Source organism: Clostridium puniceum (genome assembly GCF_002006345.1).
GTDB lineage: Bacteria > Bacillota > Clostridia > Clostridiales > Clostridiaceae > Clostridium > Clostridium puniceum.
This window is the reverse complement of sequence record NZ_LZZM01000175.1, coordinates 1-56,663: the sequence shown is the minus strand read 5'-3', so window position 1 is coordinate 56,663 and position 56,663 is coordinate 1. Positions and strand designations below refer to the sequence as shown.

Genomic DNA, 56,663 nt, shown 5'->3' with positions numbered 1-56,663 from the left:
AGCTTTCACGTCTTTCACCTATGTTTTTCCTCCTAACCTTCATTACAAAGGCTAGGATACTTTATGAACTTAGGTGGGTCAACTTTGCTCGTAAAAGGTGGGTCAGTTTTAATTGTAAATCAACACTATATTACAGATTCGATTATTATCATAGATGAAAATCTGATAATAAAAGAAGTTAATAACATATTTTATGAAAAATTTAAACCGAGTAAGAAAAGAGAATATCAAGAATATAGAGAGTTAATAAGAGATAGTAGTCTGAAAAGTTATGAGGATTTATTAACTGATTTAATAAATAAGGCTAATACAACAAGAACTAATCAATCAACACAAATAAAAGTAATAGCTAAGGAAGTTACTTATTTTGAAGTACAAGTAAATTGTGTAATAGTAAAGGGAGATTATTTTGGTACAATAGTTTTTATTAAAGACATAACAGCTTCAAAAAGAAATATGGAACTTATGATAGAAAAAGACAGATTAATGTCTTTAAGTCAACTTATCGGAGGGGTAGCACATAATTTAAAAACTCCTATTATGAGTGTATCAGGAGGCCTTGCAATAATAAAAAAAGATATTAATAAACTAGATACCTATCTTGGTAATTATAATAATCAAGACATTAAAAAATTAATAACTGAGATTAATTTATGGAATGAACGAGGACAAGCTTATTTATGTTATATGACAGATATAATTAATGCGATAAAAAATCAGTTAAAAGATTTTGAACAAAATAAATCAGAAAGTTTTATTATTGAGAATCTTATTAAAGACACAATTTTATTAATGTCTTATGAATTAAAAAAGAATCAATGCAAGTTAATACAAGAAATAAATATCGATGATTCTATGAAAATTGTAGGCGATATCAATTCTTTAATTCAAGTATTAGATAATCTAATAAGTAATGCTATAAGTGCAGTAAAATATAATAGAAATGTAATTTTAAGTGTATATAAAGAAAATAAAAATATCATATTCTCTGTATCTAATGAAGGAAATATTATACCAGATCAGGTCCAAAAAAAAATCTTTAAAGAAATGGTTACTACAAAAGGCAAAGCTGGAACAGGGGTGGGGTTGTATATATCTAAATCTATTATAAAAAGTAGATTTGAAGGTGATATGTATTTTAAAAGTGACAATGAAAAAACAACTTTTTTTATAAAAATACCAATAAAGGAGCAGAAAAATGAGCAAAGGAATGAGTATAGCTATAATAGACGATGAAATAGGAATAATCGATACACTAGAATCTTTTTTGAGTGATAAGTATTATGTACAAGGATTCACAAGTTCAAAAGAAGGATTGGCAGCATTAGAAAAAGGTGATTTTGACTTATTAATACTAGATTATTTTATAGATGATTTAAATGGAAAAGAAATCGTTGATGAAATAAGATCATTTAATCCATCAATTTACATAACATTACTAACAGGATATGCAGAAAAAATTCCAGCAATGCAATCACTAGATGAAATGGATATACAAGGATATATTGAAAAAACAGGAGATTTTGAAAGAATCATTATATATATAGAAACAATAATAAAATCAATAGAATTTTTTAAAGGAAATAATGTACCTCTAAATAAAAAAATAGGTCAAAGAATTAAATCATTAAGAAAGGCAAATAATTTAAGCCAAAGTGATGTTGCAAAATATTTAGAGGTTAAAGCAAATTCCATATCACAATATGAATCTGGATCATCAGGTGTAACAATAGAAAATGTTTTAAAATTAGCAGAATTATTTAATGTGACAACGGATTATATACTTTGTTACACATTGGATGTTAGAAAAAGAACCTTTCATTAATTCTATAATATTTGCACAGATTTATTTTTATTTAGGGGAGCTGAAATTTTAGATCCGTTATTTTTATTTAAAATTTGCAGAAATAATATTAAAAAAATCAATAGGAAAAATAAAAATAAAAATAATATCAACAATATTGATATTTAAGATGAAAAAATTTCTTGAATTGATATTTTGTATTGACGTTAAATTTTCAAGTTGATATAATGGGAAAAATGGAAAAAAGTATATAAAATTTTGTATATTTGTAATAAGGTTGAATAATAAAAGAATTATATAAAAATCTTAATAGATTGAAATAAATCTATTATTGAAAATAAAACATATTTATAATTATACGAATATATTCATTTATTATTACATAAACTAAAAAATAATTTCTATAAAATTAATTGTATTTATTAGAAAATATTGAAAATATTATAACATTAAAAAATTTATTGCTGTAAAGTAGCACATAATATACAAGGTATAATAGATTCACCAAAACTAAAACAAATAGAAATTTTTGATTAAACTTTATTCCTAATTTACACATAGAAATATATAAATAATAATGAAGTGACTGATAATAAAGAATTAAATGCTGGCAAGATTTAAATTAAGTGAGAAACTAGACGAGTTTATTGCTGAGCCATACAAAGAAAAAGAATAACTCAATATAAGCAATCAATAATATTTATAGAAAGGTGAGGTTTTGGTGGTAATTACGGAAACAATAGAAATATTTAGAGAAGATACTTCAATTGAAAAGTTTAAAAAAGAAATTGAATTATTAAAAAGTGCTGGATACAAAATAGTTGAGGAAACCAATGATTATGTATCTTTTTGCCAATCCACAACCATAGTCGATTCGGATTTTAAATTTATTCATTAATAAAAAGTGCAAGCAAAACCCCGCCAGTAACATAATAAATTACACGTTGTTAAGTAGAAAAATTAAAAAATAAAAATTATGAAGCTAAGATCTGACTTTAATGTCCCATTAGAGTCAGATCTTAGCTTCATAATTTAAATATTACCCAATTTTATAACGTTTCAAGTTGCAGAAACAGTTATAAAGTCTTTGACAGTATAAGGCTATTAGTATAATAATTCCAATAACTACTTGATCTTAGTTATTTTAGGTAAATTGAAGTCCGTGATTTCACGCCAAAAAGGAGATGAACTTAATAACTAAAAGAAATTGAATTTTTGATCAAACATGATTAAAAAACAACAAATTACGATATACAGATTGATATATTTATGAATAAAAGGTAATATAAAACATAATTAAGTTAACGTTTACAAAAAGTTTGGTTGTTTAAAATATGACGATTTAAAAGAAATGATATATTAAAAAATACTAAACAAATTCTTATAGGATATAATAATTAGCATTTGAGATTATACAACTGATAATAAAATTGTGAACGTTAAACTAAATTAGAAGGAAGTATATAGCACTACTATTGCAGACTTCTAATTAAATAAAAAGTAGTGAGAGGAGGTTTAATGGGTAAAAGTCCATTTTAATTAAGAAATATAATGTAGATATATTAAGGAGGATTTATAACTATGAAAAAGAAAATATTTGTAAGCATGCTCATGTCAATATTATTATGTATTTTGTCTATACCATCTCCAGCATCGGCTTATACTGCAAACATAACGGTTGCTAAAGATGGTAGTGGAAACTACAAAACAGTTCAGGCAGCGTTGGATTCTATTCCAGCTAACAATACTAGCAGAAAAATAATATATATAAAAAATGGTACCTATAAAGAAAAAGTGAGAGTAACTAAACCGTATGTAAGCTTAATTGGTCAAGATAAGAATAAAACAATTATTACTTATAATGATCATGTTGATACAAGCAAGCCAAGTTCATATAATTTAGAAACTCCAACTGTAATTATTAAGGCAAAAGATTTCTCAGCAGAAAATATTAATTTTGTAAATACCTCGGGACAAATTGAGAGAGCAAATGCAATTAAGGTACAGTCAGATAGAGCTTCTTTTTACAATTGTATAATTTTTGGTGGACAGGATACTCTTTTATTAAATAATTCTGGTGAAAGAGCTTATTTTAGTAAATGCACTATTTCAGGAGATGTGGATTTTATTTATGGAGCTATGATAGCTGCCTTCGATAGCTGCATAATTAACTCTAATGATAAAACAGGATATATCACTGCTGCTTCTACTCCACAACAACAAAAATATGGTTTTCTTTTCGTTAACTGTAATCTTACTAGGGATTCTTCTGTAACTACAGGAGGAGTATATCTAGGCAGACCTTGGAGACCATATGCTAGTGTAGTATACAAAAATTGTACTATGGATGCACATATTAATTTAACTGGTTGGAATAATTGGGGAAATTCAGCTAATGAAGCTACAGCAAGATACATGGAATATGGAAGTTCTGGAACTGGATGGAATGCTTCTAAGAGAGTAAAATGGGCAAAAACTTTATCAGCTAAAGAAGCTGAAAATTATACTGTTAACAACTATATGAAAGGAACAGATAATTGGAATCCAACTAAAAAACCTTATTAATTAAAAAGATATATAAGGATTTGGAAGAAAACCTTAAATTTATATGGTAAGGGAATTTTATAATTAACTATTGAGGGGGAGCCAAATTGAGTAAAAAGACAATATGTATAGTAATAAGTGCTTTTTTAACTTTTTCTTTAGTAATTCCACTAGATAGAGTTAAAGCAGATGCACCAATACCTAAAGATCCTATTGAGCAACCATCAAATATAATTGCATTTCCAGGAGCAGAAGGTGGTGGGAGGTTTACTAGTGGTGGACGCGGGTATGATGTGTATGAGGTAACTACGTTAGAAGATTATTCACCATCCAATGGAGAGAAATCGATAAAAGGTTCTTTTAGAGATGCAGTAAGTCAAGGAAATAGAAATATAATTTTCCGTGTGTCAGGGGCAATACATTTAAAAGAACGAGTAAAATTAAAAGTTAATAATCTAACAATAGCTGGTCAGACAGCTCCTGGGGATGGAGTCTGCCTTGCAGATTATCTTGTAGACTGTAGCGGATGCCAGAATGTAATAATAAGATATCTGAGATTTAGACCAGGGTCAGCTCATATTGATTTAGAACCTGATGGTTTTGGTGGTAGAGATATGAATTATATGATGGTAGATCATATATCAACAAGCTGGTCTACAGATGAAACCCTTTCACTTTATAGATGTAATAACCTGACAGTTCAATGGAGTATGGCTTATGAAAGTTTAACTTTGTCTGGTCATATAAAGGGAAGACATGGATATGGAGGCGTATGGGGAGGAAATAATTCAACCTGGAGTCATAATATAATTGCGCATCATACAAGCAGGGAACCTAGAATAGGTGGAGGACAACCAGGTGATAACAAACTTCCAGCTTATTTAGATGTAAAGAATAATGTTTTATACGATTGGGGTTTTAACTCAATGTATGGAGGCGATACATCACATGTTAATGTTATGAATAATTATTATAAGGCTGGTCCAGGGACTAGAGCTGAAGTTAAAACTAGGATAGCTCAACCAGGTGTAAAAGGGAAGCCAAGTGAATGGTACTTTAGTGGTAATTATATGGAAGGAGCACCAGAGGTTACTGATAATAATTTATTAGGGCTTCAAGATTATACTGATTGTGATGCAACTATTCAAAATAATCCAATTAGTACAGGAAATACTGATTCAACTACAATGCAAAGTGCAACAGTTGCATATAGTGATGTACTAGCTAAAGCAGGAGATAGTTTTCCAAGAAGAGATGCTGCTGACGCAAGAGTTGTAGCGGACATAAAAAATGGTACAGGCAGATTTATAAATAGAGAATATGAGGTTGGTGGGTATCCCGAATTAAATACCTATGAAGTACCTGTAGATACAGATAAGGATGGTATGCCAGATGAATGGGAAAAATTTTATGGATTGAACCCTAATGACTCTTCAGATGGAAGAAAAGCCTCAGATGGCACTACAGGAGATCCAAATAAATATACTAATTTGGAAACTTATTTGAATTCTATAGTAGATGAGAATTATGCGCCAGATAACCCAGAAGTATATATAAGTACTCCAGAAATTAATAGTATACAAAAAGCTGGTGGTAATATAAAAATAGTTGCAAAAGCTTCAGATAAAGACGGAATTGATAAAGTTGAATTCTTCAATGGTTCAGAAAAAATAGGAGAAAGTACTAAGGCACCTTATAGTTATAGTTGGAATAGTGTTTCAGCTGGAACATATTTTATAACAGCAAGAGCTACAGATAAGATGGGCAATTCAACACAATCTACATCTATGCCTATATATGTTAATGAAAAGAACGTTAGTGGAACTTGGAATTCTAAGGACATAGGCAAAGTTACTATTAAAGGAAATGGAAGCCTTAATGAAAGTGGACAGCTTACTGTAAAGGGAGCAGGAAAAATAACTGGTAAAGCAGATAGTTTTCATTATGTATATCAAAAAATGACTGGTGATGCAGCTTTAGTGGCTAAGTTAAACTCAATAGCACTTTTAGATAATAATGCAATTTCTGGTTTAATGATTAGAGAAACTCTAGATGAAGGTTCTAAAGCAGCTCTTATAAGTACATCTATTGTTAAGGCAGATAAAGACGAAGATAAGGATGGAGGAGAAAATGATACTTATTATGGTACTTACTTTTCATCAAGAATGACTAAGAGTGAGAATATTAAGACATTAGATTTTAATGATTATCCACAAGAAAAGCCAGGCTTACCAGCTTTGGTAGATAGTAAATTACCTATTTGGTTAAAGCTTGAAAGAGTTGGGAATTCTATAATAGCTTCGACTTCATACGATGGTACAACATGGAATCAATTAGCAAAACAAACCTTTAACATGGGAAGCAATACTTATATAGGTTTTGCAGTGGATGCTACTCAGACATCTAGTGACATAATTTACTACAATACTGCTAAGTTTTCAGATATATCACTTACAACTTCAAAATAGAAGTAAATAGATAGTTCATGTTTCTCCTCAAGCAAAAACCTACGGCAATCAAAACTTGAATTGTTGTAGGTTTATTTTGTATCTTAAGCATGAAGAGGTATTAATTGATGAAAGTTTGTAAGACAGGATAATGCTAACTGTTGAACCTAAAATATTTATTATGTATTATTTTTAAATTACCAAAAAATTATAAAAAATAGCAGATAATTTTGCTTTCACACAAAATTATCTACTGTCCTAAAGTATTTAATAATTTTAGAGCTATAATAAGTTTATTATAAAACTTCTAACTTTTAAGATTCTAGAATTATCTTTCTTAATGCAAAAAGATCAGAAGTGTTGATTCTTGTGTCTTTATTTATATCTGCATTTACTTTATTTATATTACCTGTTCCTTCAAGTACATATTTTTGTAATACAGTATAATCTAATACATTAACTATACCATCATTATTCACATCCCCATATAAAGCTACAGGATTTTCTGGGTCCTTAGACGAATCAATTACATTGATGGCTAGAACAGGATCTGTACCTGCACTGAAGTCAAATGTAAGACTTGCACTACCAAGTGCTTGTTTTACAAGATAACTTTTGGAAATAGTTATAGTATTGTTTAAAACTGTATAATCAGTTCCAGATACCAATTCAGATGTACCATTTTTGACAGCATTAAGTGTATTACCATTTAGTGCCATAGTTACTACTACATCGGCTTGTGAAGAGGTATTCTTGTCAAAGGTTCCAATTGTAGCAGTAATTGTAGAATTAGAAATACTACCTGCACCTATACCGCTCATTATTGCATCAATAATTCCTTGTTGTGTTATAGTGCCGTTAGATCTGTTAAATAATCCAAAGCCATATTGTCCATTGTATCCATTATCCCAATAAACTGGTACACAGCTGTACTGCTTAGCAGCTATGCATAATGTTTTTGCAAATTTTGCACGATAAGTATTGCTAGTTGAATCAGCATTTGTTTTATCTACAGAGCCATATTCTCCAATTACAACAGGATAACCTTGTGTTACGAATTTATCATACATAGATTTAAATTGTGAATTTAAATAGTCTTCTTGCCCCCAAGATGATTTTTTTCCAGTGTTAGTAGCTGTTGCCCCCCATTGTGTTATTGTTCCAGATTCCTCGCCACAGAAATCCCAAGGTGAGTAATAATGAGCTGATATCATGATTCTCTTTTCAGAACTTGGAATAGTGGTTGATCGGTAAGTATCTGTAGGAAGTACAAAACCATAGTTACCTACTGTGTAATCAATATTGGTATTCCAGCCAGGAATAAGCAGCCATCTTGCACTGTTGTTTCCACCAGTTTTTCTTACAGTATCAACAAATATTTGATTATAAGCATTTAAGTTTGAATAATATGTGGTATTAGGTGTGCCATATGTGCCATCAAATTCTTCATTCATTGATTCAAAAATCAAATGTTCGTTGTAATTTACAAAGGTATTTGCAATTTGTTGCCATACTTTTTCATATTTTGCTTTAATAGTTGTTTGGTCACTTGAATTACATAAAAGCCATGAACCATTAACTGAATTATATCCATCTCCATGCATGTTAACTATTACATACATGTCTTGGCTATAAGCGTAATCAACAACTTCTTTTATTCTAGCAAGCCATGCAGAATCAATAGTGTAATTAGGTGCATCTCCTATCTTATTCAAATATGAAACTGGAATACGAATGGTTTTAAAGCCAGAGGCTTTTACTTTCTGAATGAAAGCCTTTGTAATTATTGGATTACCCCAGGCTGTTTCATTAGGTGTGCTGTTAGAACTGGCTTCAAGCTGATTTCCTAAATTCCAACCAGCACCCATTGAGGAAACAATTTGTGTAGTAGAGGTTATTGCAGTTGCTGCAAATGCAGCCAAACTCTGGCTAGAAATAGCAGTTGCAAATAGGAAAGTTATAGCTAGTAAAGAAAATTTAAGTGACTTAATTTTTGACATAATCAAACATCCCTTCATATTTTATTTTCTTATATATTTGTATTTATTACAGCGCAGTGACAGTTTATTTGTTTTTTATGGCGCGTGTAATTGATTACAAAGATTACTTATACAAAATTTCTTTAAATAAAACGTGTATTGTAATTTTCTAAATATCAATTATGCTTATTTCAATTAACTACATACTATATTTTAACTAATAAAATATAGTATGTAGTTAAAGCATTATTAATATATAGAAGTTGTTCAGCTTCACCACCTATATAATGACATAATTTTTAAAATTAATAAATATATTTTCCTTAAAATACATAAAATAGATATTAAAAGAGAATATTCGCCTGTTACGATTAAAAATAGTGCTTTAGTGATATTAATATTGCTTTTTCATAATTTTTATCATTACTTTAAATTATAATATAGCTTGAATTCCTCATATTCATTAAAGTGGGGAAGAGTAAACCATTATCGTAGAATACCTATTTTTAAGAATAAAATGAGCATTTTGTAAAAATACATAGAATAGTTACTTTTTATGCGTTATTTCGACCATTTAAGGATAAAGCTATTTATTTAATAGGTACATTTATGAGAGTATGTCATTATAAGTAGTCTATAGTCATTAGTTTTTTTGCTATAGCATCTTAATTATGATGAAAAATTTAAGGGGGGAAAATTATGATTAAAGTAAAATTAAGTTGTATCATTATGTCTGCTGTAATGTTTCTAAGCCTTTCTGTAAGTAGTATTGTTGCTAATGCAGCAACGACAGACAGTAAAAGTGCGAATGTAGTTACCACCACTAAGGCCGCTAATTTAACCTTAGGGAATATGCCTGCTAACCTTAAACCATCTGTTGAGTGGGTATGGAGCAATAGAATGGTTAAAGAAGGTTCAACAAATCGTAAAAATTTAATTTTTGATCAAATTTATGCAGGTAAAGGAACTCTTAATTATGTTGTACGTTGGCAATCAAATAAGAGCGTTACGCTTCAACAACGTAAAGATATTGCATCAATGCTTAACCGTCAAGTAAATAATTGGGTGACAAAAGCTCTTAAAGGATATGATGGTTGGCCTTATAACACAGTTACTGTGAAGGTAGTAGGTTGGGCTTGTTCTAATCCTTCATTAATATTAAATAAACAATCTAATGAAATAGTTTATAAAGATTATATTACTGATGAATTGAGCAAAACAAATCCAAGCATTCCTGCTAAGCTTCCTACTGCTCCTAGTTCACTTTCTAGAGCTGAACATTTTGAAGATAAATCATATTCTTATCCTGGTGGAATAGACAAGCGTTTTGATATGTATCTATGGGGAACATCTAATTTTCAAGGTGGTGCTGGTGGAGATTGGGGACAACGTATCTCTGAGGATTACATACTAAGCACGGTGAATTCAAATGAAGCTCATATAATTGAACATGAAATGGGACATGGTTTTGGACTTCCAGATTTTTATGAAGATGCTGATCGTCCACCAACTGGATTTCCGACACATACTATTATGTGGGCTGGAGATTCAAGCACTATAACTGATTGGGACATTTGGATGTTACGTTATACATGGAGCCAATTAAAGAAAGACAAATCTCGTTTCTAATCTAAGGAAATGGATGAGCCACAGTTGTAGATTAAAAAAATAATCAAGTTAAATTAGAGTATCTATGTTTGTAGATACTCTTGAATTATATTTATAAAAAAGAAGAGGAGATTATTATGTTTAAAACAAAATTAAAATATGTGACCTTTATATTAGTTTTTACATTTATTTTTACTGTTTTTGGAGTAACACTACAAAATTCTATAACAGCATTTGCTGCTGATGGCTCTGGCACCACAGCAAGTATTGCAGAAATTTTAAAGAACCAACGTCCAGATGGTGGGTGGATAAAGTATTATAATGAACCAGTAAGTGAGTGGGCAAAGTCAACTATTGATAACAAAGCTACTTATACAGAAATAAGAAGATTAGCAGCCGAGTATAAAAAGACAAAAAATAGTACCTATTCTGCTGCAGCTATAAAAGGAATCAATTTCTTGTTAAATATGCAATATGATAATGGGGGATGGCCACAGGTTTATAAAAGCAACGGCTATCATACACATATTACATATAATGACAATGCAATGATTAATGTAATGTTTCTTCTAGATGAAGTTTCAAATAGAAAAGGTGATTTTTCATTTGTAGATAGCAATTTAGCGAATAGATGTAAAATAGCAGTTGAAAAAGGTGTAGATTGTATATTAAAAACTCAAGTTAATGTTAATGGGAAGTTAACAGTTTGGGGGCAGCAACATGATGAGAAAACTTTAAAGCCTACATCTGCAAGAGCATATGAAGTTCCTTCTCTTTGTACTGGCGAAAGTGTAGGTATTATAAATTTTTTGAAAACTAGACCTACTACTCCTAAAATAGCTGCTTCTATTAAAGCTGCTGAAAGTTGGTTTAAAACAGTTGCAATTACTGGAATAAAAGTCGTTAAGGCAAATGGAGACGTTACTGTTGTAAATGATTCTAGTGTAAAAACTCCTGTTTGGGCTCGTTTTTACGAAATCGGAACTAATAAGCCTATATTTGTAGGACGTAATGGTGTAGTAAAATATAAACTTGCTGATATTGATAAGGAAAGAAGAACAGGATATGCATGGTATGGTAATTGGGGTTCAAGTATATCAAAATAACTAGAAAATAATATAAGCATAACAACTTTATCATTTTAAAGGAGGCTAACAACCTATGAAAAAATCAATATTAATCATTTTTAAAAAATTATTGCTTTTTTTAATAGCTTTTTTACAAATAGGCTTTTTAACAACTACTGCTAATGCAGCGTCAACAAAACCTACAGTATACATTGCTGGTGATTCAACAGTTGCAACATATGATCCATCTGTTTCATCTAAAGTGGGATGGGGGCAAGTTATTCCCACATACTTTACTTCAGATTTAATCTTTGAAAATCATGCTATTGGTGGTAGAAGCTCTAAATCCTTTATAGATGAAGGTCGTTTAGCTGAAATTTTAAAGAAAATAAAACCTAATGACTATTTATTTATTCAATTTGGTCATAATGATCAAAAAAAGAATGATCCAGCTCGTTACACTGAACCATATACAACGTACAAACAATATTTAAAACAGTATATTGATGGTGCTCGTGCAAAAAAAGCCATTCCTGTTTTAATAACACCAGTTGCAAGACTTAACTATAAAAATGGCAAATTTAACAATGATTTTGTTGATTATGATGCTGCAATGAAACAAGTAGCTGCCAAAGAAAAAGTTAAAATAATTGATCTTACAACAAAGAGTATAAATTATTTTACTTCAATTGGATATAACGAAACTTACAAATTATTTATGATTTCCTTAGATGGAACAGATCGCACACACTTTACTAAACAAGGAGGAATTCAAATTGCTAAATTAGTTTCTCAAGGAGTAAAAGAAAATAATTTACCTATTTCAAAATATGTTAAATAAGTAATATGATTCAGTAAATATAAGAAGCTCTAAACAATTAGAATAAAACCAATTGTTTAGAGCTTTTTACCTTTAAGCAATGATAATATTTAAACTTTATAAACTATCCTGTATACTTTATATTCATATTTTTATTGATATTTTCAGTAATAATGAATTTTAGATTGAATTTACAGAAGATGCAGAATATTTCTGCGATATTCAGTAGGTGATTGGCTGTAAACTTTTCTAAAGGCCATAGAAAATTTACTTGCACTTGAATACCCTAAGTTAGCAGCAATATTTCCAATTGATAATTGTTTATTAGCAAGCAGTACCAGGGAATACTTCATTCTTGCATGACGAATATATTCTCCTAGTGTCATATTAAAAGCTGATTTAAAAGATTCTCTTAATTTTGTTTTCCCCATTGTGGCTATTTGACATAAGGTAGTTATTGAGGGAGGGGTTAAGAGATTTTGATCAATAGCCAATTTCACCATTTCTAGCCTTTTTAATTCGTTGAAAGAAAAATCCTTTTCCTGAATTTCCAAACGCTTTTTTTCTTTAATGAAATTACTCATAATTATAGAAAAAAGTTCACCAACTTTACTTTCGTAGTATAAGTTCGATTTCTCATCAGACATAAGCTTTTGTTTTATTTGCAAAAATATTAGAGTCACCTCTGGAGTATTGTAGTTTATAGACTTCCAATTAAAGGTTTGTGCAAAATTAAAATCCTCCTCGGCAAAGTTATTTTTGATACGCTCTTTTATGAAATCTTTAAAAAGTATTATACTTACATATTTTACGGGAATCTTTGGTTCATAACAAATACGTCCCTTTGAGGTTTTATTCACATAGATGTTTATTCCTTTTGGTATTAAAAGTGTATTTTTACCGTTTTGAATCAAGGTTACATTTCCAGATTCAAATAAATAAATTTCCATGAACATTTGATTTATATTAAAATGAGCTTCTATTTGGCTATTTGATATCCAATCACCTGCAGTTATAAAAAGTCCAGAAGCAGGATTTAGCTGATAAATATAGCCATTCCCGTTTTTTTGTGATAATTCATATAATTGTTCACCAGCCTCTATAGCTTTATCAAAAAAAACATGTTCTGATAGAACACTATTACTTTCCAAGTAAATCACTCCTTTCGAGATTAATGAAAGTGTTATTCCAAAACCCAATTATATCTTTTTAAATTTAATATTGTCCTGATATATCACGAAGATAGATTATTTTTATTGAGATGAAGCTGATTTTACAAATAATTATTAGCAATGTAAAGGTCATATAACCTTTTTTATTGAACTTTGACAATAGTAATGAATATCATTATCATTTAAAATGCCTATAAAATAAAGATATTTGAAGTTAATGGGAGTATTTTAACATTTTTTATATGGATTTTCAACAAAAATGGGGAAAGTATTTTTAAATTAATTCTTTATAAGAAAGGAAATTTGTTAAAAGAAAGTTTAACTAATTGTACTGTAGAAAAGAGTATTGTTTCAAAACAGTATAAAACCTATTTAATGAAAGGATGTGTTATATATGAAAAAAGAGGGGAAAAATTCATTAGGGCTGTTATTTAAATGGGCTGGTAAAGATAAATATTATTTAATTGCATCTATAATTTGTTCACTTATCAGTGGATTATCTATTATGATTCCATATTTAGCTGCATATAAAGTTATTGAGACCGTATATAATGGGAGCTATACAAGAGAAATTATCCTAGAGAGTGGAGGAATTATTGCAGCAGCTATTTTTATACGTTACTTTTTGCTTGGAGTATCTATAGCTTTGTCACACAAAGGAGCATATAATTCGTTATTTAAAGTTCGTTGTATGGTAATTGATCATATGGCTAAGGTGCCACTAGGAAATTTAAGTGAAAGAAGTACAGGAGAAATTAAGAAGGTATTAAACGAAGATATTGAAAAACTGGAACTTTTTCTTGCTCATCATTTGCCAGAGCTTATTATGTATGCTAGCGGACCAGTGGTAGTATTTATTTATCTTTGCAGTATTAATTGGATATTGGCATTGGTCTCTTTAGTTCCAATCCCCTTTGCTTTTCTTTGTCAGTATATTATGTTTAGAGGGCAAGATAAATTAATGGCTGACATGAATCGTTCTATGGGAAATCTTAATGCAACTATGATTGAATATATTACTGGAATGAAGCTGATTAAAGCCTATAATATGGGAAGCCACTCATTTAAGAAGTATTCAGAGGCTATTGATGATCAGTATAATGTTTGGAAAAAAGCATCTTTAAAAATGGGACCTCCCTTTGCAGCTTATGTAATTGTTATAGAGTGTGCTTTAGTTTTGCTTGTGCCAATTGGAGGCTTTATGGCGTTACAGGGTCATTTATTAGCTAGTATATTTATTTTGTTTATATATGTAGGTTCCTTTTATCTAACTGAACTTCGTCCTTTGCTAGAATTAGGCTCAAATTTCTCACAGGTTTTAAATGGCATTCACAAGATAGAGGAAATATTAGACATTCCAGCCTTTGAAAATGGAAGTAAGGAGTTTCCTAAAAATCATGCTATACAGATGTGTAATGTAAGTTTCTCTTATGATGGAAAGAATGATGTGCTAAAAGATTTAAACTTAAGTATTAAAGATGGAGAAAAGATAGCATTAGTCGGATATTCTGGCGCAGGGAAGAGTACTATCGTAGAACTTATTGCTAGATTTTATGACATAAGCAGAGGAGAAATCTTAATTGGCAAAAGGAATATTAAAGAAATTGATTATGAAACACTTTTAGAAAATGTGTCCATAGTGTTCCAAAAAACATTTTTAAGTAAGGGAAGTGTTCTAGAAAATATACGCATGGGTAGTAATGCAACCTTAGAACAGGTTCGAAAAGCTGCTAAACAGGCACAAATTGATGATTTTATTATGACACTACCTGATAAATACAATACTCTTGTGGGCAGTTACGGTTCGAGATTTTCAGGAGGAGAGAAGCAACGTATTGCAATTGCAAGAGCTATTTTTAAAAATGCTCCTATTTTGATTTTAGATGAGGCTACATCTGCAGCGGATCCAGAAAATCAGGTAGAAATTGACAGAGCTATAGCTAATCTTTGCAAAGGCAAAACTGTTATTATTGTGGCACATAGATTAAGTGTAGTAGCTAAATGTGATAGAGTAGCAGTAATAGAAAATCATAGAATTGCAACTATAGGTACCCATGAAGAAGTTTTGAAAAACAGCAGATATTACAAAAATGCGTGGCAGGACTATAATCAGGCTCATAATATTTCATACTATAACATTGGAGGTGCTTTGATTGAATAATAAGATCTTGAAAAAAACAAGTAAATTCTATATTTCAATGACTTTGAATGTAATAGAAGGATTGCTTTCAGGCTTTAATTTTACAGTACTATATTTAATAATTAAAGCGTTGGTAGAAAATTCTTTATCAGAAGAATTGTTATTTCGTTTAAGTGGTATGCTTGTTCTAATTTTTATTGTCAGATTAGTTATTTACAGTATTGCATATACTGAGGGACATATTGCAGGAGCAGAAGTAACAAAGAGAATACGTATTTTTTTAGGAGATAAGATTAAGAAAATATCCTTATCTGGCTTTACTAAAGTAAAGACTGGTGAATATATAAATGTGGTTACTGGTGCTGTAAATAATTATGAAAATATTTTAACTCATAAATTGGGTGATATTATAAAAAATATATCTCTTATGTCTATGCTTATATTATTTGTAACTGTTGTATATTTACCAGCAGGCTTGATTTTATTTTTAGCAGCTTTGCTTTTAATACCAGCTTTGTGGCTTTCTTTTATGAAGGTTAAAAAGTTTGGTGAGCAGAAGAATAATATTTTGGTTCAAGCTGTAAGTGATATGGTGGAATATATCACAGGAATTCAAACTTTCCGAGCATATGGCTTAGGAGGCATGAAAAATGAAACTGTTACTGCTTCCATGAAGAATTTTAGCGATATAAGTTATTGGTATGAATCGAAGATTATTCCAGCTGCTGTGGTCTTTAATATAATTGTTGGTTTTTCTATTCCAGCAGTAATCTTTATAGCAGGCACAGATTGGATCAATAAAAGTTTGGATACAGCTACCTTCATTATGCTGATTATGCTACCAATTATTGTTTGTAAACTTTGGGGAACTTTGTTTACTGATTTTACCTCTTATAAAAATATGGTGATTTCTAGGCGTGCAATTGAAAGTGTAGTCAATGCAGAGGAAGAAAGTAACCAAGCTACTCCTTTTGAACCTAAGAGTTATGAAATATGCTTTAAAAGTGTTATTTTCTCTTATGACGAAAAGGAACCTGTGCTAAATGGAGTGAATTTTACAGCAGAAAATGAAAAACTTACAGCTATTGTAGGTGATTCGGGATCAGGAAAATCCACAATTTTAAGCCTGATTTCTAAATATTATGAACCACAAGAGGGGGCTGTTGAAATTGGCGGAATATCCATTAAAGACATATCGGCAGAAAAAGTATTAAGTCAAATTTCAATGGTAGAACAAGATATATTTTTATTTAATGACACAATTAAAAATAATATTAGGTATGCACGTCCATCTGCTAGTGATGAGGAAATTATAGAAGCCTGTAAACTGGCAAATTGTCATCAATTTATTAAAAAAATGGAGCAGGGATATGATACAAGTGTAGGTGAAAACGGAAATCAGCTTTCAGGGGGAGAAAGGCAAAGGATTTCTATTGCAAGAGCAATTCTTAAGGATAGCCCTATACTACTTTTAGATGAAGCAACAGCTTCTTTGGATATAGAAAATGAACTAGCTGTTAAAAATGCAATTCGCAATCTTTTAACAAATAAGAAAACTGTTATTATGATAGCTCACAGCCTTTCTATAATACAAAATGCAGATAAAATTCTTGTAGTATCTGATGGAAAAGTTATAGAACAAGGCAACCATGAAGATTTAATAGAAAAACAGGGTAAGTATAGTGATATGTGGTGTGCAGAGGAAAAGTTATTAGCATAGATGTGGAGAAGAGCATAAATATAATTAGGTAATGTTCTAGATTTTCTATTTTCCTATTTAAATTCAAATGATTTTCAATAGATTACCAATTTTGAATTTAGAAACAATTGAATAATAAATTATATAAAACTAAGTATTTTCAACAAATTAGAAATGCTTAGTTTTTTACAATTTGGAGAAAACGATTTTTTACATATACTTTTCTTGCGGCGTGAATTAAATAATTTAAGAGATCTCTCAAGGAGCAAATTAGTCAAACTAAAAAATATTTAGGTGTTATTTTGTAGAAGAATTAAAATTTCAAAATATATAGTTTAAATTAAGTAGAACTAAGAACATGAAAAATAAATTTAAAAATAGAAAATTCACATGATAAATATACAAAAAAGTTAATGAATGTACAAAATAATCTAAGTTAAATTGATATAATAATCGTAAATTGAAGTCAATATTTAGTGAGATATAAATAATTTAAAGGTGGGGAAATTTATTATGATAGAAAAGAATTTAGATCAGATTTTAAAGAAAAGGTTTAACACAGCTATTGGTAAAGCTAACAATGAAGAAATTTATTTAGCATTATTAGAATTAACTAAGGGAACAATTAGGGAAAAAGGAACTAACAAAGGCAATAAGAAATTATATTACATTTCTGCTGAATTTTTAATTGGTAAGTTATTATCTAACAACTTAATTAACTTAGGACTTTATGAAGAAGTTAAAGCTGTACTTGATAAAAATGGAAAGAGTTTACTTGAAATTGAAGAGGTTGAATTAGAACCTTCTTTAGGTAATGGTGGTCTTGGAAGATTAGCATCATGTTTCATTGATTCTATTGCAACTTTAGGTTTAAATGGAGATGGAGTAGGCTTAAATTATCATTTTGGTTTATTTAAGCAAGTTTTTGAAGAACATAAGCAAAAAACTACTAAAAATCCATGGATTACAAGTGAAAGCTGGTTAAATAAATCTGACATTAAATTTGAAGTGCCATTTGGTGGATTCACAGTTACATCTACTTTATTCGATATAGATGTAACAGGATATGATAAGTCATCAAACAAACTTAGATTATTTGATATTGATACTATAGATGAGTCTTTAGTTAAAGATGGTATAAACTTTGACAAAGAAAATATAAAGAAAAACTTAACCTTATTTTTATATCCAGATGATAGTGATGAAGCTGGGCATTTATTAAGAATATATCAACAATATTTTATGGTGAGTAATGCAGCGCAATTAATTTTACTTGAAGCAGAAGAAAATGGACATGATCTTCATAAGTTAAATGAGCATGTAGTAATTCAAATAAATGATACACATCCATCAATGGTTATTCCTGAATTAATTAGACTACTCGGTGAAAAAGGAATTAGAATGGAAGAAGCTATTGAAATTGTAAGCAAGACTTGTGCTTATACTAACCATACAATACTCGCAGAAGCTTTAGAAAAATGGCCAATAGATTATCTGCAAAAGGCTGTACCTCAATTATTACCGATAATTAGAGAATTAGATAATAGGGTAAAGAAAGAATTCAAGGATGAAAAAGTAGCTATTATAGATAAAGAAAAGCGTGTACACATGGCTCATATGGATATTCATTATGGCTTTAGTGTAAATGGAGTTGCAGCACTTCATACTGAAATTTTAAAAGGTGAAGAATTAAAGCCATTCTATGATATTTATCCAGAAAAATTCAACAATAAGACAAATGGTATAACCTTTAGAAGATGGTTATTGCATTGTAATAATGAATTAGCTGATTATATTACTGAGCTTATTGGTGAGGATTTTAAGAAGGATGCTGCTAAGTTAGAAGATTTAGCTAAGTATTTAGAAGATGAGACTGTATTAAATAAACTTGGTGAAATTAAGAAAAAAAATAAAGTTGTATTAAAAAATTATTTAAAGGAAACTCAAAATATAGAAATTGATGAAAATTCTATCTTTGATATTCAAATTAAAAGACTTCATGAATATAAGAGACAACAAATGAATGTACTTTATATAATAAATAAATATTTAGAAATTAAGAAGGGGAAAAAGCCAGCTACACCAATTACTATGATATTTGGAGCTAAGGCTGCACCAGCTTATATAATTGCTCAAGATATTATACATGCTATCCTTTGCTTACAAGAAATCATAAATAATGATCCTGAAGTTAATAAGTATTTAAAAGTTGTTATGGTTGAAAATTATAATGTAACTAAGGCTTCAAAGTTAATACCCGCTTGTGATATTTCAGAACAAATTTCTCTTGCATCTAAGGAAGCCAGTGGTACTGGTAATATGAAGTTCATGCTAAATGGTGCATTAACGCTTGGAACAGATGATGGTGCCAATGTTGAAATACATGAATTAGTTGGAGATAACAACATCTATATCTTTGGTGAATCTAGTGAAGAAGTTATTGAACACTATAAGAAGGCAGATTATGTTTCTAAGAAATTCTATAAGAAAGCTTCAATTGGAAAGTTAGTAGACTTTTTAGTAAGTGATGAAATGGTTAAGGTTGGAGATGAGGAAAATCTTACAAGACTTCATAAGGAATTAGTAACCAAAGACTGGTTCATGACTTTACTTGATATTGAAGATTATATTAAGACTAAGGATATAGTATTTAAAGACTATGAAGACAGACAAGCTTGGAATAAGAAAGTTTTAGTAAATATAAGTAAAGCTGGTTTCTTTTCTTCAGACCGTACAATTGCACAATATAATAAAGATATTTGGAAACTATAATTTAAATAGCAAAATTAACCAATAAATACGTAACGAAATTGAATTAAACTTTTGCTCATATTAAAGTTCCAATTAAAATTAAATGCCATGCATAATGGAGAGCTAGAAATCTCTTTATATGCATGGTTTTCATTATACTCTAGCATTTTGAAATACTGTGGAGATTCGAAAGCTAAAATACTCTCTTACAGTAGCTTTAATTTAGAAGAGAATTATATAGTAAGTTGAACTTAGCCAAAGTTTGTATTTCTATATTCAGAAGGAGAAATTCCAGTAAAAGCTTTAAAAACCTTATGAAAATGGCTTTGGTCATGGAAGCCTAAGGTGATGGCTATTTCTAAAATGCTGGTATTTGTAGTAACTAGGAGCACCTTAGCTCTGTCTATTCTTATTTTTTTCGCATATTTCATAATAGTTATTCCCATATGTTTTTTAAAACAATCAGATATATACCCTTCTGATAGATTAACTTCATTAGCTAATTTATGTAAAGAAATCTGACTTTCTATATTAAGATGAAGATGTTTTAAAATTCTGTTTATAACAAAGTTATCTTTCACCTCAACATCATTAATTAATAAATTAATATAAGTATCTATCATACTTAATTCAAGGTCTTGAAGTTCTTTTAGAGTATTTAAAGTTGGAATCAACGTATAAAATTTGTTGTATATTGGATGGAGGTATCTTGTTAGAATTCCATTCTTAACTATTTCTCTAGTGTACATGGCGTTCCAAATAATTAGATTATTCCTTTTATCCTGGATAGATATATTTTCAGATATTTCTTCTAAATGCTTTTCTTTAATTATTTCTATAATTTGTGGTTTTGCTCTAAGTTCAATAAGAAAAGAAATATCATTGCTGAAGAGATTAGAATCCGATTTAAAAGGATGATAATTTTCTATAATTGAATTATCCAAAATAAATTCCTCCTTTAATTAATATATATCAAAAAGAAAGTAAAGATTAGATACATTTTGTACCAATACATATGTTAGTTAATGTTGATAGTTGAAATTTTGATTCAATAAAGTCATATTATATACCTAATATAATATGATTATACATTATGTATATACATATTATATTAGATATATACAACTAAAATCAAATTTATTTATTATGATTACAATAGAAACTCAATAGAAAACTAGAAAACAATAAAAATAAGTAGTACATAAATAAGTACAATAATGTCTAAAAGGAATGAAGGTTTATAATATATATTTAATGAATGTTAAAATATAATAATAAAATTATGAAGTAATAATTGAATAAATAATAAAGTAACGTTTATGATTTTAAATAAAGTGACGTTACTTTATTTTTGTTGTATAATGAAATTGGAATTCAGTTGAAAATGAGTATCAATACTGAGAAGGAATGATTTATTTGTTAAATTTACAACTTGTTGTAAAGATTATATAGATTTAAAAATACAAAATAATAAGTGATAAGCAGCTTTGGTATTAAATTTAAGCATATGAAAAGTGGAAGAGATGGAGGAAAGAAGATGTATAAAAAAGACATTGATACGATAAGTAATTTGGGAAAAAATAAATATAAGAATGCAGAGGAAACACCAGTAAAGTATATAGGTAGGGCGATTATTACAGGTTTTTATATAATGTTAGCAATAATACTTTCATATTCAACTGGAGCAATTATAAATCCTCATTATAAAGAGTTTGCAAAATTATTAGTAGCAGGAACTTTTTCTGTAGCATTGGCTTTAGTTGTATTCTTAAAGGGAGAATTATTTACTAGTAATAATTTAGTTATGTGTGTAGGAATGTATACGAAAAAAGTTAATATTAAAGCGGTAATGAAAGTTTGGATATATAGCTATATAGGAAATTTTATAGGGGCAGTTATAATAGCATATTTATTTGTTAAAAGTGGAGCAACTTTAGAACCAATGAAAGCTTATCTTGAACCAATAGTAAATGCAAAATTAGAATTACCAGTACATCAGTTGATTTTAAGAGGTGTATTATGTAACTTTATGGTGTGTTTAGGTTATTTATCAACTATAAAGATGGAAACGGAAATTGGGAAGCTTGCAATGTTATTTTTCTGTGTTTTTGCTTTTATAATTGCAGGTTTTGAACATAGTATAGCTAACATGGGCATATTCTCCATAGCTCATTTTGCAATAGGTGACTTTCCTATAATATTAATTTTAAGAAATTTATTATGGGTATCCTTGGGGAATATTATAGGTGGAGGAATATTACTGGGATTACCATCAGTAATCATAAGCATTGAAGAATAATAATTGCCTTAGGAAGTAGAATTTTCTGATGTTTGTTCTACTTTAGTATAAATTTTTTTATTGAACCTAAAAATATAATAATAGCAGATAAATATCAAAAAAATTGCTTCATCGACATTTATTACTGGAGGGAAGATAAATAATGATGTAGATAAATATCCCATATGGTATTATAATTTTAATTGAGGGTTTATATATAAATTCTAATTAATTTGCTACAGTAAAACTATATACAGCAATAAAAGTATAGGTAGTTTATTTATTAGAATATATATTTAAATAAATATTAATACTTTTGGGAGGCAGAGATATGAAAAGTTTAAAGGGAAGTAAAACAGCTGAAAACCTAATGAAATCTTTTGCGGGTGAGTGCCAAGCTCGAACTAGGTACACATATTATTCAAGCATTGCTAAAAAAGAAGGATTTGTACAAATATCAAATATATTCATGGAAACTGCAGAGCAGGAAAAAGAGCATGCAAAGAGATTTTATAAATTCCTTAAGGAAGATTACATTGATGAACCAATAGAAATCAACGCATCTTATCCCGTTTCATTTCACCAAGAAACATTAAAGAATTTACTTGCAGCAGCAGCGGGTGAAAATGAAGAATGGACAGATTTATATCCAACATTTGCGGATATTGCAGAGAAAGAAGGATATCCAGAGGTTGCCTTCATTTATAGAAAAATAAGTGAAGTAGAAAAACATCATGAAGAAAGATATAAAAAACTTGCTGAAAATATCCAAGCTGGAACAGTATTTAAGAAAGATGAAGGAACCCTTTGGAAGTGTCTTAATTGTGGTTATATATATGAAGGGGCAGAAGCTCCAGCAGCATGTCCAGCATGTGCGCATCCACAAGCATATTTTGAAGTTTTGGTAGAAAATTATTAATAGTTAGTATATCTAAAATTAATAAAGTGTTATGAATAATTTGTTTTATACAAATTTATTTTTATAACACTTTATTTTTGTACAAGTAATTAAATAAAACTTTAGTAATAAAAAGTAGCTCTAAACTTAAAATTTAGAGCACTTTGCAATTAATTAGTTAAAATTCACAGGTATCTAAAGAAAATACAATAATATTTATTATAATTCTTAATTTTGATTTTATGTTCTAAATGTGATAAAATAATCTATTATTTGAATAAAATGTAAATACGTTGTGTAAAGTTGTTTTTTTATTTGCTAATTTATATATAAATTAAAAAGGAAAGGAATTAAACATGCTTGAATCTAAGAGATGCATAGATAAAAAAATGTCTAAATATCAAGATCAGCTAAAAAAGCCATTGAAATTAGGTTTTCTAAGTATTCACGGAAGAGATGAATGTTGCAGCCAAATGATGAAGGGAGTATTTGAGGGCGCAAAAGCATATAATGCCAACATAATTAGATTTGCTTATAACACTAATGAAAGCGATATGAGAAAAGCTCCTTTTGAGCTGACAAAGATTCTTGAATTGTATAGCAAGCTTAAACTGGATGGACTTATTTTCCTAGGGTGGTTACCAGATACAGAAGAGCAGGTGCTCCAAAGTTTTTCGAAACAAACAGGCCATTTTCCAATATTAAGTTTGGGGAAGGTATACAAAAATCTACCTAACGTGTATATGGATGGTGGAAAATATTTAAAGGAGCTGTTAATTCATTTGTCAAAAGTTCATGGATATAGAAATATAGCTTTTATATCACCATTGACTTATGATGACAGAATCGAAATTTATATGAATACTATAAAAGAATTGGGCATATTTAAGCCTGATCTGTATATAGATACTGACATTTTATGTGCTTCGGATTTTGAAACGAGAGCAGAAGAAGCGCTAAATATATTGATTAATGTGAGGAAGCAAAAGTTCGATGCTATTGTTTCTATGTATAATGATGAAGCTTTAGCTCTTGTTCATAAACTGCAAAAGAGAGGAATGTCTATTCCAAAGGATGTGGCCGTAACAAGTTATGACGATTTTGAAGCCGGAAAATTTAATTCCCCATCCCTTACTACAATTTATTATCCTTATTGGGAAATTGGATATACTGGCTGCAAAAAACTTATAGAACTTATTACAACTGGATATACTGATTTTTCAACAGAGGTTCCTGCAAGAGTAATATATCGTGACTCTTGCGGATGTACAAAAACTTTTTCTGATTATTTCCACTATGATGTTTCAGACAGTAATGAATTGACGGGAAGGTTAGATAAAGAGCGAGTTGAAGCATTTGCTTTAGAACTTAAAAAATATTATTCTTATCTTCACATTGACATAAAACCATTACTAAATTTATTGTTAGAAAGTTATAAAGAGCAGGCTACAGAAAATTTCTTTATTACGCTGAAACAGCGATTGAATAATGTAATGGAAAGACTTCTTTATCCGAGTAATTTTGAAGATTTACTAAATATTATTCACTCAATGAGAGAGTTCATTTTATTCTGGCATTCAAGTGATGTGAATGCTTTAGATTGGTTTCAAAATATATTCTATAAGGTACATACACTAGTTTCGGAAAAATTAATATTGTTAATGGGCCAGCGGGAAGTGATATCCAACAGATTGAATCAGGAATTGTATGCCACCGGCAAATTATTGATCACAACTTTTGATATACCAAAGGTATTTGATATTTTATCAGCTAATCTCCCTAAATTAGATATATCCAGCTGTTATATTTTTTTATTCAATGATGAAGATTACTTTTATGAAAATTGCACTTTAGCATTTGAATATAGTAAAAAGACAAAACTAGATATAATACAAACAAATTTTCTTCTTGAATATATGGATAAGCTTATAATTGAGAAAAAATATATTTTATCACAGTTATTATGTATTGGGGAAGATTTAAGTGGTGTGGTATTATTTGAGCTTGGACCAATGGATGAGAGAATTTACAATTTGTTATCTGTTTATTTAAGTTCTGCCCTTAATGGTTCAATGCTATTAGATAATCTGAAGATGTCAAAGAAGGATTCGGAGTTAAATGCTCTCCAAGCTCAGATAAATCCACATTTCTTATATAATACTCTTGAAATCTTATACTGGGAAGCAGCTGTAGCGGAACAAAAAAATATTAGTGAAATGTTGCTTAATCTTTCTAGGCTTTTTAGATTAATGCTTAATAAAGGGAAAAGCTTTACACTAATATCAAGAGAAAAAGAACTTATTCAATGTTATTTAAATCTTCAAAAGATGCGTTTTGATGCTAAATTAAATTTTAAAGTAGAACTTGATAATAATATTCTAAATTATATGATTCCGAAATTGACACTTCAACCGTTTATAGAGAATGCTATTGTTCATGGGCTAGAAGGTAAGACTGATGGTGGAAATGTAAAAATAACAGGAAAATTAATAGATAAAAAGATTAAATTTAAAATTATTGATGATGGAATAGGCATGAGCAGTGAAACTATAAATAAGATAATAGACAATGAAGATAAAAGTTCCATAGATAAGCCATCATTACTAGAAGGTTATGCTATAAAAAATGTTGTAGAAAGAATGAAGTTTTACTTTAAGAATGAATATTCATTGGAATTTTATAGTGAGATAGGAAAAGGAACTACTGTTGAAATAGTTATTCCGGCAGAAGAATTTAGAGTTGTTAGAGGGGAGCATAATTTCAATGTTTAAACTTCTATTAGTTGAGGATGAAGAAAAAATAAGGAAGAGCATTAAAAACGTAATTGATTGGAAGGCTTTGGAGGTTGAGATATGTGGGGAAGCCTCCAATGGTTATGAAGCATTAAAATTAGCTTCTACAGAAACTCCAGATATTGTTCTTACAGATATAAAGATGCCTATAATGGACGGACTTCAATTAATAGAAAAGCTAAATAAAGAATTTCCTCGGATAAAGTTTATAATTATGAGTGGATATGATGATTTTGACTATATTCAGAGAGCTATAAAATTAGGGGTATTTGATTACCTTTTAAAACCAAGCGGTGCAAAGGAAATTCAGAATGTTGTCGAGAAAGCAAAAAGACATCTTTTGGAGGAAAGAGAAAGGGAAATTAATTTACAGAATCTAATTAATCAGTCTAAGGAGAATATTTTTCTAATGAAGGAGAAATATTTAAATAAGCTTATTATATCGAAAGGAAGGCAAACTGAAATTTCAGGAGAAAAGCTTGAATTATATAATATTAATTTTAGAAAACCATTTGTAACTGTAGTGTTAATAAGAATTATAGATTTGCATTGTATAAATGATAGTAGTGATATTGAGCTGATAAAACTTTCAGTGAAAAATATAATTGAAAAAAAATTGTTGCGAAATTATAACTGTGAGGTATTTGAGAATTTAGATGATATAGTGATAATAATAAATACAAGAAATCTAGTAGAAAAAGGTAATCTTTTAACTATATTTAAAGACATAAAGGAAACTTTCGAAAGACAATTTAATCATGGTATATGTTTTGGTATTGGGAGAAGCTATGAAAACTTAAGGAATATACGTTTATCTTATGATGAGGCTGTAAATGATATGGAAGAAAAACTTTTGTTAAGTAATGATTTTATAGAACTATATCAAGAGATTTTAGAAGAAGATATGTTTACTAATATCTATATTCTGGAGAAAGAAATATTAAGCTGTATAAAATCAGGTAGTAAAGAAATGTTAGTTACTAAGTTTAATCAATACTTCAACATATTAAACGAAGCTTGTATATCAAAGGATGTCGTAATAAAGTCAGTACTTGGACTTATATTTTCCTTATATCAACTTTGTATAGAGAGAAATATTAATATAGATGAAATATTTGGTATAAACTGTCCAATATTAAATGAAATGCAAAAACCTATGAGTATGAATAGGAGAAAAGAAATACTTATAGATATATCAAAAAAAATATATATAAGTATTGTCAGTCAGAAGAGTATAGGCAAAATTTTAAAGAATGCCATAGAGTTTATTGAATGCAACTATTATAAGGATTTAAGTCGCAAAATTGTAGCTCAGGAAGTATACATAACTCCAAGCTATCTGAGTTTTCTATTTAAGAAAGAAATGAATACAAGCTTCATTGATTATCTTCATAGTATAAGAATAGAAAGAGCATGTGAACTTTTGAAGGATATAAAATATAAGACTTATGATGTGGCGGTAAGGGTAGGGTACAGTGATGAAAAATATTTTTTCAAGGTTTTCAAGAAATACAAGGGAATTACTCCCATGCAGTATAGAAACAACTTTTTAAATACTTAATTAAGAGGTAAATCTAATGTGTAAGAAAAAAACTCTATTCATGGCTGCATATCCTAAATAGAGTTTTTAATTCACAAATCTAAATTGATTATTTAAATTCATAGTTTATTTTTTCTAATATCAATAATTATAGTTGACTGCTAACCACATAAGTCATTTCATTTAAATTATAAATTCCATCATGAGATGTTCCAGGACGATGCAATGGCATTTCACCAGGTTTAGTTACTATACTAACTCCTAATAAAGTCATTTTCTCAATAAATTGTTGATCATTGCCACTATATCCCATAGTTTGTAAATATTCTTTCAGATTATTTTCTACATAGTTATAAACTTCATCACTACTTTCATATGGACAAACAAATATAAATCTGTTAAAACATCTATCAATATCTTCTTTATCTGGCATTTTGTCATTAAATATAATAGTGTAGTCTGAATTATACGATGAATAAATCTCAACTTTCTGATTTTTCTTTATTCCATACTTTAACAAACAATACTGTCTATCTTGTATTATCTTCATAGAAGTCCAGGGATTTAAATAGGTCTTAGGAATAATTTCTGTTACCCTTTTTAATTCTTCTCCAATAGCTTTAGTAAGAAGTTTAGTATTAACTTTATTATTTACAAATACAATTCTAGGTGATAAACATGCTTTTTGTTCCCAACAAACGATATCTTTTGCAATCTCCTGGGCAGTACTATTGATATTTTCTGTATCATCTATTACTTCAAAACTAATTTTAGCCCCATGCATTATTAAATGAGCATTATACCTAGCGCAAAGTTCTGCTATTACTCTACCTGAATGTTCTCCACCCCAATGAATAACACAATCAGAATTTTTAACAATAGTTTCATAAATGCTTGATTTTTCACTATTAAAATACATAACTGATAATCTATCCTTTATAGTAGGATCAATTTCGCATAAACTGTTGTAAAATGCATAAGCAAAATATGGTTCATCACCAGAAACCTTAATTAAGTTACAATTTTTAGATATCAATCCCATTGCCATACTCATAGGAATTACTACAAATGCATTGCCAGAAACATTATGAAACATTAAGCCTCTTGGCTGTCTATGAACTTTCCCATAATTTGTATCAATCCATTTATCCAATATATCGTAATTCCCTAATTCATCTTCTATTATTGTCTTCATATTTTCTTTTAAAAGTGCGTGCATTGTACTTTCTAACTCATAAGTTACAAGTTCTTTACTTTGATTTAGAATATGAGATAAAATTTCAATATGTTTCCTTGAATAATCTCTATTCAACCATAATCTTCCACACTTATCTAGAAGTTCAAGTGTATCATTAACAGGTATTTCATGAACTTTACTTGTATTTGTTTTAAGCCGTTTTAATTCATTTACTATTTCATCTTCTTCAGCACATATAAGTTCAAGATTAATATCATTTATATTCTTTAATAAGGCACTACTTCCACAAGTATATTCAATTTTCATTATTTTTCACTCCTTACATTAAGTGTAGCACCGCAACCTTTTGCCTCAGCGCCTCTAACTCTTCCAATAATCTTTATTGTCATAAGCTTTGTTTTGCATTCTGGACATTCAGATATAGAAACTATTTCTCCAATATCATCAACTAACACAGAAGCTCCTGCAAATGTAGTTGTTCCATATGCATTTAACATTTGAATAAAACCTCTATCCCCTGGGCTATAAAGAGGTTTCAATGTTTTTATATCTCTAATAATCATTCTTCCCCATTCTGGAACATGAAATAGATAATCTTTATATTCTTTGGAATAATGCCCTGTTATAGAAAAAGTATTTTCAGTAAATGAATAAGAATCAATAAAATTGTCTTCTGGAATTCCAAGAAAATTTGAAAGATTCTCAACAAAATCTTGCCTTTTTATACTTGTTCCTATACTTACTGTTCCTTTTTTTCCATCCCAGCCTCCACCAAAAGTATTAACCAGCGCGTTTTTTCCTAAATTTAACGGCTTCATTGTTTTTTGTAGAATATTTATTGCATCGAAAAGTAAAGGTGTTGAACCGCATATTGAAATATTATTTTCTAATCCATTATGAGTTTCTAAAAATAATTTAAACTTGTCCATATCAACTATTAAATTATCTTCATCTGGTTTTACAAGAAAAATGCTATTGTCTTTAAGATCTGAAACATCTAAAATATTTCCAATATATGATTCTGTACTTTTACCATATACTACTTTACTTTTATACTCTCTCATGACTTTTGGTTCTGGAAAAAACACACAAGCTTGGTTGCTAAACGATTTATATGTTTTTTTATTAAGATCGTCAAGCTCCTTAATTTTCATAATATCGCACTTTCGTCTTCCAACCATACTTGGATCTCCGCTCGTACTACTTGATAGAGTCCATTTATCAATAACGTCTAAAGGTACTCTTAACAAATTAGTAAACATTTCAGCTGACTTTTTGAATAATGTTGTAGCAATGAAAGGAACTTTTTCTATATCTGCTTCTGAATTTAAATTAATACTGGGATTAAAACCTTGACTATCACACAGGAATTTGTAAGCCTGACATTCGAAATATTGCTTAATCAAATTGTCTTTAAAATCTTGAAAAAAATTGTTCATAATGCATACCTCCAATATAACTTTAATTTTTATACTCATCAGTATACTTATATCACTATTGGTATTTTTTCTCAAAACAAATTTTCGTCCAAAAATAGCTTTATTATTTCATTTTTGGAAATAAAATTATAGTTATCACCCTCAAGCGAAACTTTTTGTATTATATGTTTTTTTTAAAAATGTGTTATAATGTTTACTTTTTTCTCATAAGGCAATCGTAAAATGTTTAAAAAAAATATGTTAAGTATTGTTAAGAATTATGATTAATAAAATTTACTTAAGAAATATTGATAAATTCTCCACAAGATAATTTAACTGTAGTATATATAGAGGCTTGTAAATAAAGCAAAATTAATTAATATACTTTATATATGATTTTTAGAATACATTTTATAGATTGTAATCAATCAAAGTGTATATTATTATGAATTTACACTTTTTTTAACAATTTTCTACTAAATTTTGCAGGAGCAGGTAAGATAGCCTAGATATCATTAATGTGTTTAAAGCATTAAATAGATCCGTACTTCCAATGCTTTATAGGAAGAATAAGTACTATGAGCATTAGTCAATTTGTGGATTTATATCTGATGATTAAATACGGATAAAGCCGCAGTTTCTATTTATACTAAATATTTAAGAGATTCAACAAGACTTTACTAATATATATACAAATATAAACTATTTTCAACTTCTCTCTACTGTAAATAATTGAAATGAATGTTAATATAATGTTGAAATCTATAAAAACAAAGGGGGAAGAAATGCTATGACTAAAAAAACTAATTTTTACACGACTTACAATGGAATTTTTAGAAAACAATTTTATAATCTCTAGAACCATAAATCTTACACAACCACTATACCCTTAAAAGTGCTCTATTCAACATCAAAGATGAGTAAATATGACTAAAAGAAATTAATTCAAATGAACTTCAATATAAAAAGATATGTATAATTTGATGAATAAATAAGAAGGATAATTTATGTTAAAAAAATATATAAAACTAATTATATTGTCAGTGGTAGTGTTTTTAGGGTTAATAATTAGTCCCTTGATAATGTTAATAGTACATTTGCATCTGGGGTAAAAGCCTATTTTGTCACAGGTTTTAAGGGAGTGGCACTACAGTTAAAATACCTTGACTTGTCTACTGACTGGTTGGGTAGCAGTTTAATTGAAGTAGGGAATATTTTGGTAAACAATTTAATTTGATCTATAGTCGAACTTATTGTATTTCCTAAATTTAAGAAGAGTAATGTTTATCTAACTTAACAGAACAAAATTAAAAAATGGGAGGGAAAAAAATGAAAAAATCAAAAAAATTTCGTAGTTATTTTGCTGGAAGCATCGCAGCAATTTTAACTCTTGCTAATTGTAATATTACTACTTGGGCATCAGATACTGCACAGGTAAATAGTAAAAGTTCATTTAAACAAATCATTCAATTTGAAGATGCAAATCATTTCTCATCAGATAATGGTAACGCTATAAAAAAGGAGCTTTTTGGTGGCTATTCTGGAAGTGGATTTGTATATCTTGCAAAAGGATGGTCAGATGTTAATTTTACAGTTCCTAGTGATGGAAAATATAAAATAACCATAGTTACAAATTCAGACCAATATAAAGAGAATGGGCTTTATTTAGATGATAGTTCAGCTGGTAAACTCTGTACTAATGCAGGTAGTTGGAATACAACTACTAATGAATATACTCTTTCAAAAGGGCAGCACAAATTTGGAGTATCATCTGACTGGGGGTATGTAGCTCTTGATTATATTATTGTGGAATCTATTGACAACAATAATCAAGATGGACAAACAGGTACTATACCAGATGTATCATCTGACAAAGTAGTTTGTGAGTTTGAAAATGCTAATAGTTTCTCAACTAATAGTGGAAATAAAATCGCAAATGATACTTTTAAAGGTTATTCAGGCAATGGTTATGTTTATTTAGCATCAGGATGGTCAGAAACTAAGTTTAATATTAAAGAGGCAGGAAAATATAAATTAACTATCTCATCAAATTCGGATCAATATAAAGAAAATTGGTTATATCTTGATAATAATTCAGCAGGAAAATTATGTACAAACCCAAATACTTGGAATAAAACAGAATATGTATGTGATCTTTCTGCAGGAGAACATAAATTTGGAGTATCTAGTAATTGGGGACATGTAGCTTTAGATAATGTAACAATTGAAAAAGTTAATAGTACACCAACAAATCCAACAGATCCAACAAATCCTATTCCAAAAAGTGGATTTTATGTAAAAGGTACTAAGTTGTACGATGGAAATGGAAATGAATTTGTCATGAGAGGTGTAAACATTTCACATGCATGGTATACTTCAAACACAGAAAAATCTATTAACGCTGTAGCAAAACTTGGAGCAAATACTGTAAGAGTAGTATTAGCGGATGGAACACAATGGACTAAAACTAATGTTGATGAAGTTAAAAATATCATTGCATTATGTAAACAAAAAGGATTAGTTTGTATTCTTGAAGTACATGATCATACAGGTTTTGATGATCCACAAAGATTATATACCGCAGTTGACTATTGGGTAGGATTAAAGGATATTTTAAATGCTAATAAAGATTTTGTTATTGTAAATGTTGCTAATGAATGGCTTGGAACATGGAATAAAGGTGATGTTTGGGCTAACACTTACTGTACTGCAATCAAAAAAATGAGAAATGCAGGAATTGAAAACGTAATTATGGTTGATGCAGCAGGTTATGGTCAAGAAACTTCTTCTCTTATTGAAAAGTGCAAAACAGTAAAAGATGCAGATAAGGCTGGAAAAATTATGTTCTCTATTCATATGTATTCAGTAGCAGGCGCAAATTCGACAGTAGTAAAGAGTAATATTGACAATATGCTTTCAAAAGGTGTTTGCACAGCTATTGGTGAATTTGGTGATTTCCAAAATGGCGGAGATGTAGATGAAGCAACGATAATAAACTATAGTGATGAAAAGAAAGTTGGAACAATGGCTTGGTCATGGAAAGGAAATGGTGGTCAAGATGCAACTCTTGATTTATCAAATGACTGGGAAGGAACAAACTTAACTACTTGGGGTAAATATGCATTTTCTAGTGAACACGGAATTCAAAAGACATCAAAATTAGCATATTCACTTAAAGGATATGATGGCATTGTTGTGACACCAACGCAACCAACGCAACCAACGCAACCAACACAACCAACAAATCCGGTACCAGATGAAAATGTTGAAATAAATATTAAACCAGGATATTTAGGAAGTTTGACTACAGATTGGTATGTATCTGGTAAAGGGGATGCTACTACTTCCACCATATCTTCACTTAAGGAATTAAAAAATGGAGGTTATCGTTTATCATTTGATTTAGCAACAGAACAATATCCTTATTTTGTTAATATGGCAAATGGAGTAGATCTTTCTAAGAATAATAAAATTAATGTGATTGTAAGAAATAATAATGCATATGCTGTTCAACTACAACCAATATTCAAAGTTGGTGATGAATGGGAATGGACAGAATATGATAAATATCAAACAATCCCAGCACTTACAACAGTACAACTTTCATTTGATATGTCAAAATGTACAGCGAGAAATGATGTAAAAGCATTCTTATTCAGAGTTCAAGGCGCAGGCAGTAAATTTGCTGGAAGTGTAGACTTCTTATCTGTTGGCTGTGATTTAGCAACAGATGCTTATAAATCAGAAATTGCTGAGCTTAATCGTCCAAAAACAGCTTCATATTTCACATGGAATTATCCAGAAGCTTCATGGAAAGACCAAACAACAACTACAAGCTGTAGTGAAGATAGTGTTCTTGGAGTTGAATTTAAGAACGTAACAGCAAAAAATGCAGCAGGCATTCAAACAGAAACAAAACCAGGTTTAGGACAAGGTCTTGATTGCTCACCTTACAAGACTATTACGTGTACAATTACCAATAATAGTTCAACAGACGTTTCAGCATCACTTTTACTAAGAACAACTAGTAACTGGACATGGCAAGAAAATGGTGGAATTATTGATAATAAAGTAGGAAATGATATTATTCCAGCAGGAAAAAGTGTTAAGGCGACTTATAATTTAACTGATTCAATATGGAAATCAGCACTTTCTAATTGGGATTATACTGCAAAGTTACAAGCACCAGATGATGTACGTGCAATTGGATTTAAAATATGGTCAAACAGTACTACAGGTGCAAATGGAAAAGTAGCAATTTCAAATTTTGCTTTCAATTTTTAATATACTGAATTTGTAAGATATATTCTAGAAAATATCAATCAGACTGCTGATAAAGTTTCAGCAGTCTATATTTTTACCCACATATGTGATAAAATCTCAGTAATATAATTTTGCACTAATGAAAATTATTTAACTAATTTTAAAGAAATTTTTATAAAATTAACGAAGTTTACATAAAGACAGGAATATTTGTACAAAAATATTGATACTTTTATAAAATAATAGTAAAGTTAGCTTAAATTCAATTGAAATTAGATTATTAAAATATTTACCTAAAAACTTTTAGATAATGTTTTAATGTAGAATTTAAATTATGACTGATGGTGAGCAAATGATTAAAGTAAAATTAAAAAAAAATAAAAGTGGAAAAATAATATTTGAATTAAAAATTGATGACGAAGATAAAGAAAATGTATTGTTTAGGAGAGCACTTATGGAAGCAAAAATTCTCAAAGAAAAATCAAGATATGATTACGAAGTACCTTTAAGATTTTTTATTCCTATATGTAATAATGTAGACAAAGAAAATTTAAAATTAGATAAAAAGAGTCTATTATCTTACTTGGAGTTTTCCGATTATTATGATCAAAACTACTATACAGATACAGAGGCTACAGCAAAATACATGAGAAAGTGGAGGGAAGAGGGCTGCCCGAACATTTATAGGATTACTATAGATGAAGAAAGTTATGAAATAAAAAAAGAGGTGGCTTTTAAGAGAAATGAGATAAAAGTTAATAATTTTAATTTATAGTTACAAGGGTTAGCTAAAAATTTCTGAGAATATATTTAAAGGATAATGTTTAATATTATTTTTAAAGAATTGAAATGAAAAAAAATTTCTGGAAATAACTCTCTTAAACAATGTTTTATAGTGTTTTAGGAATTAGTTAAATTACGTGTTTACACTGTTTTAAAACAGCCATTGATAACTAGAGGATCGCCATACGCCAGTGTTCACAAAGGGAATAAAAAACAAGAATAATTAATTGTTCTTGTTTTTGTATTCTTAGTAGATTGAAATATTATCTTAATTTTTGGGTTTTATATTAAATATATACAATTATAATAATAGTTTTTTATAATTATCATTCTAAAAAGAAAAATTAAGAAGCTATAAATGGAATATAAAGTTTTATTTTAGAAATATAGAAATTCTCATTTAATGAAGCATAATTAGGAACAGTAAATTACACTTACCACTATATTAGTAATATTTGATGAATCATTATTTAACACAAACTCATGTGAAAAACTAGATTTTAAATAATCAACTTTTAATAAACCCTTAGTATTAACTTTAAATTGTTTATTATTTAGAGTAGTTTTAAAGGTGCCTTCTACAGTATAAAAGCAAATTGCTATTAAGTCTTTATTTAATTGAGTCTTATATTCAAAGTTAAGATGCTTTTTAGGTGGAATATTTAAATGAATTAAATCCCCTTGGTAATTTTCTCTCGTCATTAAATTAAATACAGAAGCTTTGCCATAAGTTTTTGTGTTCCAATCACCAATAAAACTATCTTGTTCAAAGGAGTTAAGTGATTTTTTATATTTATTTTCATGATCAAGGGTGATTTGGCCTTCAATAACCATAAATTTTCGTGATACCTTTGGCAGAGTACTAAAGGTAGATTCTAATATATCAATCTTAGCAACTCCAAGTCTCCATAAAAAATTTCTATTTGCATAATCAGAATTTTGCGGATAGGTTATTAATTCTGTAGCCATGCCTCCAGACCAAAATGTTGGTTTATAATTTTCTTCTCTTATTAATTCAACATTATAGTTCATAAATTAACACTCCTTCTAAATATTAACATGCTTCTTGTTCATTATAGTAAAAGATATATGGTTAATCAAGTAAAGAAACTAATTCTAGAAGTTAAAAATTTGGATGCGAAATCCTTAACGATATAAAAATGTTGCATGTTTATGTTCTAACTTACTCGATGTTTAATGTGAGTTTCTTTATAATATCTTAATATTGGTGAAAATTTAAATTAAAGAATAAGTGAAAAGGTCGAGTTTCCTTATAATAATATTCTTGAGAAACTTGCAATATGAGGCATAAACGTAAAATAAATTATGTTACAATATATTTATCAAAACATTTTGTTTTGTAAATAATATATTTGTGATTAAAAAGTTACTGAAACTTAAATTAAGTACGAAATATAACTATAGGAGCTGATATTATGGCAATCTTTAATCATAAAAAAATATTAAGAAAAGAAATATTGGAAAAACGTAATAATATAGATTTAATTAAAAAAGAAGAAATGGATAAAAAGATATTAGATCAATTTTATGAAAGTAAATATTATAAAGAAGCTGAAAAGATTTTTATTTATATATCTTATGCTTCAGAAATAAATACTAAAGAAATAATAAATAAAGCACTAAAAGATAAGAAGAAAATTTATGTTCCAAGGACAGAATTTGAAACTAGACACATGGATGCAGTAGAGATTATAGGTTTGGATAATCTTATAGAAAGCAAGTATGGTATTCTAGAACCATCAATAAAGGAAAAACATATTGATCCGAATGAACTTGATTTAATTGTGGTTCCAGGAGTTGCTTTTGATAGAAATGGTGGAAGAATGGGCTATGGAGCTGGTTTTTATGATAGGTATTTTAAGAAAATTAATAAAGAAAACATAAGTAGGATTGTAAAATTAGCATTGGCTTACGAGCTTCAAATGCTAGATAAGGTGCCAATGAATGCGAGAGATGTACCTGTAGATTATATTATAACCGAAAATGAATTTATAGGCTAAAACATATAATATGTGTTGCAGTTAATAATTCATAATTAATAGTTAAAGATAAGGCTCAAAGAGAAAGTTTTGCAGACCAAATATAAAATTCACTATGTAAAAGTTAGAAGAACAAAATGTAAAATTTCAATGCTTGCTTTTGGAGCATCACTTTTCTATTTAGGATTTTTTAAAATTTAATTATTAATAATGTAAAACTTAAATTGCAATATATAAGTTATAGGTATTAGGGGGGAGAATTTGTGGAGTATAATGAAAGTAATTTCGTATATTTAAAAACGACGAGTATAGAAAGATATTATGATGAGCTAGTGAAAGCAGAATATATATGCGAATATTGTCCTAAAATTACAAAAATGATTGTTAGGAAAGTAGTAGAGGGGATTTTAAAGAATATAGGAGAAAAATATAGTATAGAAAGTGATGTAGCTGTGTGGGAATTGCTTAATAATATTAAATTAAGCTCTAGCTTTTTTCTGCCAGATGAAATTCATGATAGTATTGAGCTTGTATTAGTTAATGGTTATGAACATGCTTGTTATCATAATAAGAATAAAAAAATTTCTAAACATCCTATAGAGATTTTGGAGACTATCCATGATATTCTATGCTGGTATTTAAAAAATATAGAGCCTGAAAAAAAATTATCAATTGAAGATCTAAGTTTTAGAGCTCCAAGTACTATTGAGTATCAAGAAAAGGAACTTAATAAAATAAACGAGGAAATTTTATTAAAGGATAAGCAGATAAATAATTTAAGGCAGAAGATTATTGGATTAGGGGACAAATGGGATAATATAAGAGAAATAAATGAAACCATAATAGTAATAAAAGAAGAAAAAGCAGAGTTAGAATCCATACAGCTATTATTAGGTCAAAAATTTGAAGAACAAAAAAATAAAGTAGTTGAGGTGGAAAAAGATTATAACATATATATAAAGAAATTTGAACAGTTGGAGGAAAGCTGTATAGAAATTCAAGAATTGATTTTTAATACAGAAAGTAGGCTTGTCAAAGCAGAGATACAAACTCAGGAATTAAAAGCCTTAGTTAAAGAATTAGAAGAGCAAGATGAAAATGTAAAGAAAATAGAACAATCGCTTGAGGATGAATTAAAAACAGTTAGACACATATATGAAAACTTAATAAAGTTATCAATTAAATATCAAGATTGTTTGGAAACTATAGAATTTTCATATGACAAAAAGCTAAATAAAATATTAGAAGGTAAAATTAGTAATCTTACAATGAAAATTAGCTTTGAAGATAGAATATTCAATGAAAATATTATGAGTTATACAAAAAATATAGGAGATGCTAAAAGAAAAGTTAGAAATTTTAAAGAGCTGTTAAATGAAAAGCTTAATAGAGAACTTAAATATAAACTTTTTTATAGTGGATTTTTAAAATTACAAAGCAGAGAGCTTAGGATTATTTATACTATAAGCAATAATATGTCAAGTCTAATAAGCAAACCAAAAGATTTAATATTGAAGTCTGGTGAGGATAGATTTTTAGAGGCAATAAATAAAAACTTTAATGAGCTAAAAAACATAAGTGATTATGAAATTAAATTAATACTGTATTATAAATTAATAAAACTATCTAAGGTTTCTTTAGGAAATATACATAACAGAAAAGAAGTTATACATGTTTTAGATAGTATTGTAGATAAAGCTTATGAAATTCTAATGAATAAAAAGGACTTTAAGGGGAGACTAAATAAATTAGATGCAATAAATGCATATTACTTGGAAAAGATAATCTTGCATTTAAAAAATACGGGTGGTAATTTACAAATAAATGATGAAATTACGGATAAAATTTATGATAATATTATACAGGCAAAGCAAAGACCAGAAAACATGGAAAAGGGAAAAATACATTATGATAAATTTAATTTAGATACTATGTCAGAAGAAATATTTAAGTCGTCTATAAAAGCACATGTATTTGATTTTTTATCTATAATGGTAGACTTAGGAACAATTAATCATTATAGGGAAATAGCTAGTATCATATTTGAAATCGAAAAATTAATAATTCAAAAGCCAACATTAAAAATTCATGGGGAGGACATTTTAAGAGAAGATTTCTCAAATGAACATTATATAATTTTCTCATTCTTATCTAGTGGAGCAACATTACTTAATCACAAACAGCAAGAAGAACTTCTGCCTCTGTTAGTAAGTGCAATAGTAAGTGTTAAAGTAAGCTCAGAGGACTATGAGGAGGATTTAGAAATTTACAATGCTTTAGTTGATTTGTGGAAGCATAAGCAGCAAATATATAATGATATTTTCATTCAAAAGGAAGATAAGGAAAATGAATTAGAGGTATTAATAAAAGAAAAAAAACAATTGGAAAATAATTGTAAAGACTTATTAAAGTCTCATGATGCGGCTTGTGAAAATTATGATGATTATAAAGAAGAATTCAAGCAGATTGTAATGAACTCTGAGAAAAGAATTCTTTTGCAATCATATATGGAATATGAAAAAATGCGGATTAAGAAAGAAGTAGCTGAAAACCACCTTAATGAGGCAAAAAATAAATTGGGAGTCTTTAAGCGCATGCTATCTCCAGAAGTTTGGATGGATCAAGCAAGTAAATTAATCAATGAAGCTAACATGATGGAATTAGAAAAATCTTTAATTGAAGAAGCAAAAGAAAAAGTATATTTTAAGAAAGATTATGAAGTTTTTGCAAAGCGAAAGAAAAAAATTCAAGAAGTTAAGGAATTAGTAGATAAAGAAAAAGAAAAGATAAAAAATAAAGATATAGAAATTGATAATTTAAAAATTAAGCTTGATGAATTTCAGAGGCAGCTTAATAATATGAAAAACGCATATTTAGATATAGAAGAAGGATATTTTTAGCAAAAGTCGCGAATTGTAAGTATATATATGCATTTAATATTCTAAAAAAATAGCCTACATAATATTATTTTAAATGCTTAAGCAAATTTGGATTAGCCATCAATTAAAAAGTTTAAAAAGTTTTATGATAATGAAGGATGAACTGTATCATAAATAAAGGATAGTATGTAAAATTAAAGAATTATACTATGGATATTAAGCTATACTTCAAGGGATCAACAAAAGAAACTGTTGAATATGCTAATCCCCAAAATAACTATAAGCAAAACTAGGGAGATTGAATCAATAAAGCTTAATATAAATAATAAGTTAATAATGTATATAAGTAATAGAGGAAAACCAAATCCAGATGGAAGCGGTTCTCCTTTTTTGTTGTTTTAAGAAGAATTCTTACGATAAATCCTGTAAATATAAGAATTTATATATAATAATGATGAAAAATATATTGATAAATATAAGCTTTTGCACTTAATAAATATGGGTAAAATCTTATATTTTTTTATTTAAGCTAAAAAGATAATCAATTATTAAGCTAATGTTAAGGATAGTTGTTTAAAATAAATGTTATACAAAGTTTATAAGTCAATTTTGTAAATTAAAATAATTATTGAATATAATATTAGTAAGCTACAATGGAAATTATATGTCATAGGAGGTAATGTATGATTAAGGAAAAGCACAAAGGGTACATTCCGATAATAGCTATTTTATTATTATTAATATTTGGAGTATCATTAGTCTATTATAATAAAGGTAAAGATACAAATGAGACAACAGAAAAAACAGTTAGTACCGTTTTAGATAAAGAATCTATAACAGAAATTAGCATTGACATAGAGGATAGAGATTGGCAATGGTTATTAGACAATGCAACAGAAGAAGAGTTCCGTAGTTGTAATATAACAATAAATGGTGAAACATTTAATAACGTGGGAATTAGACCTAAAGGAAATACAAGTCTTTCACAGGTAGCATCAGATGATACTACTGATAGATATAGCTTTAAAATAAAATTTGATAAATATGTTGATGGACAAACATATAATGGAATAGAAAGTATAGTACTTAATAATATATTTCAAGACAATACTTATATGAAAGAGTATATTAGTTATGATTTATATGACTTTTTAGGTGTTTCAACACCAGAAATGTCATATAGCAATATAAAGGTCAATAATGAAGAATGGGGATTGTATTTAGCAATTGAAGTTTTAGATGAAAGATTCTTAGAAAAGAATTTTGGAACATCAGAAGGAAATCTTTATAAACCAGAAACTATGGAAATAGGCGGTGGAGTTGGTGGTGGAAATCCTCCAAATGGAAAGAGTGATATGCCAGCAGGAGGTCCGCCCAATAGGAATGGAAATGCTGTACTACCAAAAGGTGATGTTCCACAGACAAATCAAAAAGTGACTCAATCAGAGTCAGATGAAACTATAACACAAAATCAAACAGCAGAAAATAGAAATGAAGTTCAGAATACTACAGAAACTGCTCAAGGAGAGGCCAAACATAATAAAACGGCAAAAGGTGGTGCAGGACAACCAGGTGGTGGAAAACAAAATAATGGTGCTGATTTCGTATATAAAGATGATGAAGTTAGCAGTTATTCAACAGTAAGAGACAGTGCTGAGTTCAAAAGGACTACAGATGAAGATTTTAAAAAGGTAATAAATATGTATAAAAACCTTAATGATGGAACGAATTTAGAAGAAGTATTGGATGTTGAAGAAATTCTAAAATATTTTTCAGTAAACACATTTTTAGTTAATTTAGACAGTTACTCAGGTGGAATGTATCATAATTACTATCTATATGAAAATAATGGTAAGTGTCAAATACTGCCTTGGGATTTGAATGCTTCATTCTCGGGACATGGAATAAGCGATGCTTCAAAGGCTATAAACTTTCCAATAGATAATCCTGTAACAGGTAGTTTAGAATCTGTACCATTAATAGGAAAACTTTTGGAAGTAGATGAATATAAAGAACTTTATAATAGTTACTTAGAGAAAATATCAAATAAATATTTTGGAAATGGACATTATTCTGATTTAGTAAATAAAATAGATAATCTTATTGGAGATTATGTTAAGGAGGATCAAACAGCTTTCTGTACATATGAAGAATATCAATCAGCAATTTCTGAAATGAAAACATTTGGAGAAGATAGAACAAAGAGTGTTTTAGCTCAACTAAGTGGAGAACAACCATCAACAACTTATGGAAATATCACGACCACGCTTAATTTATCAGCCTTAGGTCAAATGAGTGGAGGTGGAAGACCGGAGAATAGAAAATAAAGATGATATTATTAAGGAATAAACAAAACTGTATCAACAAGAGCTAGAAGCTGTTGAAAGCATAATATTTAAGAGTCATATTTTTTGTTGCTAATGGAGAAACTTTATATAAGAAGGCAGTGTATTTGAGTAAGTGATACAGAGTCAAAATATGCTATGTAATAAATAAATTACATTCAAGAATAGTAGATTATGATGGAGCAGTTAAAAAATAAATGATAAGGAGTATCTAAGAGGTACTTCTTATTTTAAAGAAAAGAATTTGTTATATAAGTTAGAAAAAAATGTTATTATTTGCCACTGATATAGAGAATCGTATCACAAATAAAGAATAATAAGTAAACTTAAGTAAAAGAAAATATGCGACATGAATTCAATAAAAATAATTGTTTATTTTTATTAAAAAATTGATATAATATAAGTATATAGTAGAAAAATAAAAATAGGGTAAAACATACTGGAATATGTTTTAAACCCTATAGTATATAATTCTAGTTGCTTAGGCAACTGATATCACTAAAATTTTTAATTAGTAAAAATGGTAGCCATCCAATTGCGAGTAGGGGCTACTATTTTTTTGAGATTTTTTCTATAAGAATCACTATTAATGTTAATAGTGATATTAAGAATAATCCACCTTGAAATAGCAACATTAAAATGTCATTACTCATATGCATCACCTTCTCTCGTACAAAGAGGTAAGTGATACCAGTAGCCCACAAAAAACTATTAAATTATACACGGAAATTATATCATAATAACTTAAGGCTTACCATAGGAAATAAAGGTAAGAAATAAAAGCTCAAACGAGAAGTAAATAGTCAAAGAGCAACATTCTAGATTACAGTGTACAGGAGATTTTGTATGAATTTGTAGAGGTTATATTGTCAAGCTTCAATAAGATGCTGTCAGAATTATCTTAGAGAGAACAACAAAAGAGACTACTGCATATGTTAATCTCACAAATAACTATAAGCAAAACTAGGGTGATTGAATCAATAGAGCTTAATAGAAACGATAACTTAATAATGTATCTAAGTAATTGAGGAGAACCAAGTCTAGATTGAAATAGAGAAGGTTCTCATTCTTATTTTGGGCCTAGAAGAAGAGTGTTGACATAAAGATTTGTATATGAAAATGAAATGATTATTTACAAACTAGTGGATATAATGCTAAAGAATTAATCAATGAGAATTGAAGACATAGCTATTTGCTATATTAATAAAGCTTTTAAGTAAAGGGTTTACTTGTAAATTCTTATTGACTACAAATTTAATTTCTAATTCAGCAAATTCATCTTTTAAATCATAAATAAAGAAATTGTTATTTTTAGGTAAAATACTTTTGGGTAAAAGTGATATACCAAGACCTTCAGTTATTCCTCTAAGAATAGATTCTAATGAATCAAATTCAAAGATAGTAGCAGGCTTAGAGTTATTATAAACTAACCATTTTTGTAGGAGCTTGCGATAAGGACAATTAGCATCTGAACTTACTATTATTGGAGCAGGTAAATTATTAATATGATTAATGCTTATAGAAGATACTAATACAAGCTTTTCTTTGAAATTAATAACTTTCTTTATTTTAGAAGATGCAATTTCTCCAGATATAAAAGCTCCATCTAATTCATTTTTTAGGATCATATCTAAGAGAAACTTTCGGTTTTCTGTTTTTAATATTAAAGATACCTCTGGATTTTTCTCATAGAATAAAGAAAATAATTTAGGTAAAATAGATGCAGAAATAGTTTGAGGGGCACCTATTTTAATATTAGAAGCAATTTTAGATGGAAGAAACTCATCATTAACTTCATCGACTAATTCAAGAATTTTATCTGCATATTTAAGCAATTTTTCTCCATTGGATGTAATTATAGTACCAGTATTGTTTCTTATGAATAAAGTTGTGTTTAATTTATTTTCAAGTAATTTAATTCTCATAGTTATATTTGATTGTGCATAACCAAGTTTTAAAGCAGCTTTTGATATAGATTTTTCATAAGCAACTGTCTGAAATATCCTCAAATCATTAATTTCCATAGTATAAAAACCTTTCAATAAAATCAATTTATATTTGTCATCACTATTAGTGATATTAAAGATTATTTATAAGTATTATACAATTTTTACATGGGGAGTTAAACTGTAAGTGTAAAAAGTAATAAATGAATTAAGTAATAATTTTATTTATGAATTAAAAATAAAATAGAAAGTAAAAGGGAGGATAAAAACAAATGATATCAACGCAATATAAGATTATGCTACCTAGTGATTATGATATGAGCATAATAAAGGATAGAGTGAAAAACAATGGATATAAAACAGATGGATTTGAAGATTTAAAGTTTAAATTGTATCTAACAACAGAAAAAGGAAAAAATAAGAATTTGCAAAACAGCTATTGTCCCTTATATGTTTGGAAGGATAGTAATGGATTAAATAAGTTCTTGTTTAATGGTTTTTATGACAATATAATAACTTCTTTTGGATGGCAGAAAGTAAATGTAGGAATTCCATTAATTGATACGACAGCATACAAAATTAAAGATAGTAAATATGTATTCGAGATAGAAAGAGAAATACAGCCACAAGAAAGCCTTAATAATTTTAAAGATAAAATAGAGAACGATATTCCAAGTGTTAAAGAAACTGAATTTATAGTTATTTACAATCCTGACAAGTGGAAATATCATGTATTTTACTTTATAGATGACTTAAGTAAGATAAAGTCAGTAGAAGGAAGAATTTATGATATACTTCACATATCACAAGGAAAAATATAAATAAATGACTTTTGAAAGTATTTGAATAATGGAGGATAACTAAGTTTAGAATGAGAAGTTTATCCTTCTTCTTTTGTTCAAGAAAATATATCAATGGTAAACTATATTATAAGAATGAAGAAAACTAAAATGAATACTCAGAGCAATAATAGCTTTGAGTATTCATTTTTTATTTATGAGGAATAAAAATATGATAAAATTCAATCAAAAAGAACAACTAGAAGAAAAATACTCAATTGATTACTATTCATCACTTTTTATATTATCTAATGACTATTCCATTGTAGTATTTTCAACTAAGGATCTTTAGGAAATTCTAATAGAAAAGGAGTTGTAATAAAAATAGCAAAGCAAACTGAAATTAAAATAATAAAAGAAACAAGCTATTGCAAAATCTATAATAAAGTAAGCATAGAAGATGATAATTACTATAGTTGCATAGAGAGAATTGAAGTGAAAGAGAAAAAGAGTGAGGAGATACGATTTGCATTGTACAAAGATACAATAAGAGGAGATAAGAGATACATAATAAACTTAAAAAGTACACCGGAGAGGAGCGATGTTTATTAAATAAAAGTGAATTAACGCTGATATAACTTTGGTTAATGTAATATTAGATGGATTATTGCATCATTCTCATATTGTTAAAATAATTGGACCTTCATATAGAACAACGGATATTTATGAATTAATTTAAAAAGTGTTCTTTTGGGCTCTAAAAATATTATTGGTGCAAAAAACCAAAAAATTACATGGAAAGTGTTGACATATATTCAATTAAGTTGTAGAATTATCTTGCTGGGAGATTGGTCATACCAATAACTGACAAAAAAGAACAAAAATGAAAAGAAAAGGTGATGTAATATGTAGAAAAAATGAAATACAGATTAAAGAATTTAATTTGAAGGGAGATAAAAAAGAATAATGGGTAACTCAAAATTAGATCCCAAAGAGGTTGACAAAGAAGAAAAGGATGCTTTAGGAAAATATTTTGGACAAGGCATCCATCTTTATATTGATGGAGAAAAGTACATCGATTGCGCATCAGGAACTTTTAATTTAGCACTCGGCTATTCAGCAGAAGAAGTTGTTGAAGCTGTAGGTAGGCAGTTGAAAAGATGCAGTCATCTTTCATCAGCCTTTACTAAAGAAAAATCAAGAGAGATTTTCGAATCATTAAGAGAGTTTTTGCCAGAACAAATTAATGATTTTTGGTTTAGAGATATAGTTGGTTCTACGGCCAATGAATGCGCTATTAGAATTGCACAGAAGGCAACAGGAAAATCAGATATTATATCTTTATTTCTTTCGCATCATGGACAAAGTGTTTTAACCACAGCAGTTTCAGGAAATGCTTTTCGTAGAAAAAATTTTTCATTATCTCAACCAAATACTTTAAAAATACCAGCTCCTGATTGCTTTAATTGTTTTTATTCACAATCAAAAGAAAATTGTGGTTTTTTATGTGCAAGAAGAGTGGAAGATTTTATTGAGTATGCCTCAAATGGTCAGGTAGCTGCATTTATTATAGAACCAATCCTAGGTAATGGAGGCAATATAGTTCCAGATCCTAAATACTTTAAGAAAATAAGAGAAATTTGTGATAAACATGGCATTTTGATTATAGCAGATGAAGTTCAAACTGGCTTTGGGAGAACTGGAACGTTTTTTGCTACAAATGGTTTTGCAAAAGATTTAAGACCTGACATTATAACATTTGCAAAAGGTGCCGGCGGAATTGGCATACCTGTTGCTGGCGTTTTAATGAGAAAGGAACTTAATATTTTAGAATCATGGGAACATTCAACAACATCAGGAGCAAATCCATTAGCACTTGTCGCAATGGAAGCAACAATTAAATATATAAGAAATCATAATATTTTAGATAATGTTAATAAGCAATCAAAATTATTAAAAGAGGGACTTGAAAATCTTGCAAAGAAATATCCATTTATTTTTAATGTTAAAGGCAAGGGATTAATGTTTGCATTTGATTTTGCAAATAGAAAAAGTGTAGATTTATTCATGGAAGTTGCAAAACAACAAGGATTGATTGTTAGAGCCAGCCGTTATAGCTTTGGCTTATCAATAAAGGTTAGACCGCCACTAATAGTAAATGAATGTGAGATATATGAAATTTTAGAAAGACTTGAGTCTTCATTAATACAATTTAGTAAGGAGAGAGAAAAATGCGTGCTTTAAAATATAATGGTACATGGGATGTTTCCCTTGAAGAAATAGAGGATCTCCATGTTATTAATCCAAATGATGTTATAGTTAATATTAAATATTGCGGAATATGTGGTACTGATGTAGGTATCATTGCTGGAACTTATCCCGTTGCTGTAAAAGGTGTTACACTAGGACATGAATCAACTGGTATTATAGCAGAAGTAGGATCAGCTGTAAAAAATGTAAAAGTAGGTGATAAAGTAGTAATAAATCCAACTTATTATTGTGGTAAATGCCGTATGTGTCAGACTTTGAGAATAAATCATTGTGAGAATAAGTTTGGTACAGAAAGTGGTGTAAGTTATGATGGTACTTATGCAGATTTCTATCGCACTACATCAGATTTTGTATATAAAATTCCAGATAATGTATCTATGAAAGCTGTAACATTAACAGAACCATTAAGTTGTGTAATTACAGGAGCACGTAAGATTCAACCTTCATCTATGAATTTAAATACCTATGTTTTCGGTGCTGGAACAATGGGGATTTTATATACATGGGCTTTACATTTAAAAGGTCTAGCTCCAGTAGTTATCGAAACATCAAAAAACAGGCTTGAGTATGCAAGCGATTGCGTTCCGGAAGGAGTAAAGGTATATAGTTCACTTGAAGAAGCAAGAATAAATTATTTTAATGATGCAAAGGCTCCATTAGATATTGTGGTAGATACTACATCTGGATTATTAGAAAAATTATATTCTGAAATGTCTTGTGACGGAATTTATATGAGTATTGGTTTAAAAGATAAGTATGCAAATATAAATGTTAGAGAATTGGCTGATAAAAGTTTATCAATAATTGGCTCAATTGATTCTTTACATGGTTCATTTTTAGAAGCTTTCCATCTTATTACAAAGAATATCATTCCAGCTGAAAAGTTAGTAAGTCATGTAATTCCACTAGAAAATTATAAAGAAGCATTTTCAATTTTAGGTTGTGATATTGATTCAAAATCGATGGTTTCAGCTAAAGAAAAGAATGCAAAAGTTATAATAGAGTGCTAATAGAGAAAAATTAACATGATAAAAGGTGTAATATTTGATATAGATGGAATAATTGTTGATAGTGAACCCTTGCATATGGAAGCTTTAATTGAATCAATAAAAAGAGAAGCAGAGGATGATATAGAGGTTAAAGAAGATAAATTAATAGGATTAACTCTTGATGAAACTATTAAAAAGTTTGGAATAGAAGATAATAAACATCAAGAAATAAAAGATTTTACGATAAAATACTATATTGAGAAATTAAGTCCAAAGTTGATTAGGAAAGATATGCAAAAATTATGGATGTCACTAATAAAAAAAGGTATAAAATTTGGCTGTGTGTCTACAGCAGAGATGAAGATCTGCCAGGCAAATGTTAACTTGTTAAGGATAAGTGATAAAAAAAAGGTACCTATTGTTGCTTTAGAAAGTGTAGAAAAATCTAAGCCACACCCTTTGCCATATCTTACAATGCTTAATATGCTTAATTTAAATGCAGATGAAGTTATAGTATTAGAAGATTCTGATATAGGTATAAGAGCTGCTGTTTCAGCAGGAATTAGTAATGTTTATGCTTGGCCTCATAAGCTTTCAACTTCCCAGAAATATAATCAGGCTAAAAAAGTTATTGCTAGTTTGCGTGATGTAGAGTTTTTTAATGCTATAATGGATTAAAAGCTTTGGTAGAAGTAATTTTTTTAGATGATTTATAGCAATGTACTGGGTATAAATTATTCAATAAATAGAAAAATTATAGAAATAAAATAGAGAGGAAATAGTAAGAATGTTTACAGCATTATTAATCATTGTATACTTATCATTTATAAGTTTGGGATTACCAGATTCTGTGCTTGGATCTGCATGGCCGGTTATGCATAGTGATTTGTCAGTTTCACTTTCTTCAGCAGGAGTTATTTCAATGATTGTTTCTGCAGCAACTATAATATCTAGTTTATTTAGTGGTAAAATTATTAAACGCTTTGATACAGGTAAAATTACACTTGTAAGTGTTGGAATGACAGCTGTAGCATTGATGGGATTTTCAATATGTCCCTCAATGTTATGGATATGCATTCTAGCAATACCTCTTGGACTTGGAGCTGGCTCTGTGGATGCAGCACTTAACAACTTTGTAGCGTTGCATTGTAAGGCAAAGCATATGAGCTGGCTTCATTGCTTCTGGGGAATTGGTGCTACTACAGGACCTATAATTATGTCAATCTCCATTGCAAATAATTATGGATGGCGAAAAGGATATTTTGCAATTGCTATACTTCAATTCTTTTTAATATTTATTCTACTTTTTACACTTCCATTGTGGAAGAAGGTTGAAGGAACAGGTCCATCTAGCGAAACACAGGAAGAAAAGGAAGAAAAAGAGGAACATAACAATACTTCTGTGTTAAAATTGCCAGGTGTAAAATTTTCGCTGTTGACATTTCTTTGCTATTGTGGAGTTGAGGCTAGTACAGGTCTTTGGGGAAGCAGCTACTTGGTTAATTATAGAGGAGTAGATGCTGCACAGGCAGCAGGAGCTATTTCGTTATTTTATGCAGGAATTACTTTAGGGAGATTTCTGTCAGGTTTTTTAACAATGAAATTCAGTAATTTATTCTTAATAAGATCTGGACAAATTCTTTGCTTTATAGGAGCAGTTTTGCTGCTATTACCATTGCCTATTTATCTTTCAATAGCAGCGTTGATTTTAATTGGATTTGGGTATGCTCCTATTTATCCATCAATGATGCATGAAACTCCAAGGCGTTTTGGAAAATCTGCCTCTCAGGCTATTATGGGGTTGCAGATAGCATTTGCTTATATTGGAACCACATTTATGCCTCCACTTTTAGGGTTTACAGCTTCAAAAACTAGTATAGTGATTTATCCATTTTTTCTGCTGGCATACATTGCAGTAATGTTTATAAGCTCTGAAAAAACTAATATGTGTGTCAAAGTTAATGAAAATAATTATGTAGTATAATTATTTATTATAAAAGTACATTAAGAAGTAAGGAATATTACTGAGGGAGTTGAGGTATTAATTATGGAAAAATTATATTCTTTAATAAATGAAAAAATGAAAGAAAATTCAAAGGTGTTAATTGGCATCAGCGGCATAAGTTTAAGTGGTAAGACTACTTTTGCTAATAAACTAAAAGAAAGATACCAAAGCCAATATAAGGTTTATACAATTTCTTTAGAGGATAATCAGGATGTATTAAATGAATCTCTTAGTAATATTAATCCATCTAAGTATTATTATGAAAATGCTTATGATTTTTCTTCAATAGAAAATGAAATTAAAAATGCATATAAAAGTAATGATATAATTATAATTGAGGGAGCATTAATATTTAAGAATACTGTAAATATTAACTTTGACATAAGAGTATGGTTAGATTGTACTTTTACATCATCAATAGAAAGAAGTAGTGAAGAGAAAAAAGATCTTTATGGAGATTATTTTATGTGGCTTCAAAGACAGCATTTTTCAATAGATAGCCCTAAGGCAAAGGCAGATGTAATAATAACAAATGATAAGATATTAGAAAAAGAGTCAGAAGTTTTTATTGATTTACTGAACAATCCTTCTTCAGTAGATAAGATGAAGTGGCTATACGAACCTAAAATCTGGAAAGTGGGAGAGAATGGAATTTATGTAGAGCCTGATAAGGTAACTGATTTTTGGCAAAGGACTCATTATGGTTTCAGAAATGATAATGCTCATATGTTGTATATGGAAACCGAAAAGGACTTTAATATGACAACAAAAGTTAAGTTTAATCCGATCAATCAATTTGATCAATGTGGACTAGCAGTAAGAATAGATGAAGATAATTGGTTGAAAACTTCTATAGAATATGAACTAGATAATCCACCAAAGCTAGGGGCTGTCGTGACTAATTTGGGATATTCAGATTGGTCTACACAAGAGCTAGATAAACAACTTGATGAAGCTGAATTTAGAATTAGCAGACAAGGAAAAGACTATAAAATAGAGGTTAATGTTCTAAATAAAGGTTGGAGACAACTAAGAATTTGTCATTTGCATAGTTCAGAGAAAAGTGTTAAATGTGGAATATACTGCTGCAGTCCTATTGATAGTGGTTATAATGTTTTATTTACAAAATTGAAGATAGAAGAGGATTTCTTCTAATTATATAGAAAATGGTAAATTTTATCACAGATACAAATATGAAGATATTTAATATTTTCTGATTTATATACGCTTTAATAGTTTCAATAATATTAACATCTGCACAACCGTTGAAACCATTATTTAAATAGGGATACTAAAGTAATGTAAAAGCTTTAAGTATTCCTTTTTCTATTTTGAAGGAGGAATTGAAAATGACGAAACTATACAAGTTGGAACAACTAGAGGAAGTAAAAGAAAATACTGAAAGGAAATTTTAAAACAAGCAGAAGAAATAATTGAACTGATAGACGATAATTATGGTGTTAATAGAGATGCAGACAAAGACCTGGGCGGATATATAGAACTATTGGAATTTTTAATTTGTTTTAAATTAACTTTAAGTGAAAGGTTTACTAACACAACATAATGTGGTATATTTAAATTACCATATAGGGCGGGGAAGTTTATACTGGAAAAGTATTAAAGTCAGCCATAGATAATATGGTTAGAACTGGATTAGTAAGCCTATGCACACTCATGATGTGTATAGGCTTTTTGTTTTTTACAATATTAAGGAAGGAGATAGACTATGATAAGTGCAATCATAACAGCATTTGTTTCATTTGCAAGTACTAATATTGATGATATTTTTGTGTTGATGTTATTCTTTTCTCAGGTAGGTAAAGCAATTAAAAAAGGTCATATTATCATTGGTCAATATCTCGGTATAACGACATTACTTATTATAAGCACTATGGGAGCAATAGGATTAAATTTAATACCACATCAATATACCGGATTGCTTGGAATAATTCCAATCTTGTTAGGAATTAAAGAATGGTTAAAATATAGAAAAGATGAAAAAAAGATTGTTAATATCACAGTAGAAGATAATCATATAATTGAAAATTCCGAAATTAATACACTAGAGATCAAAGAAATAATAGAAACCGAAGTACAAGTAAAAAGTCTTACCCTAAAAGAAATATGTAATCCAAAAGATAATGTGATAGATGAATTAAATACCGACAGAGTACAAAGGCAAATTACTAAAAATGAAAAGATAAAAATCATGTTAAGTAAGTGGATTCATCCGACCATTATAAATGTTTTTTTAGTTACAATTGCTAATGGTGCGGATAATATTGGTGCTTATATACCACTCTTTACAACGCTGGATTCTTATGAACTTATTGTAACAATCGTTATTTTCTTATCACTGATTGGCGTATGGTGCTTTGTTGCAGAAGCGCTGATCAATATTCCTAGTGTAAAACATACGATACAAAAATATAAGAATATAATTGTGCCAGTAGTATTTATTATAATAGGTATATTTATTCTAGTTGAAAGCGATTTGTTCAGTTTGTCTTAGAGAAACTATTGAGAAGTTCAAAATGAGAATAATTTAAAAAATAAGTGTAGTTATATATTACTACATTTTTAAGATTAGGAGAAAGGCTATATGAAAGATTTATTTACAATTGGAGAAATGTCAAAGTTGTTTAATCTTAATATCAAGACATTAAGATATTATGATGAAATAGACTTATTTAAGCCAATATTTATAGATAGAGCTAATAACTATAGATATTATTCAACAGAGCAATTTGAACAATTAAATACAATAATGTATCTAAAAGCACTTGGAATGTCTTTGAGTACAATAAATTTTCATTTAAATAAACGTAGTATTAATAATATAACTGAATTGCTAAGAAAACAGAAGGAGATTACACGAAGAAAAATAAAGGAACTACAGGCTATAGAAAAAAAGATTGAAAATAGATTAAACCAAATTAATTATGCAAGGCAATATGATAAATTAGATGTAATTCAGGAAATTGAATTTAATGACAGAACTATTGTGTTATTAAAACAGAAAATAAAATCAGATAAGGATTTAGAGTTATCGATTAGAAATTTAGAGAATAAAACTAACAAAAATTCTTCTGTTTTCAATGGAAAAGTTGGAGTATCAATTTCTAGAGATAATTTAAAAAATGGAATATTTGATGAATATGATTCAATTTTTTCATTTACAGAAGGTGAAAAATACAATAAAAAATTAATAAAAATTTTACCTAAAGGTGTTTATGTGACTATTCGTTTTAATGGAACTCATAAAAGTTCTCCTCAATATTATAATGAGATTTTAAAATATATTGAAGAAAATGGATATACGATTATTGATGATTCAATAGAAATAACACTTATTGATTTCGGATTAACTACTGAAAAATCAGAGTTTGTAACTGAAATCCAAATATTAATCAAGTGAAACTTGATTTAGGTGGGGTTTGATCCACATCTGAATCTTAGTTGAACTTATCCAGGAGCGTGCAGCCGTTATCTCCCATTTAAAGAAGTAGGAGTGTTACGGATGCTAGCTATCGGATAAATTAATATTGACCCTCCAGTTACTGGACACTTTATAATTTCTAACATAGATAACTGGAGGTGTTAAAATGATTGGAACAATAGTAAATTGTATTTCTATTATCAGCGGCAGTATTTTAGGTGCAGCTTTTAAAAAAGGAATAAAAGAAGAATACAAGGATATAATGCTACAAGCAATCGGACTATCAGCAAGTATTCTAGGTATTAGTTCAGCTGTTAATAGCATTTCTAAGAGTAATTATCATGTCCTATTTATTATAAGTATCGCTATAGGAGGACTTATGGGACAAAATTTTAATTTGGAGAAAAAAGTTGATAGCATTATATTGAAATTCTCTAAAAATAATTTAGTAGAAGGATTATCTACGGCAGTATTATTGTTTTGTGCAGGGACATTATCAATTTTAGGACCACTTGAAAGTGCTTTAAAGGGAGATAATACCTTGCTATATACCAACTCTATGTTGGATGGCATTACCTCAATTGTTCTAGCCTCAAATTTCGGTATGGGAATAATAATTTCATCTATTATATTATTTATATGGCAAGGTTTAATTTATTTATCTGCCAATATTGTATCAGGATATATAACTACTGACTTACTAAATGAGATATCAATAATTGGAGGCATTTTGATATTAAGCTCGGGATTAAACATATTGGAAATTAAGAAAATAAGAGTTTTGAATTTGTTACCATCTTTGCTTATTCCTATTATATTCTTTATTATTAAGGATTTAGTATAAATAAATTATAAAATTATATTTAAAGGAGGAGAATTGTGAAATTTAGTGTATCAAAAGAAGTTTTTGATAAAATGGATAACGTATTTTTTGGAATTGTAGTGGCTAATGGAATCAATAACGAAGTAAGAACAAGAAGATGGATATGGAGACAAAGTGAACAAGGAAAAATTACTAAGGAAAGCAAAAATATATTTTTCCCTATCGATGGATTTAAAGATAAAAACTATAATAATGTAATTAGTGCAAGGGATGAGCTGGCAGAATTATCAAAAAAGAACTTTAATTGTAAAGTAAAGGTAGGATTTGTAGATATAAATAATAGTGAATTTGAATTTTAATTTAAGCATAGAAGGTGGTTTAGATGAGAATAAAAAAATTAATGCGTACTTTAATTTTAGTTATTATATGTTTTTTGATAATTCAGGTTTTGGGTTTTATGGCGATTCTAATACTTTCTGGAAGTCTAAACAACAATATGGTAGTAAATATTGTATCGGGATTAATTATAGCATCTTCATTTGTATTATCTATGCTTTTGGCAGAGCTATTTGAACTATTTACTGGAAGAAGCTTTGGAAAAATGTATTGTGGATTCTATACCTTTGATAAATTTAAAGGTTCAGACAATTATAATAAAACTTTAGATTAAAACAATTTTGTCATGGATTTTATGTAATTTTAAAATAGTATTAGATAAACAAGTTGGAAAAAGAGTTGAAAACAAAAAATAGTAAATATGGTATAATTACTAAAAACATCATCAGCTAAGTAGATGATGTTTTTTATTATTTTTAAATTTTTTAGTAAAAATGAACCAATTGAGAACTTAATGTCTCTAATATATAGATGCATCTATAAGAATCGAAGGGAGAGAGGAAATTGTGTGAAGAAGAGCTTGTTATAAAAATCCAGTCTGGTGATATGAACGCATTAGGTGAATTGTTTGAAATATATAAAAATGAATCATTCAAATACGCATATCTTATTACAGGTAGTAAGCATACAAGTGAAGATATTGTACAAGATAATGTGTATATGTTACAGAAAAGTAGTATATAAGATATAATTTAACTCGTTGTGCTAGTTAATTTCATTAGTATTATTTACAAATAGAAAAGCTCTAACAAATTTGTTACTCTATCATAAAAAGGACAAACAATCAATGATAGGAGGTAGCAATATGTTAGAGCGTAACAAAAATTCTAACATACTAATAAATGATTTAAAAGATTTTGTTACTGTTACTTTTGTTATAATTGATGATTTTTACCAAAAGGTTACACCAACACATATTAAAAATCGTAGAAATATTGATAAAGCCATAATGAGTGATAGTGAAATAATTACATTATCGATTGTTGTAGAACTGCTTACTATCGACTCTGAGAAAGCTTGGTTTGGTTTTTGTACTAAAAACTTAAGAGATTTATTTCCAAAGTTCTGTACAAGAACTAGATTTCATAGAACAAGAAAATTTTTGTTTAAAGTCGTCGATGAAATCCGTAAGGAAATAACTGAGTTTTGGAGTGCTCTGAGTAGAATAGACATATAGAAAGTACGTTTTTCTTTGAGTTCCTTAGAATATTATAAATCACTATTTGTTATTCATAATTTAAAATAATTCAAATATTAGTAAACTTGTAGTTGTAATTGCCCTACCCAAGAATGATTCAATTATTACGATGCGGCCTTTAGGCCAAGGTAGTAATCCTTTTTAAATTCTCTTGGAGAGTTATAGTCTAGAGTTGAATGTAACCTTCTTGAATTATAGAATAACTCTATATATTCAACAACAGTTGTTCTAGCCTCAGCTTTAGTTTTAAATTTTATTCCATACAATTTGTCCTTTTTTAAAGATGCAAAAAATGTCTCAGCGCAGGCATTATCAAAACAACAACCTTTAGCACTCATGCTTTGAAAGAAACTATTTTTTCTTAACAAATCTTGATAATCGTAGGAAGCATA

The 56,663-nt window shown here is 28.7% G+C and carries 40 protein-coding genes and 3 pseudogenes; 34 read left to right on the top strand and 9 right to left on the bottom strand.

Features of this window, described 5'->3' with window-relative positions; translation table 11 throughout:
• Nucleotides 1-84 precede the first annotated feature (84 nt).
• From CLPUN_RS14035 to CLPUN_RS14020, 5 genes are all read left to right on the top strand, one after another.
• Nucleotides 85-1,236 carry a sensor histidine kinase gene (locus tag CLPUN_RS14035; protein ID WP_158078774.1) on the top strand — a complete coding sequence of 384 codons (1,152 nt, stop codon included), beginning with the start codon at nucleotides 85-87 and terminating at the stop codon, nucleotides 1,234-1,236.
• Nucleotides 1,199-1,825, top strand: coding sequence for a response regulator (locus CLPUN_RS14030; protein ID WP_077847881.1), 627 nt, complete (start codon nucleotides 1,199-1,201; stop codon nucleotides 1,823-1,825). The genes CLPUN_RS14035 and CLPUN_RS14030 overlap by 38 nt, the downstream gene beginning before the upstream one ends.
• Before the next feature lie 700 nt (nucleotides 1,826-2,525).
• Nucleotides 2,526-2,702 (top strand): hypothetical protein, encoded by a 177-nt coding sequence (locus tag CLPUN_RS28110; RefSeq protein WP_198944343.1) that lies wholly within the window; start codon nucleotides 2,526-2,528, stop codon nucleotides 2,700-2,702.
• A gap of 683 nt (nucleotides 2,703-3,385) precedes the next feature.
• Complete coding sequence (locus CLPUN_RS14025) at nucleotides 3,386-4,369, top strand: pectinesterase family protein (RefSeq protein ID WP_077847880.1); 984 nt, start codon at nucleotides 3,386-3,388, stop codon at nucleotides 4,367-4,369.
• Nucleotides 4,370-4,455: 86 nt separating this feature from the next.
• The gene (locus CLPUN_RS14020) at nucleotides 4,456-6,816 is read left to right on the top strand and encodes an Ig-like domain-containing protein (protein WP_077847879.1); all 2,361 of its coding nucleotides are present in this window, start codon (nucleotides 4,456-4,458) and stop codon (nucleotides 6,814-6,816) included.
• Nucleotides 6,817-7,109: 293 nt separating this feature from the next.
• Here the strand turns inward: CLPUN_RS14020 and CLPUN_RS14015 are convergent, their stop codons facing one another.
• A complete protein-coding gene (locus tag CLPUN_RS14015) occupies nucleotides 7,110-8,795 on the bottom strand; it encodes a cellulase family glycosylhydrolase (protein ID WP_077847878.1) in 1,686 nt (561 codons plus the stop codon).
• A gap of 678 nt (nucleotides 8,796-9,473) precedes the next feature.
• Between CLPUN_RS14015 and CLPUN_RS14010 the strand changes: the two genes are divergently transcribed.
• From CLPUN_RS14010 to CLPUN_RS14000, 3 genes are all read left to right on the top strand, one after another.
• A complete protein-coding gene (locus tag CLPUN_RS14010) occupies nucleotides 9,474-10,403 on the top strand; it encodes a dockerin (RefSeq protein ID WP_077847877.1) in 930 nt (309 codons plus the stop codon).
• Between the two features lie 116 nt (nucleotides 10,404-10,519).
• Nucleotides 10,520-11,488, top strand: a complete 969-nt coding sequence (gene pelA, locus CLPUN_RS14005) for a pectate lyase (RefSeq protein ID WP_077847876.1) — start codon at nucleotides 10,520-10,522, stop codon at nucleotides 11,486-11,488.
• A 55-nt stretch (nucleotides 11,489-11,543) separates the two neighbouring features.
• Nucleotides 11,544-12,290, top strand: a complete 747-nt coding sequence (locus CLPUN_RS14000) for a rhamnogalacturonan acetylesterase (protein ID WP_077847875.1) — start codon at nucleotides 11,544-11,546, stop codon at nucleotides 12,288-12,290.
• A 170-nt stretch (nucleotides 12,291-12,460) separates the two neighbouring features.
• Here CLPUN_RS14000 and CLPUN_RS13995 read toward each other — a convergent pair whose 3' ends face one another.
• Nucleotides 12,461-13,429, bottom strand: coding sequence for a helix-turn-helix transcriptional regulator (locus CLPUN_RS13995; protein ID WP_423237300.1), 969 nt, complete (start codon nucleotides 13,427-13,429; stop codon nucleotides 12,461-12,463).
• Between the two features lie 406 nt (nucleotides 13,430-13,835).
• Between CLPUN_RS13995 and CLPUN_RS13990 the strand changes: the two genes are divergently transcribed.
• From CLPUN_RS13990 to CLPUN_RS13980, 3 genes are all read left to right on the top strand, one after another.
• The gene (locus CLPUN_RS13990) at nucleotides 13,836-15,602 is read left to right on the top strand and encodes an ABC transporter ATP-binding protein (protein WP_077847874.1); all 1,767 of its coding nucleotides are present in this window, start codon (nucleotides 13,836-13,838) and stop codon (nucleotides 15,600-15,602) included.
• Nucleotides 15,595-17,301, top strand: a complete 1,707-nt coding sequence (locus CLPUN_RS13985) for an ABC transporter ATP-binding protein (RefSeq protein ID WP_077847873.1) — start codon at nucleotides 15,595-15,597, stop codon at nucleotides 17,299-17,301. The genes CLPUN_RS13990 and CLPUN_RS13985 overlap by 8 nt, the downstream gene beginning before the upstream one ends.
• A gap of 492 nt (nucleotides 17,302-17,793) precedes the next feature.
• On the top strand, nucleotides 17,794-20,052 hold the full coding sequence (locus CLPUN_RS13980; protein WP_077847872.1) for a glycogen/starch/alpha-glucan phosphorylase: 2,259 nt from the start codon (nucleotides 17,794-17,796) through the stop codon (nucleotides 20,050-20,052).
• A gap of 230 nt (nucleotides 20,053-20,282) precedes the next feature.
• On the opposite strand, the gene CLPUN_RS13975 is transcribed toward CLPUN_RS13980, so the two are convergent.
• Nucleotides 20,283-20,975, bottom strand: coding sequence for a helix-turn-helix transcriptional regulator (locus CLPUN_RS13975; RefSeq protein ID WP_242954134.1), 693 nt, complete (start codon nucleotides 20,973-20,975; stop codon nucleotides 20,283-20,285).
• 593 nt (nucleotides 20,976-21,568) lie between these two features.
• Here CLPUN_RS13975 and CLPUN_RS13970 point away from each other — a divergent pair.
• The 4 genes from CLPUN_RS13970 (at nucleotide 21,569) to CLPUN_RS13955 (ending at nucleotide 27,560) form a co-directional block, all read left to right on the top strand.
• On the top strand, nucleotides 21,569-22,330 hold the full coding sequence (locus CLPUN_RS13970; RefSeq protein WP_077847871.1) for a formate/nitrite transporter family protein: 762 nt from the start codon (nucleotides 21,569-21,571) through the stop codon (nucleotides 22,328-22,330).
• A gap of 310 nt (nucleotides 22,331-22,640) precedes the next feature.
• On the top strand, nucleotides 22,641-23,228 hold the full coding sequence (rbr, locus tag CLPUN_RS13965; RefSeq protein WP_077847870.1) for a rubrerythrin: 588 nt from the start codon (nucleotides 22,641-22,643) through the stop codon (nucleotides 23,226-23,228).
• Between the two features lie 335 nt (nucleotides 23,229-23,563).
• On the top strand, nucleotides 23,564-25,978 hold the full coding sequence (locus tag CLPUN_RS13960; protein WP_077847869.1) for a histidine kinase: 2,415 nt from the start codon (nucleotides 23,564-23,566) through the stop codon (nucleotides 25,976-25,978).
• Nucleotides 25,971-27,560 carry a response regulator gene (locus tag CLPUN_RS13955; protein ID WP_077847868.1) on the top strand — a complete coding sequence of 530 codons (1,590 nt, stop codon included), beginning with the start codon at nucleotides 25,971-25,973 and terminating at the stop codon, nucleotides 27,558-27,560. The genes CLPUN_RS13960 and CLPUN_RS13955 overlap by 8 nt, the downstream gene beginning before the upstream one ends.
• 127 nt (nucleotides 27,561-27,687) lie before the next feature.
• Here CLPUN_RS13955 and CLPUN_RS13950 read toward each other — a convergent pair whose 3' ends face one another.
• Together CLPUN_RS13950 and CLPUN_RS13945 are read right to left on the bottom strand one after the other, a co-directional pair.
• Nucleotides 27,688-29,043 carry an aldehyde dehydrogenase family protein gene (locus tag CLPUN_RS13950; RefSeq protein ID WP_077847867.1) on the bottom strand — a complete coding sequence of 452 codons (1,356 nt, stop codon included), beginning with the start codon at nucleotides 29,041-29,043 and terminating at the stop codon, nucleotides 27,688-27,690.
• Entirely contained in the window at nucleotides 29,043-30,176 is a 1,134-nt protein-coding gene (locus CLPUN_RS13945; RefSeq protein ID WP_077847866.1) for a LuxE/PaaK family acyltransferase, read from the bottom strand. The genes CLPUN_RS13950 and CLPUN_RS13945 overlap by 1 nt, the downstream gene beginning before the upstream one ends.
• Nucleotides 30,177-31,484: 1,308 nt before the next feature.
• Between CLPUN_RS13945 and CLPUN_RS13940 the strand changes: the two genes are divergently transcribed.
• A complete protein-coding gene (locus CLPUN_RS13940) occupies nucleotides 31,485-34,439 on the top strand; it encodes a cellulase family glycosylhydrolase (protein ID WP_158078772.1) in 2,955 nt (984 codons plus the stop codon).
• A gap of 331 nt (nucleotides 34,440-34,770) precedes the next feature.
• The gene (locus CLPUN_RS13935) at nucleotides 34,771-35,193 is read left to right on the top strand and encodes a hypothetical protein (RefSeq protein ID WP_077847883.1); all 423 of its coding nucleotides are present in this window, start codon (nucleotides 34,771-34,773) and stop codon (nucleotides 35,191-35,193) included.
• A 422-nt stretch (nucleotides 35,194-35,615) separates the two neighbouring features.
• Here CLPUN_RS13935 and CLPUN_RS13930 read toward each other — a convergent pair whose 3' ends face one another.
• The gene (locus CLPUN_RS13930; RefSeq protein ID WP_077847864.1) at nucleotides 35,616-36,233 is read right to left on the bottom strand and encodes a HutD family protein; all 618 of its coding nucleotides are present in this window, start codon (nucleotides 36,231-36,233) and stop codon (nucleotides 35,616-35,618) included.
• 404 nt (nucleotides 36,234-36,637) lie between these two features.
• Here CLPUN_RS13930 and CLPUN_RS13925 point away from each other — a divergent pair, with 404 nt between their 5' ends.
• From CLPUN_RS13925 to CLPUN_RS13910, 3 genes are all read left to right on the top strand, one after another.
• Nucleotides 36,638-37,222: a 5-formyltetrahydrofolate cyclo-ligase gene (locus CLPUN_RS13925; RefSeq protein WP_077847863.1), complete on the top strand. Its 585-nt coding sequence runs from the start codon at nucleotides 36,638-36,640 to the stop codon at nucleotides 37,220-37,222.
• Between the two features lie 242 nt (nucleotides 37,223-37,464).
• Nucleotides 37,465-40,101, top strand: a complete 2,637-nt coding sequence (locus CLPUN_RS13920) for a hypothetical protein (protein WP_077847862.1) — start codon at nucleotides 37,465-37,467, stop codon at nucleotides 40,099-40,101.
• Nucleotides 40,102-40,763: 662 nt separating this feature from the next.
• The gene (locus CLPUN_RS13910) at nucleotides 40,764-42,407 is read left to right on the top strand and encodes a CotH kinase family protein (RefSeq protein ID WP_077847861.1); all 1,644 of its coding nucleotides are present in this window, start codon (nucleotides 40,764-40,766) and stop codon (nucleotides 42,405-42,407) included.
• A gap of 569 nt (nucleotides 42,408-42,976) precedes the next feature.
• Here the strand turns inward: CLPUN_RS13910 and CLPUN_RS28760 are convergent.
• Both CLPUN_RS28760 and CLPUN_RS13895 read right to left on the bottom strand, forming a co-directional pair.
• Nucleotides 42,977-43,060 (bottom strand): putative holin-like toxin, encoded by an 84-nt coding sequence (locus tag CLPUN_RS28760; RefSeq protein WP_242954136.1) that lies wholly within the window; start codon nucleotides 43,058-43,060, stop codon nucleotides 42,977-42,979.
• A 531-nt stretch (nucleotides 43,061-43,591) separates the two neighbouring features.
• Nucleotides 43,592-44,476, bottom strand: a complete 885-nt coding sequence (locus tag CLPUN_RS13895; protein ID WP_242954132.1) for a LysR family transcriptional regulator — start codon at nucleotides 44,474-44,476, stop codon at nucleotides 43,592-43,594.
• Nucleotides 44,477-44,643: 167 nt separating this feature from the next.
• On the opposite strand from CLPUN_RS13895, the gene CLPUN_RS13890 reads away from it, so the two are divergent.
• The 14 genes and pseudogenes from CLPUN_RS13890 to CLPUN_RS13825 form a co-directional block, all read left to right on the top strand.
• Nucleotides 44,644-45,192: a DUF4865 family protein gene (locus CLPUN_RS13890; protein WP_077847858.1), complete on the top strand. Its 549-nt coding sequence runs from the start codon at nucleotides 44,644-44,646 to the stop codon at nucleotides 45,190-45,192.
• A 598-nt stretch (nucleotides 45,193-45,790) separates the two neighbouring features.
• On the top strand, nucleotides 45,791-45,889 hold the full coding sequence (locus tag CLPUN_RS29215; RefSeq protein WP_278281656.1) for a hypothetical protein: 99 nt from the start codon (nucleotides 45,791-45,793) through the stop codon (nucleotides 45,887-45,889).
• 227 nt (nucleotides 45,890-46,116) lie between these two features.
• The gene (locus CLPUN_RS13880; protein ID WP_077847856.1) at nucleotides 46,117-47,394 is read left to right on the top strand and encodes an aspartate aminotransferase family protein; all 1,278 of its coding nucleotides are present in this window, start codon (nucleotides 46,117-46,119) and stop codon (nucleotides 47,392-47,394) included.
• Entirely contained in the window at nucleotides 47,382-48,431 is a 1,050-nt protein-coding gene (locus CLPUN_RS13875) for a zinc-dependent alcohol dehydrogenase (protein WP_077847855.1), read from the top strand. The genes CLPUN_RS13880 and CLPUN_RS13875 overlap by 13 nt, the downstream gene beginning before the upstream one ends.
• Before the next feature lie 15 nt (nucleotides 48,432-48,446).
• Nucleotides 48,447-49,088: an HAD family hydrolase gene (locus CLPUN_RS13870; RefSeq protein ID WP_077847854.1), complete on the top strand. Its 642-nt coding sequence runs from the start codon at nucleotides 48,447-48,449 to the stop codon at nucleotides 49,086-49,088.
• Between the two features lie 109 nt (nucleotides 49,089-49,197).
• Nucleotides 49,198-50,394, top strand: coding sequence for an MFS transporter (locus CLPUN_RS13865; RefSeq protein WP_077847853.1), 1,197 nt, complete (start codon nucleotides 49,198-49,200; stop codon nucleotides 50,392-50,394).
• Nucleotides 50,395-50,457: 63 nt separating this feature from the next.
• Nucleotides 50,458-51,570, top strand: coding sequence for a DUF1349 domain-containing protein (locus CLPUN_RS13860; RefSeq protein ID WP_077847852.1), 1,113 nt, complete (start codon nucleotides 50,458-50,460; stop codon nucleotides 51,568-51,570).
• A gap of 571 nt (nucleotides 51,571-52,141) precedes the next feature.
• Nucleotides 52,142-52,927, top strand: a complete 786-nt coding sequence (locus CLPUN_RS13855) for a cadmium resistance transporter (RefSeq protein WP_077847851.1) — start codon at nucleotides 52,142-52,144, stop codon at nucleotides 52,925-52,927.
• A gap of 90 nt (nucleotides 52,928-53,017) precedes the next feature.
• Nucleotides 53,018-53,833 (top strand): MerR family transcriptional regulator, encoded by an 816-nt coding sequence (locus CLPUN_RS13850; protein ID WP_077847850.1) that lies wholly within the window; start codon nucleotides 53,018-53,020, stop codon nucleotides 53,831-53,833.
• A gap of 187 nt (nucleotides 53,834-54,020) precedes the next feature.
• Nucleotides 54,021-54,698: a DUF554 domain-containing protein gene (locus tag CLPUN_RS13845; protein ID WP_077847849.1), complete on the top strand. Its 678-nt coding sequence runs from the start codon at nucleotides 54,021-54,023 to the stop codon at nucleotides 54,696-54,698.
• A gap of 110 nt (nucleotides 54,699-54,808) precedes the next feature.
• A pseudogene (locus CLPUN_RS13840) lies at nucleotides 54,809-55,036 on the top strand (B3/B4 domain-containing protein); the annotation flags it as partial.
• A 23-nt stretch (nucleotides 55,037-55,059) separates the two neighbouring features.
• The gene (locus tag CLPUN_RS13835; RefSeq protein WP_077847848.1) at nucleotides 55,060-55,347 is read left to right on the top strand and encodes a hypothetical protein; all 288 of its coding nucleotides are present in this window, start codon (nucleotides 55,060-55,062) and stop codon (nucleotides 55,345-55,347) included.
• 230 nt (nucleotides 55,348-55,577) lie between these two features.
• Nucleotides 55,578-55,724 (top strand): annotated as a pseudogene (locus CLPUN_RS13830) (RNA polymerase sigma factor); the annotation flags it as partial.
• Nucleotides 55,725-55,878: 154 nt separating this feature from the next.
• Nucleotides 55,879-56,220: pseudogene (locus CLPUN_RS13825) on the top strand (IS982 family transposase); the annotation flags it as partial.
• Between the two features lie 155 nt (nucleotides 56,221-56,375).
• Here CLPUN_RS13825 and CLPUN_RS13820 read toward each other — a convergent pair.
• On the bottom strand, nucleotides 56,376-56,663 hold a 288-nt coding region (locus CLPUN_RS13820), incomplete at its 5' end, for an IS3 family transposase (RefSeq protein WP_143329056.1).

Bases quoted from the DNA above. Each gene is read 5' to 3' on its own strand.
- CLPUN_RS13875 (WP_077847855.1), top strand. From the start codon at position 47,382: ATGCGTGCTTTAAAATATAATGGTACATGGGATGTTTCCCTTGAAGAA.
- CLPUN_RS28760 (WP_242954136.1), bottom strand. From the start codon at position 43,060: ATGTTGCTATTTCAAGGTGGATTATTCTTAATATCACTATTAACATTA.
- CLPUN_RS13910 (WP_077847861.1), top strand. From the start codon at position 40,764: ATGATTAAGGAAAAGCACAAAGGGTACATTCCGATAATAGCTATTTTA.
- CLPUN_RS13970 (WP_077847871.1), top strand. From the start codon at position 21,569: ATGTATAAAAAAGACATTGATACGATAAGTAATTTGGGAAAAAATAAA.
- CLPUN_RS14000 (WP_077847875.1), top strand. From the start codon at position 11,544: ATGAAAAAATCAATATTAATCATTTTTAAAAAATTATTGCTTTTTTTA.
- CLPUN_RS13935 (WP_077847883.1), top strand. From the start codon at position 34,771: ATGATTAAAGTAAAATTAAAAAAAAATAAAAGTGGAAAAATAATATTT.
- CLPUN_RS13940 (WP_158078772.1), top strand. From the start codon at position 31,485: ATGAAAAAATCAAAAAAATTTCGTAGTTATTTTGCTGGAAGCATCGCA.
- pelA (WP_077847876.1), top strand. From the start codon at position 10,520: ATGTTTAAAACAAAATTAAAATATGTGACCTTTATATTAGTTTTTACA.
- CLPUN_RS13860 (WP_077847852.1), top strand. From the start codon at position 50,458: ATGGAAAAATTATATTCTTTAATAAATGAAAAAATGAAAGAAAATTCA.
- CLPUN_RS13980 (WP_077847872.1), top strand. From the start codon at position 17,794: ATGATAGAAAAGAATTTAGATCAGATTTTAAAGAAAAGGTTTAACACA.
- CLPUN_RS14030 (WP_077847881.1), top strand. From the start codon at position 1,199: ATGAGCAAAGGAATGAGTATAGCTATAATAGACGATGAAATAGGAATA.
- CLPUN_RS14015 (WP_077847878.1), bottom strand. From the start codon at position 8,795: ATGTCAAAAATTAAGTCACTTAAATTTTCTTTACTAGCTATAACTTTC.
- CLPUN_RS13945 (WP_077847866.1), bottom strand. From the start codon at position 30,176: ATGAACAATTTTTTTCAAGATTTTAAAGACAATTTGATTAAGCAATAT.
- CLPUN_RS13955 (WP_077847868.1), top strand. From the start codon at position 25,971: ATGTTTAAACTTCTATTAGTTGAGGATGAAGAAAAAATAAGGAAGAGC.
- CLPUN_RS13850 (WP_077847850.1), top strand. From the start codon at position 53,018: ATGAAAGATTTATTTACAATTGGAGAAATGTCAAAGTTGTTTAATCTT.
- CLPUN_RS13925 (WP_077847863.1), top strand. From the start codon at position 36,638: ATGGCAATCTTTAATCATAAAAAAATATTAAGAAAAGAAATATTGGAA.
- CLPUN_RS13990 (WP_077847874.1), top strand. From the start codon at position 13,836: ATGAAAAAAGAGGGGAAAAATTCATTAGGGCTGTTATTTAAATGGGCT.
- CLPUN_RS13865 (WP_077847853.1), top strand. From the start codon at position 49,198: ATGTTTACAGCATTATTAATCATTGTATACTTATCATTTATAAGTTTG.
- CLPUN_RS13880 (WP_077847856.1), top strand. From the start codon at position 46,117: ATGGGTAACTCAAAATTAGATCCCAAAGAGGTTGACAAAGAAGAAAAG.
- CLPUN_RS13890 (WP_077847858.1), top strand. From the start codon at position 44,644: ATGATATCAACGCAATATAAGATTATGCTACCTAGTGATTATGATATG.
- CLPUN_RS13845 (WP_077847849.1), top strand. From the start codon at position 54,021: ATGATTGGAACAATAGTAAATTGTATTTCTATTATCAGCGGCAGTATT.
- CLPUN_RS13930 (WP_077847864.1), bottom strand. From the start codon at position 36,233: ATGAACTATAATGTTGAATTAATAAGAGAAGAAAATTATAAACCAACA.
- CLPUN_RS13855 (WP_077847851.1), top strand. From the start codon at position 52,142: ATGATAAGTGCAATCATAACAGCATTTGTTTCATTTGCAAGTACTAAT.
- CLPUN_RS13870 (WP_077847854.1), top strand. From the start codon at position 48,447: ATGATAAAAGGTGTAATATTTGATATAGATGGAATAATTGTTGATAGT.
- CLPUN_RS13950 (WP_077847867.1), bottom strand. From the start codon at position 29,043: ATGAAAATTGAATATACTTGTGGAAGTAGTGCCTTATTAAAGAATATA.
- CLPUN_RS13835 (WP_077847848.1), top strand. From the start codon at position 55,060: ATGAGAATAAAAAAATTAATGCGTACTTTAATTTTAGTTATTATATGT.
- CLPUN_RS14010 (WP_077847877.1), top strand. From the start codon at position 9,474: ATGATTAAAGTAAAATTAAGTTGTATCATTATGTCTGCTGTAATGTTT.
- CLPUN_RS13960 (WP_077847869.1), top strand. From the start codon at position 23,564: ATGCTTGAATCTAAGAGATGCATAGATAAAAAAATGTCTAAATATCAA.
- rbr (WP_077847870.1), top strand. From the start codon at position 22,641: ATGAAAAGTTTAAAGGGAAGTAAAACAGCTGAAAACCTAATGAAATCT.
- CLPUN_RS14025 (WP_077847880.1), top strand. From the start codon at position 3,386: ATGAAAAAGAAAATATTTGTAAGCATGCTCATGTCAATATTATTATGT.